Source organism: Streptococcus sp. SO4, from assembly GCF_030440055.1.
In the GTDB taxonomy this organism is placed as follows: Bacteria; Bacillota; Bacilli; order Lactobacillales; family Streptococcaceae; genus Streptococcus; species Streptococcus nidrosiense.
The window spans coordinates 1-56,369 of sequence record NZ_JAQFJI010000006.1; the positions used below are offsets into that span (position 1 = coordinate 1).

Here is a 56,369-nt window from a genome sequence, read left to right on the forward strand (position 1 = left end):
AGAGGCAAGTGACGAGTCAAGAGCAATGAGGCTTGAACAACGTGAAAGCCAGCGTCTTTAGGCGCTGGCTGGTAATTTGGGCTTATAGCCCTGGTGCAAACCACCCGTTAGACGGGTGGTTATGATTTCAAATAATGATATAATAGGTTAAGAAAATAATGAAAACGCTATATATTTGAAAATTGATTAGGAAAGCAGGAAGTATGGAAACAATCGATATGATAATTAAATCATCAACTGAATTTTATAACGATTTAAAAGCTGATGAACATGACAGATATCGTTCGTGGGAACATTGCTATTCACATTTTATGATAGCTCGAAAAGAGAATGATGTGAATCTTGATTACCTGAGTTTACAACTTGCATTTTATTTGGCAAGTTGGGGGATGTATCGAGGTTCTTCATTTCTATTACAAAAGGATTATAGAGTACACATCCCTGTTGTGAGTGAGATTTTAAGCAACAAATATGATTCTCTAGCAGGAATAGAATGTAAAAATTTTAGAAATGAAAGTAATCAAAAATTGCTAAAAGAAATTAATGAGTTTATTGCTAATTATTATGATGAAATCAGGCGTGCAGTGAGGGGTTCAGCGCCAAAAAACAACTTATCAGATACACTAATCACAAAGATACTGATGGGCACACTCGGTTGTGTTCCGGCATATGACAGATATTTTGTTGCTGGAATAAGATCGCAAAAGATTGCAAGTGGAACCTATAACATTAAATCTATTTTACAACTAGTAGATTTTTACGAGAGAAACTTAGAACAATTAAATTCAGTTCAAAAAAACTTTATTGTTGCTGATATGCTGTATCCTCAAATGAAAATACTTGATATGGGATTTTGGCAGATTGGTTTTAACTTAGATAATAAATAACTATTTACATCTAAATCTGGAGATAATTAATGGATTTACTTTGAAAAAATAATAACTATAAATATGAAGAGATTATTTTTGTTTAATAATAATTTTTCATTGAATAGATTTTAGATTATTAACTTTCAGAGTATGATGTACCACAAATTCATTTTATTAGAGAAAGCAACTAGATAGCATACTATCAAGATATTTTAAATTAGATAATATTGTATTTTGGATTATAACAAAGGAGTACAAACATGCCGAAATATACCGACGAAGATATTAGAAAATTAAATAAAATCACATTAAAAATTGCTGGTGATTATTTAGGTATAAGTTCACAGGCAGTTGCTATAGGTCTTAGAAATAATCTTCTTCCAATTGGTTTTGCTATTCATAACGAAGAAAGAGATAGACGTTTCACTGAGAGTTGGTCATATCATATTATCGCCGAAAGAATGATTTCATACAATCACGGTAAGCTATCAGAGATCCGTGTTGAAAATATTGAAGCCAGTTTAGATAAAATTATAGAGGAATTTAACGCTTTAAAACAAGATTTACTTTTTATATTAAGCGAAAATGCAGAAGTGAAGAATTAGAAGTTTTTGAATTTGCGTTTTCGCTTGGTAAATATAAAAACAGTGATGTAAAATATAAGGGTAAAGGTGTTTCAAATGAAGATGATAAAGACCTTTTCTAGAGAAGAACTCTATGAAGAAATCTGGGAGATAAGTGCGAAACAAGTTTCATTGAAATATGATTTAAGTTATTCTGACTTACTCAAGAAATGTAAAGAATTTGAAATCCCAATTCCAAAGGGGAGTTATTGGTATCGTAAGAATACTGGACAAGACTTAAGTGAACTTATCGTTTCATTACCACAAAATGATGTAAATGAGGTTCATATTGATAGAAAAAGTTTAAAGAACAGTAGAATTTAAGTTGCTAAACATAAAGAAGATAGTACGGAAGATAAAAAAGAAGATATTGTTAAACTTGATACAACTAGTATAAGAAGTTCATTATCATTTTTAGAGGACGATAAAATAGAGCGTATTATTGAAGCAGTTTCAAATCTAAATCAGTCTCCAAATAAGAGATTACATAAATCTGTAGCTAATCTAAGGGATAAAATTGCAGAGTGGAATAAGAGGGAAAAAGCTGCTTCTTATCCTTACTTTGATTCTAGGCACAGATATAATGATTTAAAAGAACCTAAATTTGTAAAAAATATTTCACTAAATTCTCTTCCGCGTTTATATCGCTTTTTAGATACACTAGTTACTGTAATTGAAAAAATCGGCGATAATGTAACTTCAAATTGGGATATTCAAATTGATAAGGATATTGTTCGTTTTGAAGTTATAGAATCAACAGACAAAGTAAGTCATGAATTAACAAAAGAAGAAGCTAAAGAACTAGCGAAGTACAATGATGGCGTTAAGTTTAATAGATATGCTTTTAAACCAAGAATAAAGAAGTATGACTATATTCCAAATGGAAAATTTAGATTTAAGATAATAGATGGAAAATACATTAAAGACACTAAAGAATTCACACTTGAACAATCAATACCAGAAATAATCGTTTTAATTTACCAAGAGTATTATAAAGTTAAGAACTTACGACTTGAACGTGAAGAGAGAGCAAGACTATATGAAGAGGAGCAGGAGCGAAAAAGAAAATTACAAAATAGAATCGAAGAAGAGAAGAAGCGGACAATGTCTCTTCTGAATATGCTAGAAGATTTCCAAACTGCAAATGATTTAAGGCTGATGGCTGATAAATTGGAGATAGCAGGGAAACTTAGTAAGGACGAAATTGATTGGATTAGATCCAAAGCTGACTGGATAGACCCAATAGTTTCATCAGCAGACGAATTGTTAGGAATCAGAAATCATGATAATTCTAGAGAACAAAAAGAACAATATCTAAGTGATAAAAGGTACTACTGGTAAATTTTTCGTTAAAACATTTTAGCGAAGCGATAATGAAAAGCCTTGATTATAAGGCTTTTTTTGCATTTTCAAATAAAGAACTTGACATTATTAGTTTCTTTCACTACAATGGAAGTACATACCGTCGGTATGATAGAAAGGGATTAAAATGGCAAGGAATAGAAACTCACATGAAACTAGAAAAAAAATACTAGAGGTTTCTAAAAACTTATTTTTGGAAAAAGGATTTGATAATACGTCAATACAAGATATCATAGATGGCTTAGGTGGATTAACGAAAGGTGTTATTTATCATCATTTTGAGTCTAAATATGATATTTTGCAAACGATTATTAGCGAAAATAATCAAGAAATTTTAAATTATAATTGGAGAGGAAATACTGGATTAGAAAAGATACAAAATTCTTTGATGGACTCTTTCTCTAATTTTGAACACCAAAGGCTCGTTTATTCTGCCTCAATCATGCTAAGAAGTCCACGTTTGTTAGGAGAGCAGTATCTAGGTCTATTTTCTGATTTTTTACCGGAAATTAGAGAAAAAGTTTACGAAGGTGTTGAAGATGGGTCTATTAAAACAGAATATCCAGAAGAGCTAGCAGATTTAATTGTTTTGACTCTAAATATTTGGATTGGTTTTCAAATTTCCGTTTTTTCATTAGTCGAATTAAAGCGTAAAATGAATTTCATTAAACTTACTTTTGAAGGTCTAGGGGTACAGTTAATTTCTGATGAAATGATGGAGGTGATTTTCAACTTATTTGATCACTTAAAAAAATAGTAAATAAGTAGTCCCATGACATTCTTGTTAATACTAATTTCTATCTATGTATTATCAATTGAACGATCTATTTTACATTTTGATAATTAAAAAATAACATACTTTAAGTGTGTTATTAAAAATCTATTATACATACCGCAGGTATGTTTGTTTTTAGTATATACATACCGATAGTATGTATAGTGCCATTGTCTGAAAAATAAGCTTATTTTTAAATATTTGTTGAGATTAGTTTGAATAGTTTATTCTTTATTTACACTTTGGAGGAAAGAATCTATGTTGTCGCTTATTAAAATTGAATTAAATAAAGTTTCTAAATCTAAATTATTTTTAGCCTGGTTGTGTACCTTATTTATAGTGTTAGGTATTACAGCTATTATTATTATGGGGTTAGGTATTGACAATAAACTAGGAGAATTCACTGGACAGGATTCTAATCTTATTAGAATTACTGGGAAATGGGAAGGTTGGGCAATTGTAGCATCATTGTTTTCATCTTTATTTACAAAAGCAGCATTTTTGATTTTTGAATCTTATTTATTATCTACGATTATCATTGATGAATTTAAATGAAGAACAATTTTTCAGTTGTTTTCTTACCCTATTTCTAAAATAAAGTTACTATGGGGAAAAATTCTTTCAGTCATCCTAATAGCATTTATTACCCATTTTTCTGCACATTTAGTTATTCAAATATTCATTAGATTCATGGCTGTTGTCACTGAATCTAGTTATATCCCTGTTGCTAATCAATTAATTAACTTAGCTGGAATTACGTTTGGAACAGTACTAATAGGGTTACTACCATTTGTTTTAGGGATGATTAAGCATTCAACAGCTATAACAATGCTTACAGGTCTTGGTTTAGCAGCATTACTTTCTAATGTCAGTCCAGGAAGTTTATCTAATAATGTTGCTGATAACCTATTCTTTTTATTATTTGCAAGTTTCATAAGTTTAATGATTACTTCATTTTCAATTTATAATATTTCAAGACGAGATATTAGTATCAAATAGCATAGCTGAGTTTAATTGAAGGAAAGTTATAATTCCTTGATGATTTCTATAAAAAAGAGACTGTATAAGTTGGTATTTATGCTCCGGAAGAATAATTCTTGCATTTTAAGCTGGATATAGAAAGAGAGATAGAAATGAGAAATATTGTTGAAATAAAAGAAGTTTTTAAAACAATTGATAAAGAAGAAATTTTAAGTGGTATCAACCTTCAAATTGCTGAAGGAGAAATCTATGGTTTTTTAGGACCGAATGGTGCTGGAAAAACAACGTTAATGAAATGTATGTTATCCTTATCAACAATTACATCAGGTAGTATTGAAATTTTTGGGAAAAATCTACAAGAAAACAGAGAAGAAATCCTAAGTCAGATTGGAAGTATTATTGAATCACCAATTTTTTATGATAATTGTACTGCAAAAGAAATTTTGGAAATTCACGCACAGTATATGGGGAAAAATATTACTGAATCAGATATAATAAGATCTTTAAGAATGGTCGGATTAAAGAATACGACTAAAAAAGTAAAAGATTTTTCTTTAGGAATGAGGCAAAGGCTTGGTTTAGCTCGTGCTTTTCTAACAAAACCTAAATTGTTGATTTTAGATGAGCCAATCAATGGTTTAGATCCAATAGGAATTCAAGAAATTCGAAATCTTTTGTTGTCGCTTTCTAAGGAGCATGGAATTACAATACTAATATCGAGTCATATATTATCGGAAATTTCACAGATAGCAGATAAAATTGGTTTTATCAAAAATGGAGAAATTGTAGAACAGGTCTCTATGAAAGAGATTAGGAGAGAGAATATTAACTTAGAAGAATATTTTATGTCTCATTTTCTAAATGAAATTAAGAATTATGAGGTAGATTAAGGATGAAACAATTGATAAAGGATCATCAGAAGGCTTTTTATGCTTTCATGATATTTAATATACTGGTCCCTTTAACTAATATTGCTTTTGCTTATTCTATTAAAGGTATTATTGATAGTGGTATGTCCCAAAATGAAGATGCCTTAACTCAAGCGGTACTAGTAGGAGCTAGTGTTATTTTCATCTATGCAGGACTGAACTTTATATCTCTTCGATTGAGAAATAAACTTGTTAGGCAAATCATGTCAAGATACAAAAACAAGGTGTTCCAATCTACTTTAGATAGCGATTATAGAGACTTTTCTAAAGAAAAATCAGGGAAGTTTATTTCTGTATTAACCGAAAATATGAAGAAAATCGAGCAAGATTATCTACACCAGTATTTTAATATTTCAAAAAACCTTTCCTTAATGATTTTTTCACTCCTAGCTATGTTTATAGGTAATTGGTTTTTGACCTTATTAGTAATCATTGCTAGCATTATTCCAATGATGATATCAGGATTTATTGGGCAAAAATCACCTTCACTTCAAAAAAGAGCTATGATTGCCGATCAGAAGTATTTAGCTAAGGTTAAAGATATTTTAGCAGGATTTCTTGTTATTAAAAGTTATAATGTGAAAGAGGCTATTCGTATAGATTATAGTCATGAAAGTGAAAAATTGGATGAAATAAATTTTATAAAAGGGAAATTTGATGTTTTAGCTTATGTTATTTCGCAGCTTTCAGGGATGATTGTTTTTTTGGTAGCCTTTGGTGGAGGGATGTATCTCGTATTTAATGGCTATACCACAATTGGAAGTGTAACAGCTATTGTTCAACTGGTCAATTTTGTAGTAATGCCACTAAATGAAGTTGGCATGGGAATAAGTAAATTCCGTGAAGGTCAGGCAACACTAGATGCATTTGAGGTAAAAGATGTAACCGAACTTCAGACTGGTGAAACGAAAGAATATTTCGATGATGTTATTTCTTTTTCAAATATAGATTTTTCCTATCCTAATACTGAAGAAAAAATTTTTAATCATTTATCTTTGAAGATTAAAAAAGGAGAAAAAATTGCAATTGTAGGAATGTCAGGGAGTGGGAAATCAACTTTGCTCAATCTATTACTACGTTTTTACGATGTAACAAGTGGACATATTTCAATTGATAATCAAGATATACAAGCTATTTCAGCAGAGAGTCTTTATAACTTAATGACTATTGTTCAACAAGATGTTTATATCTTTGATGATACTTTAAGAACAAATATTACTCTTAATCAATCCTTTACTGATGAGGAAATAAAGCAAGCTGTATATCAGTCAGGTTTAGAAAGTTATGTTTTAGAAAATGAATCTGGTCTACAAGCTTTATGTGGAGAGAATGGATCAAATTTATCTGGCGGACAAAAACAAAGAGTTAGTATTGCGCGTGCCTTGATTCGAAAAACACCAATCTTATTATTGGACGAGGCAACCTCATCTTTGGATAATCAAGTAACTACTGAAATTGAAAGTTCAATCTTGGATATTCAAAATTTGACTGCACTTGTAGTAACCCACAAGTTGAATGAAAACATTTTGAAAAGATACGATAGAATTCTCTTTATGAAAGCAGGCGTCATTGTTGAAGATGGTTCTTTTTGTGACTTGATGGATAGAAGAGGTGAGTTTTATAAGTTGTTTGAGTTGAGTGTATAATTCTCATTTGTTTTATAGTATAATTTTATAAAACAATCTATCACTTTCGTTCTGTAGTATAGAAGTTTGCTATCACCACATGTTGAGGCAGTATCACTGCTTGTACGAGCTGAGGCATTAGCGAAGTAGAAGCAGATGTTCTGCCCATGGGATAGCTGTCGTAGAGTAAGGAGTATACGACGAAACGATACGGTAAGTCCGAAACACTGAATGTGTAAGCTTGTTTGTGAAATGTGGATAATCGTTCAAAAATCAGAAGGACTAGAGATGTATATGTTGGAATTGTATCAAAATCCTTCTTATAAGGATCTAGTCGCATTTGGGCCCTTATTAGAAGGAATAGAATTTGTATCTAAAATAACTGGATATACTCTAGAAAATGAAAGTGATTTTGTTCAAGGTAATAAAGTAGAAATAACGAACATTTAGATGAAAGGTTTAGAGTAAACATGAGTCTCTTATTTGAAGAATTTAAAATCATTTGTTTCCATTTAAATCGAGTCGGAATTACACCGACACTGATGGGTTCTTTGGGATTGGAGTTTAGAACGAAAGAAGATTGGGGGCCGTCTGACATTGACATTCATGTGCCTGGTGACCCTAGAGGTTGGGAAGCGCCTGATCATCTCAGAATTTACGACTGGGACAAGATAATGAAAGTGATGAAAGACTTAGGTTACGTCTTAATAGATATTCATGAGCATGAATTCCAAAAGGATCGAGTGAGTGTTGAATTTGGAAGTATCGATTCCTTACCTGATTTTGCAGGAGTTTCGGAATTTGATATAGAGCTTATTCACATTGAAGGCATCACTTTTCGTCTTCCAAGTCTGGAGCAGTATCTAAGTATTTACAAAGCTTCTTCTCAAGACTCCTATCGAAATGATCACAATAACAATAAGGATTTTAAAAAGATCGAGTGGCTGGAAAGACATTTGTAAATTATCATATGAAAAGTAGTAAGTTGTAAGACTGGCTGCTATGTTATTTTTATTGGTTATATAATTTATACTATATTGGCGAGTAATAGAATTAGTAAAGAAAAGGATTTTATATTTTAGATCAGCTTATCCATTATTGAAAGTAACGATTTGTTAATTAGATGATTAATGTTAGAGAATTATCAATTGTAATTTTAAGTGGAGTTATCGATGTCGTTTCTTTTGGAAGTGGTGATAATCTTTCCGTTCCACAGTATCATTTTAAAATGATTTTCATTGCCTTTTGTTTATTAGTATAAAAGCAGAATATTACCACATGTTGAGGCAGTATCACTGCTTGTACGAGCTGAGGCATCAGCGAAGTAGAAGCAGATGTTCTGCCCATGGGATAGGACTCGTAGAATGAGGAGGGAAACCGACGAAATGATACGGTAAGTCCGAACCGCCGAGTGCATGCCTCTGCTCTTCCGATTTGAGACAGTGAAAAGTAGAAGGGGATGGTATTAGTATCAATCAATGAGTAACAAAGTAACAGCATGATTCGAAACATTTGCTTGTAATTTGCGGAGGAACATCAATATGGATGGAATAACAAAAGATTCTATAAAAACGGCTAGACTAATGAAACAATTATGGCCCCAATTGACCGATAAAGAAGCTATTGATGAAGTAAAAAGATATACGAATGGCAAAAATACTGCAATCTTTACTGAAGTTGAAGGTGACACAATTGTAGGTCTAGCACTATGTTCACTCAGATTTGATTATGTTGAAGGTTGTAAATATAGTCCTGTTGGATTCTTAGAAGGGATTATTGTCGACGAGGAATATCGTTTAAAGGATATTGCTAAAAATCTCTGTACAAAATGTGAGGAATGGGCGAAAAATAAAGGATGTAAGGAATTTGCAAGTGACTGTACTTTAACGAATACGGATTCTATAAGATTTCATCTCAATATTGGATTTCAGGAGGCAAATAGGATTATTCATTTTAAGAAGAAATTATAATTTCAGAACGTGGTCAAAATTTATGTATCTTTAGGAAGTGTGTTAACTTGAAAGAACAAATTTTTTTGATGGGTGGGAATCCCCCAATAACGAAATATAGCATTGTTGATAAAATTGTATTATCAAGCAAGATTGAAAGAATTGTTATTTTTACAGTTTTTCGAGATAATTGGCAACCCTATATGAAAAAGTACACGGAAATTTTCCAAAGTCAATTTCCTAATCTAAACACTGATTATTTACTCTTGGACACTGAGCAGATTGATTTTGATAGCTATCTAGATGCTGATCTAATTATCATTGGTGGTGGAAATACGGAAAAGTATCTAGCTACTTATGTCAATCAGGAGTTCAAAAATTATATCGATCATATGCTTAATAAAGGGGCAAAAGTTATAGGGTTTTCTGCAGGAGCCCTATTATTAGGAGAAAAAGTCTATATCTCACCTAATGATAATTCAGATTATCAGATAAAGATAAAAAATGGATTAGGACTCTTTAGTCAGTTTTTAATTAGTGTCCATTATGATTCCTGGAATGATAAAGCTAATAAGGATAGAGCAGAAGAACTCGTCAGTGTTCCCATAATTCCACTAAATGATCATTCCTGTCTTGTATTGGATAGACTTGGAAACATTATTGAGAAAATTGACTAGTTTTAATCATGCGAATCTGAATATACGAAACTAAAGTATTGACGAAATGAATAGTGAAAAGCCTTGATTGTAAGGCTTTTTTGCGTTTTTGTGATAGAATATAGGTAGTTATAATCGAGAGCAACTAAGAAGCAGAAAAATATTATATATAGAATGATCAAAATAAGGAAGATAAGATGACAGAAATTGATAAAAGGAATTTAAGAAATTATCTTTATATTACATTTGGAATTACTTATATAGTTTGGGGTCTCCTTGCCTTATTTACACAATCTGATATTTTTGGATTAGAAACGATTATAGGAAGAACCTTACATATACTAGGTGCACTTGGACCAGCTATTGCAAGTGGCTTTTATTTGAAAAGGAATAATATAAAATTTCAATATTTTGTATTTAGTAAGAAAGAAAATAGTAGTATTTATTTCATCATTCATTTGTTAGCAATTTTGATACTATTTTCTGTATCTTCTTTAGAATTAAATGAAGTATCAATTTATCTGATGCCATTATTCTTTATACAACTAATTTTTTTTGGTGGTGGTCATGAAGAATTAGGGTGGAGAGGTATATTACAACCCTTACTTGATAAAAAATATACTTATTGGAAATCTAATCTGATTGTAGGATTAATTTGGGGGATTTGGCATCTGCCTTTATGGTTTATAGTAGGAGAAAGTCATCAAGGATTTCCTTTTATTTTATTTTTTATATATACATTATTTTTAAGTTTTGTTTTAGGGCTTCTTTATCGTCAAACGAAATCTGTCGGTTACTGTATATTATTTCATTCGTTCGCAAATTTGTTAAATCTTTATTTTGTTTTAAAAATTAATATTATTTTTATTATCATTTTTATTGTTTATTTAGTTTATACAATATTGGCGAGTAATAGAATTAGTAAGGAAAAAATCTTTTAAATTTTTGATCTGTTTAACTATTATCGAAAGTAACGATTGATGTATTTAGATCACAGCTTCTTTAAATAGATTAAACAAGGATGTATCTAGTGAAAGTCATACAGTAAGGAGTTTATATATGAAATTCCATGAATTTGGTGATAAGAATTTACCTCCTATCTTACTGATACATGGCGGTGGCAGTTCTTGGTGGAATTATCTTCGTCAAGCACGGATATTATCAAAAGACTACCGTGTTATTCTACCCACTTTGAATGGCCACGGCGAAGAATATCAACTTGATTATGTTTCCACTGAAGATTCTGCTTTGGAAATCCTAGACTATATCAAAGTAAATTGTGGTGGGAAATTGTTTGCGATCGGTGGCGTTTCACTTGGTGGTCAAATTGCCATGGAGCTTTTGTCATTAGACAGCGAGATAGCTGAGAAGGCCATCATAGATGGAAGCCTCTGTATTCCTCAACCAGGCTTAGCTAAAATCAGTATCTTTCTAGTATCTCTATTTGGTAAACTGATGTTCAGTAAATTTTCTTGCAAACTTCAATTAAGCATGATGAACAAAATCTATCCTCAACTGGCTTATCCAGAGGAAATAAAAGCTTATTATTTGGAGGATATGCCAAGGATACCTATCAAAACATTGGTGACCATTTACAAAACATATATGGGGCACTACAAGTTAAAGGACAAGATTTCTGCTAGCAAGGCCCAGGTTATGTATATTTACGGTGAAAAAGAATTGAACTGTGTGAGAGCATCGGCGAAATTATTTCAGCAGCTACATCCTAACATGATCCTGTATGAAGCAAAGGGGTATAACCATGGCTATCTATCAGCTTACCTGCCTCAAGAGTGGGTTGATTTGGTGGTGCTATTTTTAAAGAGTGATTCATCGGAAATGTGTAATGAATCTGATATGCCATAAGGAGGAAACGGATGCCAGGAGCAATAGTTGGAGACAATGTAGGTTCTGTTTATGAATGGGACAAAATTAAAACCAAGGATTTTCCCTTGTTTAGGGACGATTGTTTTTTCACTGATGATACGGTTATGACCTGTGCTGTTGCTGGTAAAAACGTATAAACCTGTGAACGAAAGTGATTTAGAAAAGCCTTGTTCTCAAGGCTTTTTGTTATATTAAAAATTACAATCGAAAAGTAATCAATTTAAACGATAATATGACTCATACAGATTGTTAAATATTGAACTAATATAACTGTTATGCTATAATATAAACAGATAAAACAGAGATAACAGTTGGATAGTTAGGAGGATATGGAGTGTGAATATACAAATTAATAATTCAAATGATGATCCGATTTATTTGCAGATAAAAAATCAAATAAAAGCTCAGATTATTTCGGGAGAATTAAAGGTTGGCGAGCAATTGCCATCAATCAGATTTTTAGCAAAAGAACTACGAGTGAGTATGATAACTGCTAAAAGAGCTTTTGATGAACTGGAACTTGATGGTTTCATTAATTCAGTTCAAGGTAAAGGTAATTTTGTTGCGGCTCAGAACAAAGAGCTTATTCGTGAAGAATATTTGAAACAAATTGAATCAAAGTTACAAGATATTGTTGAGCTTTCAGCAATTGCAGGTGTATCCAATGATGAGTTGGTGGAGATGTTTAGTAGTTACATGGAGGGGAAATATGAGTGATTATGCTATTGAAATCAAAAACTTGGTTAAAAAGTTTGATGGCTTTACATTAGGACCGATAGATTTGTCTATTCCTAAAGGGACTATCGTCGGATACATTGGTCAAAACGGAGCAGGTAAAAGTACAACTATAAAATTATTGTTAGGATTACTTAAGAAAGATTTAGGAGAAATTAAAATTTTAGGTTATGATAATCCTAACAGTATTGAATTGAAAGATAAAATCGGAGTAGTGTTTGATGATTTACTAGTGCCAGAAGAGATGACACTTGTTGATTTGGAAAAATTTTGTTCCAGAGTTTATTCAAAGTGGGATAGAGATTTTTTCTATCAACTAAAAAAGAAATTTAATTTATCAGAAAAGCAGTTTATTAAAAGTTATTCTCGTGGAATGAGAATGAAATTATCGATGGCAGTAGCTTTATCTCATAATGCAGAAATTCTTATATTGGATGAAGCTACAAGTGGGTTGGATCCGATTGTAAGGGAGGAAATTTTAGATATTCTTCTTGACTTTATGCAAGATGAAAATCATACAATTTTAATATCGTCACATATCCTATCAGATTTAGAGAAGGTGGCAGATTATATTGCTTTTATCAATGATGGTAAAGTTCTTTTTGTTGAACCAAAGGATGAACTCAAAGAAAACTATGGTATCTGTACTTTATCTAATGAAGAAGTTGAAAACCTTGATGAGGAAGCTATAATTGGGAGAAGGATACACTCATTTGGACAAGAGTTACTTGTTAAAAGAAATCTTGTTCCAGATGGAATCAGATTACAAAAACCGTCTATCGAAGATATTATGATTTATGTTGTGAAAGGAGATAAAAGGTAATGACTGCATTGATATTAAAAGATATAGCTACTTTAAAGAAAACACTACTATTATCGATCACTCTCTGTATTGCACTCGTTGTGTATGGGGTATATGAAAATGAAATTTTTATGATACCGCTTATTTGTACAATGATACCGTTAATTTTAACTGCTATCGCTTTTGGTTATGATACGAAATCAAAGTTTGAACAATTTGCCTTTTCAATGCCTATGAAAAAGAGTAGCTTTGTATTGAGTAAATTGTTTTTTGCATTTGTGTTTGGGCTATTCGGTTCAGTATGTTTATTTGTTCAATTGGTAATTAAAAGTGAGATGTCGATAGATAATATCATATTTATCTCACTAATTACATTAGTTGCAAGTGTTTTGATATCAGCTATTCAACTACCGTTTATCCTTAAATATGGTGCTGAAAAAGGTAGGCTGATTATGGTTTTAACCTACTTTATAGTATTTGCTCTATCTAGTCTTTTAAAAGCAAAATCAGATTTACTGACTAATGTTGTGGAGTTCTTCTTAAACAATTCGAGGGTAACGATCTTTCTTGGAATAGTCTTTGTCAGTATTGTTATCATAGGAATGGCTATAAAAATATCTATTTTAATTATGGAGAAAAAAGAATATTAGAGAAGTTGAGAGTGGATTATAAAAACTTAAAAGGAGGAATCTTATGCTCGGGGCAATAATTGGAGACATTGTAGGTTCTGTTTACGAATGGGACAATATTAAAACCAAGGATTTTCTCTTGTTTAGGGATGATTGTTTTTTCACTGATGATACGGTTATGACCTGTGCTGTTGCAGAAGCCATTATGAATGGCGGTCAGAAGGATAACTTTATTGACGCCATGAAGAAATATGGTAGGATGTATCCTGATGCAGGTTACGGTGCAAGATTTAGTAATTGGGTTGAGGGCAACGATCGAGAACCATATAATAGCTTTGGAAATGGTTCTGCCATGCGTGTTTCTCCTTGTGCTTGGGTCATGGATTGTAGTTTCTGTGCCAGAACAGGAGCCTGGCCGTCCAGAAGAGCTCTTGCACGACTTTCTGCAGAGGTGACTCATAACCATCCAGAGGGGGTCAAAGGAGCTTTGGCGACGTCTGATGCTATCTTTATGTGTCGCTTTTACTTTGGAGGTTACTGTGGGGATTATGAACAACCAATCAATGATAACCCTATAGAGTGCAAGAGACGCATCAAGGAACACATAGAGCAAGAGTATGGGTATAACCTTTCTCAATCACTAGATGAAATTCGTCCTACGTATCGTTTCAATGAAACGTGTCAGGATACAGTTCCTCAGGCAATCATTGCCTTTCTAGAAAGTACAGATTTTGAAGATGCGATTCGAAATGCGATTTCCCTTGGTGGGGATAGTGATACTCTTGCTGCCATCACAGGAAGTATAGCAGAGGCAGCTTATGGAATTCCTGATTGGATTAAGGAAAAGGTCTATACATATCTAGATGAGCCTTTAAAAGATGTGCTTAGACGGTGGGAGAAAGAAGTTTCAATATCATAATGGAGACTAGCCAGTCAATATCAAACTATGAAGGATAAGATTATGGAAGTTGAGCAAATACTAGGGTAAAGAGTTATCACCTTTTGAGAAGAAAAGGCAGAAACAAACTTAACCAAATAATGAGCTTGACCACTGAAAAACAGCAAAGCGACGAGATAACAAATAAACTCGTCGCTTTTTGCTTTTAAATTAATGGTGTAATTAATCCATTTTGCTCTATTCAGGTATTTACTCAGATTTTTGTTTATTCATTAGTAAAATGCATGTTATTACTGCTATACAAGATAGCAGAATCAAATACCATAGATTTTCAAGTCGAAGCCCATTATCTAACATCAAACGGTATCCCCAATAAGCCGGAATAACATGGCCTATTACTTGAAGAAAATCAGGGAGCAAACTAATTGGAAACATAATCCCTGAAAGCATAATTGAAGGCAAAAATACAAGTTGAGCTAACATGGTTAGCTTTGCCTGGTTTTTTAAAGTAAGTCCCAGTATACTTCCAATACTCAATGATACAACAATATAGATGGTTAGCGAAAGTAAGAAAAATGGAAGTTGAGTCGGTAGACTTGCTTTAAATAAAATAGGGGCAAGTAGCAGGATCACAATGCTGGTCATCATCAGATGAACAAAGGCAGAGAGAAGTATGCTCAGCAATCCTAAATAAATAGGGACACCATTAGCATTATAAATCTTTTTAATGTCGCTTCCATAAATTTCAACCAATGAAGGTGGCAAGCCAAGAAAGGCCCCCATTGAGACACTCATGACTATCATAGATTGTATGAGCGTACTTCCCATTTCAGGCATAACAGAAGTAAAAATACCACCCATGATGAGAAAGAAAATAAGCGGTACAATATAGAAAGTAACTAAGAGAGATTTGCTTCGTATATCTAATTTCCACTGTAATATTAGACTATATAAATAACAGTTCATTCTGATTCCCTCCTTGCCATTTTTATGAAATGCTGTTCCAAGTTGCCACGATCAACCTTTATATCCAATATCTGGATTTTTTTCTGCTTGCATTCATTCAATAATGAAATTAATGTATCCTCAATATTGCTCGTTTCAAAAGACTTCTCTGCTTCTTGAGTCTTCAAATGGATATAATATCTTCTTCCAACCTTGTCGGTCAGTTCTGAAGGAGTGCCACAAAAGACAATCTTTCCACTGTTCAAGATAGCAATGCGGTCACATAAGGTCTCAACTTCAGCCATATCATGACTTGCTAAAATGATTGTTTTCCCTTGTGATTTGAGATTTCGTATTTGTTCGTGGAGGGCTAGTCTTGCTTCAACATCAAGACCCGCTGTCGGTTCATCGAGGAAAATAATATCGGGATTTACGATAAGTGCAAGGGCGAGATGTAGTCTTCTTTTTTGTCCTGTGGATAATTGCAGATATTGTGACTTCTCAATTTCTTTTATTTTCAAAGCTTTAAGCATGTTATCATCAGTTTTTGTTTGATTCCATTTCGCAAAGAGCTTTATTGCTTCCATAGGTTTGATATGAGCGGGCAAAGAAGATGACTGCAGTTGAATTCCCATTTTACCGTTTACAACAATAGAGCCTCCATCATATTTTCTCAGACCTTCAATACATTCAAGCGTTGTTGTTTTCCCAGCACCATTCACACCAAGCAAAGCGAAAATTTCTCCCTTTACGATTTGAAAATTAAGACCTTTTAGGACCATCTTACTTCCGTATTTTTTCTCTAATCCACGAACCTCTATTGCGTATTTCATGCCTACACCTCCTCAAAGGGATTGGTTCCAAGTCTTGAAAAATAAACTTGCAAAGCGGGCTCTAAATATGAGTTAACGATTTTTTGCTTTTCCTCCCAAGCGTTAGTAGCGGTGTCAATATTACCGATTTCCAACAACTTCGGAAGCATAGTCATATCTCCATTTGTAAACTCCGTGATCAAGCTCCAGTATTCTTGTACAACCTGTTGGCATTGTTCGCTATCAGCTGGCACCTTTTCTTTTTGGAGCTTCACAATCTCATCACTCAGGTGATTAAATCTGGCCAGAAAGTCTGATCCGCTTTTCTTGTCAAATCGACTGCGTATGCGGTCCAGCGTATCATCATCAAAACGTTTAATCAGAGAGTAAGATTCATTCTTCATTTGTAAATTGACAATAATATCTGCATACTTTTTAAAGTCAACCGTCTGTATTTGTAAAACTTCAACTTTTAACTGCTCTATTTCTGACAATGATGCCTGAAGCTGTTCTATTTTTTGGCGAATATCATCTGCTTGCTCTGTAAGAGCATTTGCAACTTCAGCTGGAGTTTTCAAAGAGTTCAAACGCCCCTTTATGTCATTCAGAGAAAAACCAAGTGATTTCAAGGATATAATCTGATGAAGCATGACTAGATCTTTATCGGTATAAAGCCTACGTCCCCCCTCACTTTCTGCAGATGGAGAAAGCAATTCTTCTTTATCGTAGTATTGTAGAGTACGGACTGTAACTCCCATTTTCTTTGCGACTTCCCCAACTGTCATAAAACCTTCAGGGATTGCTCTGATTTTTGCCATTATTCTCCCCTCCTAATATATATTATACATCATTACGTAAGGTCATGAGCAAGCGCTTTATAAAAATTATTGATTAAAGATTTATTCTAGTGATCTCGTTTACTTAATATAAATGAAAATGCTTGTGAAAACACCTATTTTAAGGTGACAAAAAGGGGAGGAAAGAGAAGTCCCAAAACAATTACTTGGACTTAGTATATCTTTTTGCTTTGTTCAATGATTGGTGCTATAATGTAGTTAAAAAGTAAAGAAAATATAGGAGATATATGATGAACTCAACTTATATTATTATATTTTTTCTTGTCCTTTGGCTCTTGCTTTTTGTTGGATTTATGATTGTATATAGCAATAGAAAGAAAAAAGCTGTTAGCTTTGTTAGTGATAATAGTGATAAAGCTATTGTTTATTTATACTGTTCAAAAACTAAAATTAATGGACGGAATCTTGCTGACTTTAATCCAATAACTGGAGAAAACCTAGAAAATGTAGTTGCTTTAGTTCCAGGGAGATATACAATCGAGGGAGTTTATAAAACGACTGAGACTCGATTGAACAAAACAATCAATATCAAATCAGAAAATATCAGTATGGATCTTGACTTGGAGGCTGGGAACACCTATTCAATAGCTATGTACCTATACTCTCCTGAAGAAAGACAAGAGCACGAGAATGGCAAAAGTTATGAAGTTGTTTTGAGTGTTCCGTTAACAATTGTTGTGGGTAGTGATTTCATCAAAGCATACATTATCTGCTACAAAGAAAAATAATCATTTAGGAGGTTGAAGTTCAGATTTGAACTGACCTCTTTTTCTAAAATTAAGAGAAGCATTAAATAGCATCATTTTTTCTAGAATGTTTGCGCATCAATCCGAATTTGTGGGGGAGATAAATGTTATGAAAAAGAGTACCCATAATATATTAACTAAGATTCCTATATATCGAATTTTATTAAAACAATCGAGTAAAGGTGAGATGAGGCTATGCAGTCCATTCCTTCAAGATTTGGCGGAAGAAGGGATTATACCAATTGAAATTTATGAACTTCTAGAAGAAAAATATACTGGTGAAGTGGTAACGAGGGAAAGGTTTTATGAAGGTTATTATAAAATACTGAATTAAAGTTTAAGCAGGAGGTTAACAAAATTTAATGTTTTACTTTTATTTTTCAACAGAAGTACCACAGGCTGAGGTAGTAATAACGTAAAAATGATGAGAATTAATAGAAACAGTTAAGATTAGAGGATGATAGATGATTATATTGGAATTGTACCAAATTGATTATTCAAAAGATTTAGTCGCTTTTGATTCTTTAGAGGAGGGTAAAGCTTTTGTAGCTCAAATTCCTGGATATACTTTAGAAATAGAAGATGGGTTTGAGGAGGAGTATGTGAACCCAAAATACTTGCCGGATTATATGGAAATTGTCTTTAACGGAAATATTGTACCCTTGTCTAGATTTTCGTTTGATTCTGAGGAAAATGTGGACATTATTTGGAAAGAGATTTCGAATATATCCGTTAAAAACGATCAAGTAATCGAAGGGTATTCAAAAATCGATGCCTATGTCGTTAATAACGATGAAGTCAAAGCTTATATCGAAGCAAGAGAAACCAAGTATCATCAGGTAAAAGACTTTTTAGAAGGCAGTGGGTATGAAGTTGACAGAAGCTTTTTCGGAAGTGAAGACGGCGAAGCGATTGTCTATAGAAAAAAAGGCGCCGAAGATTGGCACTTTTTGTGTCACCTGGATCCTTCGTTTATAGAGATTGAAGATGTCGAAAAGTTTGTTAAAGAAGCAGTGGATGCTATTCAGTAGTCACTCAAAGTTCGTTGTTAGTGTGTAATATTACTTGTGCGATCTTAGTCAGTCAATAATAAAATAATATGTTTTAAGAAAAAATTATAATTTCGAAACGTGAATAAACTTGTTTAAACTTTATGTTTCTTTAGAAAGTGAGATAACTTGAAAGAACAAATTTTTTTGATGGGTGGAAATCCGCCGATAAAAAACCATACGATTGTTAATAAAATAGTGTCATCAAGGAAAATTGAAAGAATTGTCATTTTTACAGTTTATCGAGAAAATTGGCAACCCTATATGAAAAAGTACACGGAAGTTTTCCAAATTCAATTTCCTAATCTAAACACTGATTACTTACTTTTGGACACTGAGCAGATTGATTTTAATAGCTATTTAGATGTTGATCTAATCATCATCGGTGGTGGAAATACGGAAAAGTATTTAGCTACTTACGTCAATCAGCAGTTCAAAAATTATATCGATCGTATGCTGAATAAAGGGGCAAAAGTTATAGGGTTTTCTGCAGGAGCCCTATTATTAGGAGAAAAAGTCTATGTTTCACCTAATGATAATTCAGATCATCAGATAAAGATTAAAAATGGGTTGGGACTTTTTAGTCAGTTTTTAATTAGTGTCCATTATGATTCATGGAATGATAAAGCTAATAAGGATAGAGCTGAAGAACTCGTTAATGTTCCCGTAATCCCACTAAATGATCATTCCTGTCTTGTATTGGATAAACTTGGAAATATCATAGAAAAAATTGACTAGTTTCCATTATCTAAATCTTGATCTAGGTAACTAAAGTGTAGACGAACTGGATAGGTTACTAGTGAAAACTGCAAAAAGTGTTGTGAAATGAATCGGAGAGTGCTTGATGGATTTTAGTAGTAAGATAACCATAAATAAAGGCTGGTCAGATGATAAAAAATATTGTGTGACAGATCAAAATCAGCAAAAATATTTCTTGCGTGTTTCTGATAAGGATAAGTTAGATTCTAAAAAATTTGAATTTGATATGATGGAGAAGGTGGCTTCTCTTGGAGTTCCGATGTGTAAACCGATTAGCATAGAACTCTGTGATGACGAAGTGCATTCTTTACACGAATGGATAGACGGGAAAGATGCAAGAGAAACCATTTTAACTGTTTCAAAAGAACAACAATACACTTACGGAGTAGAAGCAGGAAGTATCCTTCGAAAAATTCATTCTCTTCCTGTTACAGAAGTTCGTGAAGATTGGGAATCCTTTTTTAATAGTAAAATTGATGACAAAATCAAAAAATACAAAGAATGCCCCGTTCAATACGAAAATGGTCAGATTTTTATTGATTTTTTAAATGCAAATCGAGAATTGTTAAAAGACAGACCTCAGGTTTTTCAACATGGAGATTATCATATCGGAAATTTCATGATTGGTGAAGATCGTAAAATTTATGTCATTGACTTTGATAGATTTGACCTTGGAGATCCTTGGGAGGAATTCAATCGTATTGTATGGTCTGCTCAAGTTTCACCTTCTTTTGCCTCTGGTATGATAGATGGATATTTTGATCATAAGGTTCCAGATTTATTTTGGAAACTTCTTGCTATCTATATTGTAAATAACATAGTTGGTGCTCTTCCATGGGCTGTACCATACGGAGCTGAAGAAATATCAGTAATGCAAAATCAAGCTAAGGAAATTTTAGAATGGTATGATGATATGAAGCGAATCATTCCTAGTTGGTACTTGAACAAGAAGAAGACTGAATAATATAAACGTTGGAATATCAATTTTGGAAAAATCATATTACGATTACTTGATAATCTTATTTCGAATCTAAATCGCTATAAACACATATCTTATCTTGGATAAACTTGGAAACATCATAGAGAAAATTGACTAGTTTATATCATGCAAATTGGGATCTAAAAAATCAAAGTATGATGAATATGATTTATTAATTAAAGTTTCATTCAACAAATATTAAATGATTAGAGAGGGAAATCCATGCTAAAATCCAATAAATGGCTATACATCGCTATTTTGTCCCCCTTTCTGCTTGTGAGTTTGCCCTTTTTTATCAATGGGAATTTAAGTAATGGTAATCTTCTATATAGCAACAATTCTAAGTTAATTCTTGATCATGAAGACTCAATCAAGAGTGAAATTATGACCCATTTGAAAGATGACGGAAAATACGTAAAGTCTGTGACGATTTTGCCGAATACTGCTCGAGGAGGCTATGATGATAGTGGTGATATGGGCGGTCATTATCATATTTACTTTTCAGCCTATGTCAATGATAATCCCAAGCAGTCCTTAAATGTCGAACTGTATTTTCCAGATGCAAGTATTCATACTTTTACCGTTGTCCACCCCAATCCCTTTAAGGATAAAAAGAAGATGAAGCGATGGTTTATAGGTGATATTAAAATATCAGATGATCCTTCCTGGGATGGGAAGTAATAAATAATTAATTAATATTATCATGTGGTAGTAGTATCCTTGCTGTCAGAGAAAAGGTAGTTATAGTATTTTAAAGAAGGTCTATCATGAAAATGGAAATCGGGAAAACCTATCTTGTAAAAAAAGATATTTTCAGTTTTAAAAAAAATGAACTCTGGACCTTAGTAGATAAGGGATTTCAGGCTTATTTTGGAGAACATAACTTTATATTTGTCAATGATGATAGAGTGAAGGTATTTGCAGTTTTAAAAGACGGTACAGAAGAAGATATGTCTATTTACCATCATCTGGATGACTATTTTGAAGCAGTCGCTCATGAGAATTTTTAAAGAATGTGAGATGCAAATTGAAAATGCTTACTTTTAATTAAACTTAGACCTAATTAATCAATTTTAAGTTAATGGTTTATATTTGAAATAGAGTCTTCATAGAGACTTTTTCGTTATAAAAAAATCTAGACTGAAACCAAGGTAAAAGCTCACTGGTTCAGTCTTTTTTTTCTATTTATGTAGTATAATGAATGGTGTAAGGATTCTATTTTTAATAGAAATTTTCAAGAATGAAAATTTATCTAGAAAGAGGAGCAATATGAAGCAATCACTTGAATTTTTAAGAGAAAGAATCACCGATAAGATGCCCTTAGAGGATATGGTAGCAATCTTTGAAGACTTGTGTCGTGAGCCTATTGAGGATGAGATGGTTTTATTTGAAACAGGGACATTTACAGCTATATCTGATAAGCCCTTGTTTCAACTATCGTTGGTAAGGCAAGCCCCAAATGAAGATGAAGAATTTTATCAAGTACATCTTGATATTTTCTATGAAGCTAGTCGTGAGAATCAAATCTTTAGTGAATCAACCTGGGATGAGGATTTAGAGGAAAATATTTTTGACTACATTAGAAATTCTGAAGTATTTGCCTATGCTAAAGAGCAGGAATACAAAGCAGTCAAGATTTATCTGGAAGAAACTTAAGAAAAGGTAGTAATATGTTTCATTTTTTTAAGAAAAAAACACACAAAAAACTTGAAATCAATCTCCACAACAATTCAATGATTATTAACGGAACCAGCTTAGCTTTTCCTTTGTCCTTGAAAGATATTGAAACTGTATTGGGGAAGCCTGACCAGGTTGTCAAAAGAGATAATAAGTTTATTAAATACATTTATGATAAAGCTGGAATTGTATTTGAACATTCTTTCTCAATTAATAATCATTTAAAAAAATGTAAGACCTACATTGATGAGGAACATTTGATTTCTACTGTTTTCCTTTACTATGGCGATATTGTAAAATCTATGACTGGAGATAAAGAATTGCCAAAGCAACCATGTCAAGCTGTGGTATTATCAGATGGAAAATCTCCTTACTTCTTTTCTGATAGGCATAGAGTAGGGGATTTTAACCTGATTTTATGGACTCCTTATGGAACTAATTTTAATGGAATTACAGAGACGATCACAGACACACTTTCTATTTCCTACTTTCCAGAGATAAAATGTGAACGGGAAAGTTACAAGTTAAAAACAACTGATGGAGAAGTGCTTCACTTTGACAATATAAATTTTAAACTAGCCATTATCCAGGTTTTAATGTATGATTTAGAGGTTTTGAAACCTATTTTTAATATTTTTGATTTTGCAGAGGAAGCCAGTGAGTTGAACATCGACACAGAAAGTATGGAGATTATTCAGCCAGCACTTGATTATATGATAAATCTTCCTATACCTAAGAAATATGCTGAACAAGTCCAAGAAATCTATATGGATGGAGGAAATGAAATTTATATGAATCTGATACCTCAGTGGGACGGTGAAGATGATGGTTTCGATCTAAATGAAGTGAGCCTTAAAGAACTGCAACAGTTTCCAAATCTTAAGCAAGCGACTATCATAAGCAGTAATTTTGAACAAGTCAAAAAAACCTTCGACAAGCAAGGGGTTCAAGTGAAGGTATTATAATTGTTGCATTTATCTGAATAAATCATAAATGGATGGTATAAGTTCTTTAAGGAAAAGGGCTAAAAATGGAAAGAAATCTGGTGTTTGAAAATGAACATTCTTGATCTTAATTCTAATCAGAAAGAGACGATATTGTTAATCCACCCTATGTTATCTTCTGCTCAAGGGATGAAGTCTCTCATTGCAGATCAGATGGGGCAAGAGTTTAGATATATCATTCCGGATTTGTCTGCGCATGGGCAATCAGCTTCGGATATTTATGAGTCAGCTCTTAAGGAAAGCCAGATGATCTATGATTATCTAAAAAATCATCAGATAAAAGACCTACGTTTAGGCTTTGGTGCATCCTTGGGTGGAGTTGTATTACTGCAATTATTGAATTACAAGGGCATCAGGTTTGGTAAACTTGTTTTTGAAGGGGTTAGTTTATGGACAAATGCGCCTTTGCTAGATGTATTTACTAGGTATTTATTGTTAATAAAGCATAGAAAAGCCTTGCGAAATAGAGATATAGTTGTTCATAAGATGGTTTCACTTTATGGAGAAAAAGGAGAGATGATGGCGGATTCTTTCATTGCTATGGATGAAGAAAGTATCAGACATATTTCCCGTGATTGTGCATTTGTGGATTTGCCTAACCTTACGCCAGAGGAACAAAAAAGCTGTGTTTTCTTTTATGGTTCAAAAGAATTCGACTTGATAGCTGCTAAAAAAGTTCTTCCAAAAAAGTATCCTCATGCCACATTTCACATTTGGCAAGGATATGACCACTGTCGCAAGATCACTGAAAATCCGGTAGTTTACTCCAAGATCCTGCGAGATGAAATGTTAGCTAATGCTACAGTATTAGAACCCACAAAAAAGACCTATGTGTAAGACCATAGAAATGAGTGAAAATAGATTGATGCAAGATCCTGTATGACCTTAACTTTATCTAAGAGCTGCTAAAATAGTTGCTCGCCAAAAGTGTTTGCAACTCCAAACATATTTAGAAAGATAAATTGATGAAAAAAAACAATCGACTGATAAAAATTGGCCTTTTCTCAACGCTTCTTTTGACCTTAGTAGCTTGCAGTCAACCACAAAAGGCAAGCGATGCTACTACGGAAAACTCAGTAACTCAAACACAGTCTGGTCAAGTTTCCTGGAAAGCTACTTATAGCAATATGAACAGTAATCCCAGTGAAGAAGAAGTCAGAAAAGCCTTGGCTGCATATTTGGATAAAGAAAGTGTGAATGCATTTTTCAATCTTGTCAACGATTATAACAATACTGTTGGTTCGGTTGGCTTAACTGGAGATTTTTCTACATTTACCAAAACCGAGTATGACGTAGAAAAGATAAGCAATCTTTGGACTTCCCAAAAAGGTGATTTTGTAGGTACCAACTGTCGTATCAACAGTTATTGTTTATTGAAAAATTCCATCGAAATTCCTAAGTTAGAGAAAGATGATTCCCTTTTGTTTGTCGATAATGATGCTATTGATAAGGGAAAAGTCTTTGGTGCAGAAGACAAGGATGCCTTTGATATTCTATTCTCAAGAGTCAAGACAGAAGCAACAACTGATGTCAAGGTCCATGCTGCTAAGATGGAAAACTTCCTTTCTCAATTCAAGTTTAATGAACATGCAAGAATGCTATCCGTAGTCGTTCATGATGATCTGGATGGGCAATCCCTCTTTATCGGCCATGTTGGTATTCTTGTACCAAGCGAGGATGGCTATCTCTTTGTCGAAAAGTTAACCTTTGAGGAACCTTATCAAGCCATTAAATTTGCGACCAAGGAAGATTGTTACAAATATCTAGATACAAAATATGAAAACTATACAGGTGAAGGTCTAGCGAAACCATTTATTATGGACAATGATAAATGGGTCCAATTTTAAAAAATTATATACTTAAAGTAGTGTAATTGATAGACGTTTATATGGGAAAAATAAAAGTTATAGACTTTATCGATATGTTTAAGTCAATTAGATAGAATAGTTTTATATGAGGAGATATATTTATGAAACAATCACAATTTTATAGAGCACTCTGGTATGGTATTTTGGGTGCTCTCTTTTTTGCTTTTACTTTTATTTTTAACCGTAGTATGAACCTAGAAGGTGGGTCTTGGTTGTGGAGCGCAAGCCTCCGTTATTTATTTACTCTGCCAATACTTACTTTTTTTGTTTGGCGTAAGAAAGAATTATCTACGGTATTAGCAGATATTCGTCAGTCACCATGGACTTGGTTTCTCTGGAGTACAGTTGGTTTTGGACTTTTTTATGGTCCACTCTCCATGGCTTCTGTTTATGGTGAATCATGGTTTGTTGCGGCTACATGGCAGATCACTATTTTAGCAGGCTTACTCTTGACTCCTTTTTTTGGTAAAAAAATTCCAGGAAAGCAGTTAGGTATGACATTTTTTATATTATTGGGGATTATTCTCATTCAGATCCCTTATTTTCATAGTGGTATGGGAAATGGAGTTCTTATTGCTAGTCTATTGATTTTACTAGCAGCTTTTTCTTATCCTTTGGGGAATAGAAAAATGTTGGAACATTGTCAGCAAGATAGTTTAACTACTAGTCAGCGTGTTTTTGGTATGATCCTGATGAGTACTCCTTTTTGGCTATGCGTCTCCCTATATGCTGGATTTGATACAGGATTGCCATCCAGTTCCCAAATGTTGCAATCTCTCATTGTTGCAATTTTTTCAGGTGTTGTTGCAACTTTACTTTTTTTTGAAGCGACAAACTTAGTCAAGCACAATCATAAGCAACTGGCAGTCATAGAAGCAACTCAGGCAGGGGAAGTACTTTTTACTCTTTTGGGTGGTTGCTTTTTCCTAGGTGATAGCTTTCCAAATCTTCTAGGTCTTTTGGGCATTATTATTGTAACTTTAGGAATAGTAGGAAATAGTCTATTAACCGGTTTTGATTAGTTGAAGTGTGGTTTAAAGGAAAATCTCTACAAATCAGAAGTTTGCCAAGTGACAGAAGATGATAAATAAATATGATTAGAGGACAGCAAGCATGGATGAACATACATTAAGAGTTGTAAAAATTGATAAGGAAGCTATTTTTGAACTGCTCTACGAGACTTTTATAGCGCAAGAGCAAGAACTGCTGGACCTGTCGCCGGTAGATCTTATCAATGATTGTGCTATGGATTGGGAAAAGGGAGAGTTTATCTTTGCAGCACACCTTCAGGAAAATAGTCTGGGAGAATTTAATCCTCTTCCCAAAGATATTGATATCCAAGAGTTGCTGAAAAAACTACCTGTTACAACAGATTCCGTTCTTGGTAAAGAGAGGATTTATAGAGATTTTTCATTCGATCAATTAAAAAAATAGTATAATAGTAGTAAATAAAATAGTCATAAGGAGACACAATGGATATTAAAGATTTTACAGAAAAAGAACAAGAAATGATTAAAAAGGGACTAACTTTCTCTAAGCTGAACGACAAGGAAACTGCCGATAAGATTATCGCTTTAATTCCTCAAGATATGATTAAACGAATTCCATTTTTTGTTAGAAAACATGCCATTACACGTACTGTTAAGAGAATCTCGATCGAGTATCCAGTGTTGTATGCCGTTGCTGAACAAGAAGGCCAACTTCCTGAAAAGGAAGCTCAAGAATTGCGCCAAATTCTTACAGATATTTTCCAAGAAAAAATGAACAAGCATAAGATTAAATAAGCGTTGAGATTTAGAAATAAGATGTCGATTGAGCATTAGGAGTTGAGAATGGCTATTGATGGCGTTAAAATCATTGACAGTGATCAAGGGTATGACATTTACAATGAGGTAGTTGGTCGCTATAGAGACGGTGATCATGTGTCCAATATTATCAAGGATATCCTAGATGCAGAGAAAGATTACTGTCAAACTGACTTTTTTACAGAGATTTATTGGACTGCTCTTGCCTATTCACTGTGGAAGATTGGTCACCTGACAGACGATATCAGAGATAAAACCTTGGAGCTTCTCAGAAAAGGGGCTGATCCATTTTGGTTGGAAATAGATCCAAAGGCTTTGAAGCAAAGGCAAAAAGTCTTGGAAAAACTTGCTATCCAGTTGCAAACTGAAAATCCTAGGCCTCTAAAGGTCCCTAAAGCCAAAACTAAACGTAAACCCTATTTTGAAGAAGGGGATCTCCTTGCTGTTAAGTTCCAAGATGAGTATGGTCTTGTCTTTGTATCTATGGTTGATCAGAGTCCTAGAGAGCTTGAGTACCATCTGGCTTGCACGCGCCTTTTACAGATAAAAAAGCCCACCATCGATGATTTTTTGACCAGTCATATCTCCTGTAAGATGGACAATACAAAGTTTGCTCTCGTTACAGACTGCTGGTTCAATCACAAAGATTTAGGGCAATTATTAGAAAATATTGAAAAAATTGGACAGGTGAAACTTAGACCTTTTAGTCTTTGGATGCTAGCACCTGCCCAAAATTTAGAAGATATTTATGAAGAAATCACTAGAGATAAAGGTTCCTCTGGCCTTAGATTCATCGAAACCTATAAACTTGTCGACGATATTTTTCCAGTTTAATGCTTATGTGATAAAGGGGTAAATGGTCAATTATTCCCATTGACTGTGTTGGGCTCTGACACCATAGCTATCTAGGGAACCATCCCTATTAAACTTGGTTTCAATCAGGTATCTTTTCCAGAGGTCGTAATCTGCTGTTTGAATGGTTAGGATAAAGTTGGCATCGGTATCAGAGACATTATAATCAGCTGGATTGACTTCAAAGATATCGATTAATTTTCGTGTTTGAAAATCTTGGAACTTGAGATTTGCTAGCTTGACATGATTGATGGAAATTTCTTCTAGTTGCTTGCTATCCTTAGGTGTTCTGTAATAGGTGATGACGCAGTTTTTGAGCTGATCAGTATCTCTTCCTGTAGGAGTAAGGCTCATAAAGCCATAGGACTGATCATCCCGATTGACTTCGAGAAGCTGACCGTAGTAGAAGTGGTCGTTTTTGGGATTGGTGATGGAGCTCTCTGCGCCTTTATCTCCAAAGGTAAAGCCTTGGTCCAAAAGCTCGGAAGCCTTGGTTTCTCCGATAATGACAGTGGTATCTTGAATGCTTACTGGAACAGGTTGAGCCGGAAGGCCACTCATCATCATGCAAAACATAAAAACATAACTCGTTAAAAAAGCTGTCCCGATAAAAGCGTTGGTTGATGCATAGACATGACTGTTATGAAAGTTTTTTCTTATAGCCAGTACAACAAATTTACCAATACTTTTTAAAACCATACTAACAAATACGATAAAAAATTGTTTTTTCAAACATTCATAAATGGCTTGAGGAAAGCTATTACCATGATAGTAGAAGACAGCCAATACCAGTAGATTTACGATTAGATAGATTAGAAAGAACCAATGAATCTCTTTAAGGGCATTAGCATCAGTGATTTCTTCATAGTCAACGTGAATTCTTCCTTGAATGGCATGGCCGAGTTTATAAATCCATTTGGGAATGTCTTTGCCTTTTTTAACCGCAATTAGAAGTCTAATATAGAGATAGATAGTAAAGGACAAGGATAGAAAGAAAAGAGCATAAAAACCCAAAACAATACTAGTGAACATTACTATTTCCCCCTATTTAACATTCAATAAAACAATTTCTTAGCTCCATTATAGCATTTTCTAGGGAAATAGAGCTAGAAATATCCGTATGATACTAACAGATTCAAAGGAGTAAAATCATGGGAATGATCGCCAATTATCAATATTTACCAGACAATGAATTAGAACAAATAAAAGCTCTTTCTAACCAAGAAGATGACTTGTTAGACTTTGCTGAGGACTCCGCTGATAGTCATGATATCTTACTAGATATCGACAAAATGTGGGATGCCTTGGTTTTTGTCATGACAGGATTTAGTAGTTCAGAATTTTTGGATGACAATCCCTTGAGAGAAGCTGTTTTAGGGGTGACTCCTCTAGAGGATGTATCTGAATATATCGCCTATACTGAAAAAAGCAAGATAGCCGAGATTGTAGAAGCTTTAGAAAGTTTTGACATGGACAGAGCCTTGGCAGGCTTTAGTATGGAAGCATGCAAGAAAGCTGACTTGTATCCTGATATTTGGGATTATCTTGAGGAAGAGGAAGAAATCAAGGATGAAATTCGAATCAGTTTTGTAAATATGAAAGAGTTTTACAAAAAGATTCTGGAGCTCAATGGAAATGTCCTAGTTACTATTTGTTAAGGTTTTTATATTCCGTTAGAAAGGTAATCCTATGAATCCATTTCTAGAAAAATACATTACATTAAAAAAGCAATACCTGGACCAAGATGGAAAGCCTTCAAGTGTTGCGGCTCTCTATGATTTGGCTGATGAATTAACTAAGTTTGAGGATCTAGAAGCGAAGAAAGTCTTAGTTGACCTCTATGAGCAATTGGGTCTCTACACTAGTGCCTATAGCTTATTTACTGAAATCTTATACAAACCCGATCGAAAACAGTTAAAGAAACTGAGCCGTTTACAAGAAATGAGTCAAAGTCATGGTGATCGTTATGCCCTTCCTCGTCCCCTAACAAAAGAAGAGAAGAAGCAAAGGCAGAAGCTATTACAGTCTTTGCCACATTTTATCTATCATCCAGATCCCTTAGCTACAGATTCATTTGTTGAAGGAGAAGCCAAGCTTTGTCCATCTTGTGGGAAAGAAAGCAATGTTTATTATGCCTTGATACCTTATAGTATCGAGAATATAGAATACCTTTGCCCAATGTGCATTGCAAACGGTCAAGCAGCTAAAAAATTCGATGCGGAATTTATCCAAAATGCCGAGTGGCAGGGTGAATTAGATCCAGAAAAGAATCAGCTGCTTTTTTGTCAGACCCCAGGCTACTCTAGTTGGCAGGGAGAATATTGGCTTTCTTGTTGCCAAGATTATTGTGCTTACTTGGGTACAGTTGGAACTCGAGAATTGAAGGATATGGGAATCGCTGAGCAAGTCTTGGCAGACTATGAAGCTCGTGAAGAATATCAAGAAGTAGAAGACTACTTGGTCAAAGATGGGTCTCTCTGTGGTTACCTTTTCAGATGTCTCCATTGTCAAAAATACCAGATCTGGGTTGATGCAGATTAAATCGGAATGTGATTAGCTATGAAAATTAAAGAGAAGACTATGGAAGAACTAGAATTATTCGAAGCTGCCTCCAAAGATTTATTAGATACTATGCAGGGATTAAAAGACAATCTATCTGCTCAATTTCCCCTATTAGATAGTGATAACTGGCAGTATGATAAGGGATCGATAAAAGTTTGTAAAGCTGATGAGTCAGGATTCAAAAAAAGATGTAGAGTCGGAATCAGCTACAACTTGAAAGTCTCCCTATTAAACGAAGCTGCCGAGCAAATCTGGTTAGTGTTTAAAGACTGGTTCAATGCTAGCAGATTGAGTCTAGTTGAAAGAAATCCTAATAATGAAGATTTGGGAAGATATGTCTTTTCAGCAAGTTCCTCTCTAGGTGATCAGGTAGATTGTTCAATTTATTTACCTAATGAGTGGAATATCCCTCAGATTAGCTTTTCAGGCTATTTAACAGCTCGTTATAGGGCTTGTGATCTTGATAAATTGCGAGAATAAGAAGAAGGTTTTTAGAGATGAGAAAGATTGATTGGGACAAGATAAAAACTCGCTTAGATGCCTTGCTGGTTATTGATGAGTATCTGACCGATCCGAGTGAAGATTGGCTCAGACTCGTGATTAAGACTGAGGAAGACTATGGACTCCGCTACCTTATTGACAATGGATCTGGTGATTCTTTGGATGTGATTTTGACTGATAAAATGATCCTTTATGATGGTCACGCGCATCAACAGACTTACCAAGATCAGGATGGCGGAGAATGGTTGCTCTCTTACCTTTTTGATAGCTTTGAGAGATTTCATGAGTTTGTGACTGACTATTATGAAATTACCGTAGATAAAGATTTACTTAGAAAACTCTACATGAAAGGCTTTCTTTCAGACCTAGAAGTAAAGCAATTAATCCAAGATGATTAAGAGGCTTATTATGAGAGTGAACTATAAAAATACCCCTGAAAACTATCAAACTCTGGCAGAAATAATTATCACACCATTGCTTGATTTACTCAAAAGTTTAACCTTGTTAGAAGAGGAAATTTTTGAGCGTAACAGAGCACTGGATAAGGAAAAAGAAGCCCTTGGCATCCCAGCCCATCAAGTTCATCCCAAGTGGAATGAACTTATGGATGACTATTTTCAGAGGCAAATGCAACTTCTAACTGGACGAGTGACTCAAAAATGCTTGGAAGGAGGAGTTCGAAATTCTTATGGCTCCCCAAGTGAGTATAACTATGTTCAAACGAATGATTTTTCTGTAGATTTTATCATGGCAAAAGCTGAAGAAGCAAGAGTCATAACCCATTATCAAGAAGCTTTAGAAATGAAGCATCAGTTTGTACTTAGATTGGTGGATGGAAATTGGCTACTTGATGAGAAATTCTACGGTTTTGAGGATGAGGAAACTTGGTATCTCGACTCACTTTGACCAAGAGAGCTTTGCTTCCCAACTGGTATAAGAAAAAGGAGGAGTTTTATGAATTTTTTAAAAAATCTATTTGCTAGTAAGAATGAAAAGTCAGAGAAGAAAAAACAACTGATCTTGTCCATGCCTCTTTTCAAAGGCAATCAAGCCTATTCTTTAGACCAAGTTGTTCAGGAATTGAGATCTCATTGGGGGCTTGAAATTTCTGAAGTTTCTGGGGATGATTCGAGTGCAACCTTTGTGATTGATGGTGCTCTCGTTGCGCTGGCTTTAATGGATTTGCCTATCCCAAGTCAAGAATTTGAAGAATTGTATGCCTATTCTTACCTCTGGCAGGATGTTGAGAAGGAAACACAGGAGCACACACAACACGCCATTGTTTCTATATTGTCTGACAATCTTTCGCCAGTAGAAACTTATTCCTTATTAACTAAAGTCAATGCCTCTATCCTAAAAACTAGTCAATCAGCTATTGGTATTTATCAGGGTTCTACCACCTTGCTCTTGCCCAAAGATCTTTATCTAGACCTGGCTGACCTTTTGAAAGAAGAAATGCTTCCCCTTCAACTCTGGATCTATATGGGGATTATCAATCAGAAAGATAAGACCAGCATTTACACTTATGGTTTGAAAGAGTTTGGAAAAACTGAGATTGAAATTATCGAGTCTCCTATGAATAGTGATGACTTATATTATTTCCTTTTGTCTATTCTTCAGTATGTTTTAGGTAGTGATGTCACCTTGAAGGACGGTGAAACCATTGGATTTTCAGAAGATCAAAAAATCAAAATCACTGAGTCAAAAGCCGTCTATTTGGAAGGAAATTCCTTGAAATTAGATGTTTAGACCATGATTTATAATTGAGTGTCCTTCCTAGATTGGGGGTTTTATGAAGCGTGATATAAAAAAGTATTATCTCTACCGATTTCTGGTCTATAGATTTGAAAAACTCTCTTGTAAGGACCCAAGTCTCAAGGAAATAGAGTCAGAGAAGAGAGAAAAAATCCTTCTGGAGGCTACTCGAACTAGTCAAAAGATTATTCTAGTCCTTGGAATTCTTTATGTTTTTTTAAATTCTGCTATGTTCATTTACCTAAGGCTCAATGATTTTCAAAATCCCTTATTGACTTGGTTTACTGACTACATCGACTATTTAGGTGGACTGATAAACGGAGAATGGGGCGGTAGTTGGCGTCAAAAGAAAGCTAGTTTTTTGATGATTGCTATACTGGCTTTGCCCATTGTGGTCATAGATGGCGGCCCCTTCTTCTTGCTGGTTTTATTAGTTGGGAATTGGACATTAAAGAGAAAAATAAGATTTGAGAGAGAACATAAAGGAGTAGAGAGCCATGGCTAGAACGGTGATAATAGGTACTTTAATAGTTTTTGCAATCTTTAATCTGCTACTCGGTCTGGGCTTTTATCTCTTTCTAAAAAAGAGGAGAGAGAATGGGCAGTCATTGTACGAAACCCCTGTAAATCAACAAACTCGAACAGAAAAACTGGGTCTAGGTGAGATTTTGATCTACCTGACACTTATTGCAATCGCAGGGATGTTTGCTTTTCAGACCTTAAATAGAGGTGGAGTTGGGAATTCTATTTTAGCCAAAATGATCCTCCTACCTGCTCTAATGGCCCTTTTCAATGCAAGAAAAAGGACTGGAAAGTCATTACTTGCCCTCCTTATAACCTTCCTTGTCTTTCTAGTAGGAGTCATGTTTAATCTCACGATTGGACTCCCACCCCAAGCACCGATTTTGCAAATTAATGAAAGTAAAATCACGTTAGCAGAAACAAAAGCCAGTGAGCTGATGGAAGCTGGATTTGATATCTATGTAAGACAAGGTGATGGTGCTAGCGACTACGAAGATCTCCTGACAGATGGCAATTTCCAAAAGTATTCAGGAGATAAGTCAGTCACTATCGAAAAAGGCTTCAGACTTGATAGCAATGCTGTTCCCTACGCTCCCTATCTCTTTGCAAAAGATGGCATAGTTCTTGGGAGTATTTCCTTTTACGGGGCAGAAGATAAGGACGTGGTTCTAGAAGATTCTAAGGTTATTCAGGTTCGATTTAACAAGGATAGCATTGAAGCAGCTAAGGAACATTCTATAATTTTGAAATTGGATAAACTCGACTTGACTAGTCGACTTGATATTTCACTTGTTCAAGAAACTTTTAAAAAGCATCTATGGTCAATTCCCCCATCACATACAAGTGATGTCACTCAATTGTGGTATGGATTACAGTGGTCAAGTAACAGTGACTCTCTATTTTGGAATGAGTATTATAGTCTTATCCGTCTAGATGAAAATTATTTGATGACTGATTTTGAACTAGCTGCCAAAGTAGCGCGTGATGAGTAAAAGCAATTTTGAATAGTTGATTATGCTTATGATTCATTAAAGAAACTAATCTATTTAGTTTCTTTTTTTGTTTTTTGATTTAAATTTAAAACGATTTCCATTTTTAAGTTAAAGCAATTTCACGAACGAAAAAATGAATTTATTTAAAAAAGTTTCTAAAAATACTTTACAAGAATACGAAAACATGATATAGTAATGAAGCTTAGAAAATGAGATGATGTTTTCTAGCAAATATAAACCCGAGTAAAAAATGCCTACGGACAGGCAGGGTTGAATGCCGAAGCGTGGTTGAAAAGCCACATTATTGATAGGGTTAAAAGCCTACTTTTATAAGTTGATGTTAGGACATTTGTCCTAATTCGTATAGATTTGTTAGTGTGGTGAAAGCACACGTCATCTTGTGAAACGATCAATAAAGTACGTAATATTTGCTACTAGAGAGTTAGGAAACATCAGGAACAGACATACTCAAAAGAAACAAACATAAACACGTCAGTAGATTGTAGAGCAGGTGTCAACCTGCTCTTTTTTCATAAGTATCCTTTAGAGCCTTACATGGTTAAGGTGTAAAAAATATGATAAAGGAGTATGTCTTTATAATGTTAAATCAAAACCAAGCTCCCATCTATGAGGGGTTGGTCAAGTTACGAAAAAAAAGAATTGTACCGTTTGACGTACCTGGTCACAAGCGTGGCCGTGGAAACCCAGAGTTGGTTGAACTTTTAGGGGAAAAATGTGTAGGTATAGATGTTAACTCTATGAAGCCCTTGGATAATCTGGGGCATCCCATTTCGATTATCCGAGAAGCTGAGGAACTAGCTGCAGAAGCTTTTGGTGCTGCTCATGCCTTTTTAATGATTGGGGGCACAACCTCATCTGTTCAAACTATGATTCTCTCCACCTGTAAAGCGGGAGATAAAATTATCCTTCCTCGAAATGTCCATAAATCAGCCATCAACGCTCTAGTTTTATGTGGTGCTATTCCCATCTATATCGAGATGAGTGTGGATCCAAAAATCGGTATTGCTTTGGGGCTTGAAAATGAGCGTGTAGCACAAGCTATTCAGGACCATCCAGATGCTAAGGCTATCCTGATTAACAATCCAACCTACTATGGAATTTGTTCAGACCTTAAGGGGCTAACAGAGATGGCCCATGCTGCAGGAATGAAAGTCTTAGTAGATGAGGCGCACGGTGCCCATCTCCACTTTACAGATAAACTTCCTCTATCTGCTATGGATGCAGGAGCAGATATGTCAGCAGTGTCTATGCATAAGTCTGGTGGTAGCTTGACACAAAGTTCACTTCTTTTAGTTGGGGATCAGATGAATCCTGAGTACGTGCGTCAAATCATTAACCTGACCCAATCAACATCAGCATCTTACCTACTAATGTCTAGTTTGGATATTTCACGCCGCAATCTGGCCCTTCGTGGTAAAGAATCCTTTGAGAAAGTCATTGAGCTATCCGAGTACGCTCGTCGTGAAATCAATGCTATTGGTGGCTACTATGCCTACTCAAAAGAGCTAGTAGACGGTGTGTCCGTTTGCGATTTTGACGTGACCAAACTGTCCGTTTATACTCAGGGAATTGGGCTAACAGGTATTGAAGTTTATGATCTTCTGCGAGACGAATATGATATTCAGATTGAGTTTGGTGATATTGGTAATATCTTGGCCTACATTTCGATAGGGGACCGCATTCAAGATATTGAACGCTTGGTTGGTGCTTTGGCTGACATCAAGAGACTCTACTCACGAGATGGGAAGGACTTGATTGCTGGAGAATATATCCAGCCCGAGTTGGTTTTATCTCCTCAGGAAGCCTTCTATGCAGAGAGAAGAAGTTTAACCCTGGACGAGTCTGTTGGGCAAGTCTGCGGGGAATTCGTCATGTGCTATCCTCCAGGTATTCCAATCCTAGCGCCAGGTGAACGGATTACACGAGAAATTGTTGATTATATCCAATTTGCCAAAGAACGTGGTTGTTCCCTCCAAGGAACGGAAGATCCAGAGGTCAATCACATCAATGTTATTGAGAGAAAGGAGAACTAAATGGATTTATGGTTTTCTGAAGTTCATACTCCAGATGTGAAATTGTCTCTGAGAACAGCCAAACAACTCTACGCTGGTAAAAGTGAATGGCAGGATATCGAAGTTTTAGACACGCCTGTTTTTGGGAAGATATTGATTTTAAATGGGCATGTCTTGTTTTCAGATGCAGATGATTTTGTCTACAATGAAATGACAGTTCATGTTCCAATGGCTGTTCATCCTAATCCAAAGAAAGTTTTGGTTATTGGTGGTGGTGACGGAGGTGTTGCCCAGGTATTAACACTCTATCCTGAACTGGAGCAAATCGATATTGTGGAACCGGATGAGATGCTGGTTGAAGTCTGTCGTGAGTATTTCCCAGACTTTGCTGCAGGGCTTGATGACCCTCGTGTTACCATTTACTATCAAAATGGGCTTCGTTTTTTACGAAACTGTGAGGATGATTACGATATTATTATCAACGATGCGACAGATCCATTTGGACATACGGAAGGGCTCTTTACCAAGGAATTTTACGGTAATAGCTATAGAGCTCTCAAAGAAGACGGTATTATGATTTACCAGCATGGGAGTCCTTTCTTTGACGAAGATGAGTCGGCTTGCCGAAGTATGCATCGTAAGGTCAATCAAGCCTTTCCAATAAGTCGTGTTTATCAGGCACATATCCCTACCAGTCCTGCTGGATATTGGTTATTTGGATTTGCATCGAAAAAATATCACCCTGTCAAAGATTTTGACAAGGAAGGCTGGAAAAAACGCCAGCTTTTCACAGAATACTATACTGCAAACTTACACGTTGGGGCCTTTATGTTGCCTAAGTATGTAGAAGACATTTTAGAAGAAGAGGAAGGAAAAAAATGAGTCGTTTATTAGTTATTGGATGTGGGGGCGTTGCCCAAGTTGCTATTTCAAAGATTTGCCAAGATAGCGAAACTTTTACAGAGATTATGATTGCCAGCCGTACCAAGTCAAAATGTGATGACTTGAAAGCTAAATTAGAGGGCAAAACAAGTACTAAAATTGAAACAGCTGCTCTTGATGCTGATAAGGTAGAAGAAGTAATTGCCTTAATTGAAAGCTACAAGCCAGAAGCCGTTTTGAACGTAGCTTTACCATACCAAGATTTGACCATTATGGACGCTTGCTTGGCAACGGGAGTTCACTATATCGACACAGCCAACTATGAGGCTGAAGACACAGAAGACCCTGAATGGCGTGCTATTTATGAGAAACGCTGCAAAGAGCTTGGATTTACGGCTTACTTTGATTACTCATGGCAATGGGCTTACCAAGAAAAATTCAAAGAAGCTGGCTTGACAGCTCTTCTTGGTTCTGGATTTGACCCAGGTGTGACCAGTGTATTTTCAGCATACGCCCTTAAACACTATTTTGATGAAATCCACTATATCGACATTTTAGACTGTAATGGTGGGGACCACGGTTATCCATTTGCGACCAATTTCAACCCAGAAATCAATCTACGCGAGGTTTCTGCACCAGGTTCTTACTGGGAAGATGGAAAATGGGTAGAAGTTGAAGCCATGTCTATCAAACGTGAATATGATTTCCCTCAAGTTGGGCAAAAAGACATGTATCTTCTTCACCATGAAGAAATTGAATCGCTTGCTAAAAACATCCCAGGAGTTAAACGTATTCGTTTCTTTATGACTTTTGGCCAATCTTATCTAACTCACATGAAATGCTTGGAAAACGTTGGGCTCCTTCGTACAGATACTATTAACTTTAACGGTCAAGAAATTGTGCCAATCCAATTCTTGAAAGCCTTGCTTCCAGATCCTGCAAGCCTCGGCCCACGTACAGTTGGAAAAACCAATATCGGCTGTATCTTTACTGGTGTCAAAGATGGCGTTGAAAAGACCATCTACATCTACAATGTTTGCGACCATCAGGAGTGCTACGCAGAAGTTGGTTCACAAGCCATTTCTTACACAACAGGTGTTCCTGCCATGATTGGAACAAAATTAGTGATGGATGGTACTTGGAAACAACCAGGAGTTTATAACCTTGAAGAGTTGGATCCAGATCCATTCATGGAAGCTTTGAATAAATACGGCTTGCCATGGGTTGTGGTTGAAAATCCACAAATGGTGGACTAATGAAGCTAGAACAAGTACCAACACCAGCCTATGTTATTGATTTAGCAAAACTAGAAGAAAATTGTAGCATTCTGCAAGAGGTTCAGGAAAAGGCAGGTTGTAAGGTTTTGCTAGCTCAAAAGGCTTATTCCCTCTATAAAACCTATCCTTTGATTAGTCAGTATCTGTCAGGTACGACAGCTAGTGGTCTCTATGAAGCTAAGTTAGCTAGAGAAGAGTTCACAGGGGAAGTCCATGTCTTTGCGCCTGCTTTCAAGGAAGCTGACATGGAAGAGTTGCTTCAAATATCTGATCATATTGTTTTTAACTCTGAGAGACAATTACGAAAATATGGTCAACCTTGTCGTGAAGCTGGTATTAGTGTAGGTCTACGCCTCAATCCTCAGTGTTCTACCCAAGGAGATCACGCGCTCTATGACCCTTGTGCACCTGGCTCTCGTTTTGGAGTTACTTCGGACAAGATACCTAGTGATTTGCTAGACTTGGTGGACGGGCTTCATTTTCATACCCTCTGTGAGCAAGGGGCAGATGATTTAGAGACAACCTTGAAAGCTGTAGAAGAGCAGTTTGGGCCTTATTTGCATGAGGTAAAATGGCTTAATATGGGTGGTGGACATCACATTACAAGAGATGACTATGATGTGGATTTACTGATTTCTGAGATTAAACGAATTCAAGAAACCTATAACCTTGACGTTTATATCGAACCAGGAGAAGCCATTGCACTCAATGCTGGTTATTTAGCTACTGAAGTCTTAGACATCGTTGAAAATGGGATTGAGACCTTGGTGCTAGACGCCTCGGCAAGTTGCCACATGCCAGATGTTCTTGAGATGCCTTATCGTCCCCCATTGAGAGATGGCTTTGAAGCGCAAGAAAAAGCCTATACTTATAGACTATCTTCCAATACCTGCCTAACAGGAGATATCATTGGTGACTATAGTTTTGAAAATCCAGTTGAGATAGGAGATAAACTTTACTTTGAGGATATGGCAATCTATTCCTTTGTCAAAAATAATACCTTTAACGGGATTGGACTTCCAAGTTTGTATGTGATGGATAAAGAGGGTGAATGCAGTCTAGTCAAAGCCTTTGGCTATCAAGACTTTAAGGAGAGATTATCATGATGGACAGTCCCAAAAAATTAGGCTATCGTATGCCAGCAGAGTATGAACCCCACCATGGGACTCTCATGATATGGCCTACTCGACCAGGGTCTTGGCCTTTTCAAGGCAAGGCTGCTAAAAAAGCTTTTAGCCAGATTATCAAAACCATTGCCCAAGGGGAAACAGTCTACCTTTTAGTAGACCAGAATTATTTGTCTGAAGCCCAATCCTATCTTGGAGACCAGGTCGTTTATCTAGATATCCCAACAAATGATGCCTGGGCTCGTGATACTGGTCCAACTATTCTCCTTAATGATAAAAGGGAAAAGTTGGCGGTAGACTGGTCTTTCAATGCCTGGGGTGGCTCATATGACGGTCTTTATCAAGACTATGAAGCAGATGATCAAGTGGCCAGTCGCTTTGCTGAGGCGTTGGAAATGCCTGTTTATGATGCCAAACCTTTTGTACTGGAAGGTGGAGCTATACACAGTGACGGTCAAGGAACTATACTTGTGACTGAAAGTTGCCTTCTCAGTCCGGGTCGCAATCCTCATATGACTAAAGAAGAGATTGAAAAGACCTTACTAGAGAGTCTTGGTGCTGAAAAGGTCATTTGGTTGCCTTATGGTATTTATCAAGATGAGACAAATGAACACGTCGATAATGTTGCAGCCTTTGTTGGTCCTGCAGAGCTTGTTTTAGCTTGGACGGACGACGAAAGTGATCCCCAGTATGCCATGTCTGCTGCAAATCTAGCTCTTTTGGAGAAGGAAACAGATGCAAAAGGACGGAGTTTCACTATTCATAAACTCCCAATCCCAGCTCTTCATCAAGTTGTGACCGAAGAGGATTTACCGGGTTATAGTTATGAAGAAGGGGAAGAAGAGCGTTATGCGGGCGAGCGTCTTGCTGCTTCCTATGTCAATTTCTATATTGCCAACAAGGCTGTCTTGGTGCCACAATTTCAAGATGTCAACGATCAAGTGGCCTTGGATATCCTCAGTCAGTGTTTCCCAGACCGTGAAGTCGTAGGAATCCCTGCAAGAGATATTCTTTTAGGTGGTGGAAATATCCACTGTATTACCCAACAAATTCCAGAATAGGAGGAAAAGATGAGAAATGTAACGGTTGCAGCTATTCAGATGCAATGCGCTAAGGATGTGGAAACCAATATCCAAACAGCTGAACGTTTAGTCCGTCAAGCTGCTGAGCAAGGAGCCCAAATCATTCTTTTACCAGAGTTATTTGAACGTCCCTATTTCTGTCAGGAACGTCAATATGACTACTACCAGTATGCCCAGTCGGTGACAGAAAATACGGCTATTAAGCATTTCAAAGTGATTGCCAAGGAATTAAAGGTCGTTTTACCAATCAGTTTCTATGAAAAAGATGGCAATGTCTTGTACAATTCTATTGCTGTCATTGATGCAGATGGAGAAGTGCTAGGCGTTTATCGGAAGACTCACATTCCTGATGACCATTATTATCAAGAAAAGTTCTATTTTACTCCTGGAAACACAGGTTTCAAGGTCTGGGACACACGCTATGCTAAAATCGGTATAGGAATCTGCTGGGACCAGTGGTTCCCTGAAACCGCCCGTTGCCTTGCCTTAAATGGAGCAGAATTGCTCTTTTATCCAACAGCCATCGGTTCAGAGCCTATTTTGGATACAGATAGTTGTGGGCATTGGCAACGTACCATGCAAGGACACGCAGCAGCAAATATTGTGCCAGTTATTGCAGCCAATCGTTATGGTTTAGAAGAAGTCACTCCTTGCGAGGAAAATGGTAACCAAAGTTCAAGTCTTAATTTCTACGGTTCATCCTTTATGACCGATGAAACAGGAGCTTTTTTAAGTCAAGCCGAACGGCAAGATGAAGCGATCCTCTTAACCACTTATGACCTTGACAAGGGAGCGAATGAGCGCCTTAATTGGGGCCTCTATAGAGATAGAAGACCAGATATGTACAAAGATATTGTGAAATAATTGGTTGTATTTTAGGTTTAGGTCATTAACGTTTTAGGATAGATAGGAGACCTTTTAATGAATCAAGCCTGGGAATTATTGTTTGAGGGGAAGATTGAAGAGGCAAAGAAATTAGTCTCAGAAACTTTCTCGTTAGAAACTTGCAAGGATTACAGCCTTCTCAATTTGCTGGGTTATATCAAGTTCTTTGAAAAAGACTATAAAGAAGCTTTACTGATTTATCAAAAATATCTTGAAATAGCAATATCAAGTCAAGATAAAGAAAATGAACATATAGGATATCACCAGTTAGCCATGGTTTATCGTGAAATGAATGATTTTCAGACTGCTCTTAACTATATTGAAAAAGAGCGAGAAGTAATTGAACAAGTTTTTGCGGAGGATGCTCTAAAAACTTCTGTTAATGACTATGAGCAAGGTTATTTACGATTGAAGTTAGGTCAACTAGTTGAAGCGAAGACATATATGCAGCAGTCGCTAAATTCAGCTCTAAAGACAGATGACCTTATCGCTCATGCCTGCGCTTATAGAGGATTGGGAGAGATTTATCGAAAACTTGATTCGAGTAAATCCTATGATTATTTTAGTCACGCTATTAAACTCTTCGACAAGGCGGGAGATGAGATTGGAGCGGAAGAAGTCAGAGCTTTAATAGATAATAAAAAGTCTGAGACAAAATAGTTCTCAGATACAAAAAAGCTAGAGGTTCCCAATTGTGGAACTCTAGCTTTTTCTGTAGATACTATAGTAATTTTTGATAATGTCCTAGAATTCTGATAAAATGAACATAGTGTTAGCAAGGATAAAAAAGACTGGGAAGCTCATAATCAATTTTTCCTTGAAGAATTAAGTCGTGACTGAGGTTAGATATGGGAAAATGGACATGTAGATGTGGTCAAGCAATGAACGACCCCCAAGCGCCTGATCCTAATGCTTATTCGGTTTATTCGGATGAGTTCTTAGCAGAAATTTCTCAAGCTGAATTATTTTAACTGATATTCTGTCAATGTAATTACGGTAATTATTTGTTATAATACTTCAAAGGAGGAAATCAGATGGTAGTAAAAACAAGAAAACAAGGAAATTCAATCACCATTACCAATCCAAATGGTGAAATTATCTTTACTCCCGAAGAGTCTGGACATCAGATTTCTTATGTATCTGATGATGCCTTTGACTTAAATTTGGACAAAATCTTTGATGAATACGATGATGTTTTCAAAGCTTTGGTGGAAAAATGACAGTCTATCTTACAGAAAGGCAAATTGAGAAAATCAATGTTTTATCAATTGAACGTTATTCACCAAATGAAAAAATTCAGACAGTTAGTCCTTCTGCCTTAAATATGATTGTCAATTTACCAGAATAATTTGTTTTTGGTAAATTTTTTTATCCAACAATTTTTGATAAGGCAACGATACTATTTGTCCAATTGATTAAGAAGCGTGTTTTTGCCAACGCTAATAAACGAACTGCTTTCTTCGTATTGGTGAAATTTCTACAGTTGAATGGTTATCGTTTTTATATGACAGTTGAAGAAGCGGTCGATATGTGTGTAACTATTGCAGTAGAATCCTTAACAGATGAAAGATTAGCTAGCTACACCAAATGGATCTCTGAACATTCATTTAGAGCTAATGGCAAAAATTAAGCTTGGATGTTTAAATCCTATAAGAAAGAAATAGATAAACAGACAGTATTAGAATTCTGTAATGCAGAAAACTATTCTTTTGAATACGTCAAACATTCAACTTTACTAAACAAGAAAAAGTAGCCCACTCAGGCTACTTTTTAAAATTCTTTGTAAACATAAGGATTCTCTGGCTTATCGACTTTTACGAAAGATTGAACTTCAAGAGTTGGGAGGACTTGGCTAAGTTCCTTGTGATAGTGATTGCTAATCTTACCTTTGACTCTTACCCAGGTATTATTTTCATAATGATTGATATTTCCTGTGGTCAAAAGGCCAAAAACTCCCGAATCAGCGATGCAGTGCATGATACCGAAACGAAAAACGAATTGACTATTGGTATGATTCGGATCGTTGTAGACAAAGCCTGTGAACTCGATTTCCTTGCCTTCAAATTCATTTGGATAATCATAAATAGCTTCCATGACTTCCAAGTAATTCTCATCAGTGATGACAATACTAGATTGAGCTAAGTATTTATCAGCACTCTTACGAACAGTGTCTACATAAGCTGTGTGTGAATAAAACCTACTGGTATCCGGCTTAAGATACTGACTGCTCGTACCTTCGCTTGCTTGGATCGCCTTGTCCGTTCCTTCTGACAGAGGAAAATAATATCCTTTTGCCGATACTGTTTGCGAATCTAGCTCGACAGTTGGAAATGTAAATCCAACTAACAAAGGTAAACTTAGGAGGACAAAACTAGCAAGCTTGGCAGAAAACTTGCGTAAGTGACTGTGTTCTTTCAAACGCTTGAAGCAAATATAGGCTTGAACAATGGCTAGCAAGAAAGACAACACCATTGTTATATAAGCCAGATAAGAGTAGTGGAGGTTTAGATATTGATTGAGCTTACCAGATAGGTGTAGATAAAGGGTTAAGAAAAAATAACTCATCAAAATAATAAATCGTATCATAGCGTCACCCCGACTAGATAAGAATAGACAAGAACAACAAGAGTCACAATGGTCATGAACTGCCAAATAAAGCGATTTTTGAGATAATTTTTCATCATGAGTAGGTTTTTGACATCAAGCATTGGTCCAATAACCAGAAAGGCAAGAACTGGCGCAAATCCGAAACTAGAGAGCAACGAAGAGCCAATAAAGGCATCCGCTTCACTACAAAGTGATAGAAGGAAGGATAAGACCATCAAGAGAACAATAGCAAGGAGTGGTGTTGCACTGATAGAAGTCAGGATCCGGGTTGGCACATATACTTGGACTATACTTGCAAAAAGACAGCCAAAGACCAAATAACGTCCCATATCAAAGAATTCATCAATAGCTTGGATAAAGACCTGAAGGATTTTTTTACTTTTACTCAAATGAGAAAAATCATGCTCATGACAAGCCAATCTATTTTCCTTTTGAATAGATTCCTCCCAGAAAAATCCAAGAAAGATACCCAATATAGTAGCAACAAGAATCGAACCTAAAGCGCGGAGTAAGACTATTTTAAATGAATTACCAAAAGCTGAATAAGTTGCAAAAAGTACTATGGGATTGATGATGGGAGTGGTTATTAGAAATGGAACAGCTGTATAGCTTGGAACCTTCTTCTCCAAGAAACGGTTGATGATCGGAACAATTCCACACTCACAAGAGGGAAAGAGAAACCCTATGAAGGTACCAAAAAAGATCCTCCCCAAACGATTTTTAGGGAGAAATCTATATACTTTTTCAGGAGTCACATAGACTTCAATAGCACCTGAGATAATGCTACCAATTAAGACAAAGGGTAGGGCTTCAATGATGATTGATAAAAAGATAGCGCCAGCTTGTAACACACTAGAAGGTAGACTTTGAAAGAGTGTCATCTATTTTTTCTTTTCTGCTTTATCTTTCTTTTCTTTGTCATCTGGAAAAGCTACTTGCTTTAAATCAGGTAGTTTAGCGAACTCTTCGAACATCTTATCTAAGTCATCAGTTTTTGTAAATTTAACAGCCATAAGGCATACCTCGATTCTTATTGTTTCCTCTATTATACTATTATTTCAGCCAAAAGGTTTAATTTTAAATTGACAAGACAAATGAATTTTTATCTTCAACAAATACCAAGCTAACTGTGACATTAATGAAAACAAGCTTTCTTCCTTATGGTATAATAGTCTCATGGATAAAAAATATGAAAAAATTTCCCAAGATTTGGGTGTAACCTTAAAGCAAATTGATACGGTCTTGTCTTTGACAGCAGAAGGAGCAACCATTCCCTTTATCGCTCGTTATCGGAAAGACATGACTGGTAGTTTGGATGAGGTGGCTATTAAAGCTATTATCGACCTTGATAAAAGTCTTACCAACCTCAATGACCGTAAGGAAGCAGTTTTGGCTAAGATCCAAGAGCAAGGTAAGTTGACCAAAGAGTTAGAAGAAGCCATCTTAGCTGCTGAAAAACTCGCAGACGTTGAAGAGCTCTATCTTCCCTATAAGGAAAAACGTCGCACCAAGGCAACGATTGCGCGTGAGGCGGGACTCTTCCCACTTGCTCGCCTAATCCTGCAAAATGTTTCTGACCTAGAAAAAGAAGCAGAAACATTTGTTTGTGAAGGTTTCGAAACTCCACAAGATGCTTTAGCGGGTGCAGTTGATATTTTGGTCGAAGCTCTCTCTGAGGATGTCAACTTACGTTCAATGACTTATCAAGAGGTCCTTAGACATTCTAAGATTACATCTCAACTTAAAGACGAGAGTCTTGATGAAAAGCAAGTCTTTCAGATTTATTACGATTTCTCAGAGACGGTTGCTAACATGCAGGGATATCGTACTCTTGCCCTTAATCGTGGTGAGAAGTTAGGCATTTTGAAGATTGGTTTTGAGCATGCGGTCGAACGTATACAGGCTTTCTTTGCTGCTCGTTTTAAGGTTAAAAATGCCTATATTGATGAAGTTGTTCAGCAGTCTGTTAAGAAAAAAGTCTTACCAGCTATCGAGCGCCGTATTCGTACTGAATTGACAGAAAAGGCAGAAGAAGGTGCTATCCAACTTTTCTCAGAAAACCTTCGTAATCTCCTTCTCGTAGCACCACTAAAAGGGCGCGTGGTTCTTGGTTTTGACCCAGCCTTTCGTACAGGGGCTAAGCTTGCGGTCGTTGACGCGACTGGGAAAATGTTGACGACACAAGTCATTTATCCAGTCAAACCAGCTTCAGCTCGTCAGATTGAAGAAGCTAAACGTGATTTAGCAGATTTGATTGGCCAATACGGTGTTGAAATCATTGCTATCGGAAATGGAACTGCCAGTCGTGAAAGTGAAGCTTTTGTCGCCGAAGTGCTCAAGGATTTTCCAGAAGTTAGTTATGTCATCGTTAATGAGAGTGGTGCGTCTGTCTACTCAGCTAGTGAACTTGCCCGTCAGGAATTTCCAGATTTAACTGTTGAAAAACGCTCTGCTATCTCCATTGCTCGTCGTTTGCAAGATCCACTTGCTGAATTGGTTAAAATTGACCCGAAATCCATCGGTGTTGGCCAGTATCAGCACGATGTTAGTCAGAAAAAACTATCTGAGAGTCTGGACTTTGTTGTTGATACAGTCGTTAACCAAGTTGGTGTCAATATCAATACAGCTAGTCCAGCCCTACTTTCACATGTTGCAGGACTAAACAAAACCATCTCTGAAAATATCGTTAAGTACCGTGAGGAAGAAGGAAAAATCACTTCACGAGCCCAAATCAAGAAAGTTCCTCGACTAGGTGCTAAGGCCTTTGAGCAGGCTGCTGGTTTCCTCCGTATCCCTGAAAGCAGCAATATCCTTGATAACACAGGTGTTCACCCAGAAAACTATGCTGCTGTTAAGGAACTCTTCAAACGTTTGGACATTAAAGACCTAAATGAAGAAGCGCAAGCCAAACTCAAATCTATTTCAATCAAGGAAATGGCCCAAGAGCTAGACCTTGGTCAAGAAACACTTAAAGATATTATCGCAGACCTTCTCAAACCAGGTCGTGATTTCCGTGACTCTTTTGACGCTCCAGTTCTTCGCCAGGATGTCTTGGATATCAAAGACTTACAAGTTGGGCAAAAACTTGAAGGAGTTGTGCGCAACGTCGTTGACTTCGGTGCCTTTGTTGATATCGGTATCCATGAGGATGGTCTCATTCATATTTCTCACATGAGTAAGAAATTTATCAAACATCCAAGTCAAGTAGTATCGGTCGGCGATTTGGTAACCGTTTGGGTTAAAAAAATCGATGCTGACCGCGAAAAAGTGAATCTGTCGCTCCTAGCTCCAAATGAATCTAACTGATTACGTTAAACAGGTCTCTTTAGAGGATTTTGGAAAACCTTTCAAACACCAAGCTCAATGGAATACTCGTCTACGGTCGACAGGTGGGCGATTTTTCCCTAAGGATGGTCATTTGGATTTCAATCCCAAAGTCTATCAAGAACTTGATTTAGAGGTTTTTCGGAAAATTGTCCGTCATGAGCTCTGCCATTACCATCTTTACTTTGAAGGCAAGGGCTATCAGCATAAGGATTTAGCCTTTAAGCAACTTTTAAAAGAGGTAGACGGTCTCCGCTTTGTTCCTCCCTTGTCAAGTTCCAATCAAAAACCAAGCTTAGTCTATGCTTGTCAGTCTTGTCAGCAAATCTATCAAAGAAAGCGAAAAATCGATACCAAGCGTTATCGTTGTGGTCTCTGTCGTGGAAAGCTCTTCTTGTTAAATCGGCCTAAGGACTGATGTAGCAAATCTAGCTTAGTGCTATACTAAGATTAAGAAATCCGAAAGAGGAATAAATTATGAATACAAAATTTTATAAAATGAGAAGATATCGCATGATATCAGGTGTTCTTGCAGGTCTATCTGATAAGTGGAATCTTGATGTAACCCTAGTTCGTTTCCTTTTTGCAATCTTTACAATCGCAAACTTTGGACTCGGGATTATTATCTACATTATCCTAGCTTCGATCCTACCAACAAAAGAAGATATCGAAGCTGAAATGTATGGAACAGGCCCACGCAAGATTAAAGAAGCCAAACCTATCAATGATGACGAAGGTTGGTTTTGGTAACCATATTACCATTCATTTGAAGTATTAAACCCTTGTAGTATCAAGGGTTTTTCTTTTGCTTAAAAATTTGTGGTAAACTAATAGTAGTTCATATCAAAAAAATAATCCAATCTTACAAAAATGTAAGATTACAGACCTCTTTTGTAAGGTTATGTTATGGAACCAACTCTTTTTTTAGAGTACACTTATATCAGAAAGATAAAGTAGCAATACTATGAAAACAATTTTACAAAAGAAACAAACAAGTAAGCCGAGTCCAAAGGATATCGAGCGAGTTCAAATCGGCATCGAAATGATGCAAGCTCAGTTTCAATTAATGGGATATTAAAAAGGAGAAGTTAAAATGACAGTATTAGATGTAAAACACGTTCAAAAGATTTATAAAACTCGCTTTCAAGGCAACCAAGTAGAAGCCCTGAAAGATATTCACTTTACCGTTGAAAAAGGCGACTACGTTGCTATCATGGGTGAGTCTGGTTCTGGTAAATCAACCCTACTCAATATTCTTGCTATGCTTGACAAGCCAACGCGTGGGCAGGTCTTCCTAAACGGAACTGACACAGCTACCATTAAAAATTCTGAAGCATCAAGCTTCCGTCGTGAAAAGTTAGGCTTTGTCTTCCAAGACTTCAATTTGTTAGATACGCTTTCTGTTAAAGACAATATCTTACTCCCTTTGGTATTGTCTAGAAAGCCTATTACAGAAATGATGAAAAAATTGGTCGTGACGGCCGAAAATCTGGGCATCAATCAATTGCAGGAGAAGTACCCTTATGAAATCTCTGGAGGGCAAAAACAACGGGTTGCAGTTGCACGGGCTATCATCACTGAGCCAGAAATTCTCCTCGCTGATGAGCCAACAGGAGCTTTAGACTCTAAATCATCTGCAGCCCTCCTTGATATCTTTGATCAGATCAACGAGCAAGGACAAACCATTCTTATGGTGACCCACTCAACAGCAGCAGCTAGCCGTGCAAAACGTGTTCTTTTCATCAAGGACGGCATTCTCTACAATCAAATCCACCGTGGTGAAAAGACTGAACGTCAGATGTTCCAAGAAATTTCTGATACCTTGACTGTTATGGCAAGTGAGGTGAACTAATATGTTTCGACTAACCAATAAGTTGGCCATATCCAACTTAATCAAAAACCGCAAACTCTATTATCCCTTTGCTTTGTCTGTCATTTTGGCAGTCACTATCAGCTATCTCTTTTATTCCGTAGCTTTTAATCCTAAAATTGGTGATTTGCGTGGTGCATCCGCTATTCAATTTACCCTACAACTAGGGCTTGTCGTAGTGACACTCGCATCTGCCATTATCGTATTTTATGCCAACAGTTTTGTCATGAAAAATCGCTCAAAAGAACTGGGTGTCTATGGTATGTTGGGACTAGAAAAGCGCCATTTAATTGGTATGACCTTCAAGGAGCTCCTGATATTTGGTTTAGTAACAGTGACTTCTGGGATTGGGATTGGTGCCCTCTTTGACAATCTCATCTTTGCTATATTGCTTAAACTTTCAAAGATGAAGGTAGAGCTAGTCGCAACCTTTCAATGGTCCGTAGTCCTTTCAATTCTTCTAGTATTTGGTCTTATCTTTTTAGTCCTTGTGTTTCTAAATACCCTACGTATCATCCGTATGGATGCTCTGCAACTATCTCGTGAAAAAGTAAAAGGGGAGAAGAAGGGACGTTTCTTAGTCCTTCAAACTTTACTAGGGCTAATTGCACTAGGTAGTGGCTACTATCTAGCACAAAGCGTAAAAGATCCAGTTTCAGCGACTGTTACTTTCTTTATAGCCGTCCTGTTGGTAATTGTTGCGACCTACCTCTTATTCAATGCGGGTATTACAGTTTTCTTACACTTACTCAAGAAAAACAAGCGTTATTACTACCAACCAAATAACCTCATCTCTGTTTCTAACCTTATCTTCCGTATGAAGAAAAACGCTGTCGGTTTAGCAACCATTGCCATCCTCTCCACCATGGTTTTGGTTACTATGTCAGCAGCAACCAGTATCTACAACGGTTCTGAAAATATAAAAAATATCATGTATCCTCATGATTTCGATGTTAAGGCTAAGGGAAATAATATTGAAGTTGAGAATTTAGACCAACTATTGACTCAATATGCCAGTGAAAAGAACTTGACGATTAGCAATAAAGACGTTCTTAGCTATGCTAGCTTTGGCCTTTCTAGTCAAGATGGAACTAAATTAACCATCATGACTAAAGAACAAATCACGGAATTACCTAAGACAGTTTTTCTAGTATTTGATCAAAAAGACTATGAAAAAATGACTGGACAAAAGCTAAATCTTACTGGTAATGAAGTAGGTCTTTGGGCTAAAAATAACCAACTAAAAGGTCAGAAATCATTTAGTCTTAACAGTCAGGAGTATAGTATCAAGCAAGAAATCCAGCAAGATTTTTTAGCTAACCATGTTTCCAATCTCTATATCCTTTTAGTTTCAGATTTTAACTACCTAGTTGTACCAGATCTTCAAAGCTTTTTGGATCAGTACCAAGATTCTGCTGTCTACACTCAGTTCTACGGTGGTATGGATGTCACCGCAAGTCTAGAGGAACAATTAAAGCTATCTGATGATTTTGATGCGTATGTAAATAATTTTAGCCATAATCTCAAGAGTGAAGATGCTATGGTTTACGGGGGTAATGGTTCAAGTGATGCAATTGCCCAAATGAATGCTCTCTATGGAGGTGTCCTCTTTATTGGTATTTTCCTCTCTATCATCTTTATGATAGGTACTGTACTGCTTATCTACTATAAACAAATCTCAGAAGGTTATGAAGACCGTGAACGCTTTGTCATCCTGCAAAAGGTTGGTTTGGATCAAAAACAAATCAAGCAAACCATTAACAAGCAGATCTTGACTGTCTTCTTCCTCCCTGTAATCTTTGCCTTCCTTCATCTAGCATTTGCATATCGTATGTTAAGCTTGATCCTCAAGGTCATTGGTGTAGTAGATACAGCTATGATGTTAAGCGTAACTCTTACCATTTGTGGTATCTTTGCTTTAGTCTATGTACTAATCTTTATAATTACTTCAAGAAGTTATCGTAGAATTGTTCAAATATAATAAAAAATATTTGTCAAGGAGTCTTAGTATTAACCCCAACGAATATTTGGGGAACGTTAAAGTTCACGATAAAAAGATTATAGATAGACATTTCAAGAAAAAATCTTGAAACAATTTTCGCTTAAATGCATATTGAGATTATTATAGATTTTAAAAATAATTTATGAAAACAAGAGAGCCGATTATAAGTTAGGGTCTTTTGTAATATGGTAAATGCTTATGAAATTAAAATTATGTACTATTGGATTTTTCTTTTGTTTGATCGCTGCAATTGGTCTGGTCACTATCAGCGATACCGAAACTCCCATACCTTTACCAATTGATGGTGCTTTTTCTATTCAAGGAAAAAGCAATCTTTCAAATAACGAAATATACGAAATGCTTCGTGACTTATCAAAAACGGAAAAAGTTACCATTTACAAACCAATCGTTCAGAGTTCTGGTCAGTTGAAGTATGTAAATTTTGATGATGTAAATAATGAACAATTAAAGTCAGCACCAATAATAGGGATGTATTACACCCTTGGGAAAATGGATATAGATAGTTTGAAACCACTTACGATGACGGGGTTGCAAACAGTATATATGGCTTATCCTTGGTATATAGGAGGAATCTTACAATTTACTGGAACTTTAAGAATACTGTTAATGAGCTCCATTTACTTAACTTTATTAGTTGTGTTATTTGTTGTTAGAACGAGGCAGATTAAAGAAGGAGTGATACGACGTTCTTTGGGATTGCCTGTATACGACCTTAGAAGAGAGTATGGCATTTCTCTTATTTTTGAACTGATTATGATGGCTTTATTGATGATTTCTTACAGTTCTTTTTTGGGAAATGGTTTCTTCACCTATAGTTCTAAGTTATTTTTCTCTCTTCTTTTAACGAATTTTATACTATTTCAAATCATTGATCTCATCACCTTTGTTTTATTTTGGTTGACGATTCAGGTTGAAAAGCCCATTGAAATTATCAAAAACAAGGCGAAAAACAAGCTTATTTTTATCGTATGGCTTGCTATTATTTCGATTATCATCCTTATCTCAGGAATTTTTTTACAAGAAACAAAGAGTAGTCAATCCAGTATTAACATCCAGATACAGAATTTAGTACCATGGGACACAGTAAAAGACTGGAGAAGGATTGAGTTCCTTGGAATTGAAAATAACTCTGCCAAAACTGGAGAAGTTAATGATTCGGATGGTAAGTATCTACAGATAGCTGCTGCCTTAAAAAACTTAGATTTCTTATATATTGACCGATCTTCGGCATATGTTCCAGATTTCATGAAAACTTCACATGTTATGGAAGACTTTTCTAAACAATTAGAAAATGACGGAATAACGAATCCAGAAATAAATAAAGAGTTGATTTATATCAATCAAACAGGTGCTAACCTACAAAATAAAGTGAATGGAACAAACTATCATCTTTTAGATAATAAGATAGCAACCATCTATATTCCTGAGAAATGGAAAGAAAACCAGAAATCTATTGAAAATACAGTTGTAGCAGAACAATTTATTGGAACAAACTATACAAAAGAAGAGCTTGCAGTACAAATAATTCCTGATGGGGAAAAAATTTTTTATTTCAATGAGGATGCTGATGATAATCATAAAATGAAAGAGTTTTTACCGATCGCAAGTGTAGCAGATAGTAAAGATAATATTGTTGTTGTGTTAGATACGGACAAAATGATTGAAAACAACCAGTTTTCTTTAGCTAGTAATATAACACATAAGTCTCTTTTTAGTCCTGAAGCGGTAAAGAAAATAAATGAGATGGCTAGCCAGTTGAATGTTTCAATGAATCCAGTAGATGTTTACCAAATTGTGAAATTAAAGATCCAGTCCTTAGAGCACCAAATTCTACTGTCACAAATCTTGCAGAAGATAATTTACAGTATTGTCTTTATACTCATTTATCAATATGTCCAACTTTATATTGCCCTAAAACAGAATGAATATGTGAAGAAAATCATTTTGGGTCTGTCAAAAACATATATAGCAATTTCAAGTCTCAAGTATTTTATGATGACTATTACAATGGTTATCCTATTTACATTTCTTATGACAGGTCAAATAGAGTTGCTATATATTGGTCTTGCTTCTCTGCTGGTTTTGATGTTGTCAATAATCATGAGTTTTAGAAAATTATCTGAAAGCTATACTAAAATTTTAAAAGGAGATGAAACATGACAATTGACCTTTTGAACGTTTCAAAAAGTTTCGGCTCAAAGAAGATCTTTACAGACTTAAATTTAAGATTTGAATCTGGAAAAAGTTATGCATTGATTGGAGGTTCCGGATCTGGTAAAAGCACCCTTCTTAATATTATAGGAAGATTAGAAAAAATTGATAGTGGGAATGTTTTAGTTGATAAACAGGATATTTGGAAGATAAAAGAAAGAACTTTTTTTAAAAATACTGTTGGATATGTATTTCAAAATTATTCTTTAATCGAAAACAAAACAGTATATGATAATCTGAAACTTATCACTAAAGACAAAAAAACAATAACTGATGTACTTGAAAAAGTAGGACTGTCAAGTGACTATTTACATCAAAAAATATATGAATTGTCTGGAGGGCAGGCTCAACGTGTAGCTATTGCCAGAATGTTAATGAAACCACGTAAAATTATCTTAGCAGATGAACCCACAGGAGCTTTAGATGGTGAGATTGGAAAAGAAATCATTCGTTTATTATTAAATGAAAGAGATGAAGACAAATATGTTATTATAGCGACGCATGATCCAGCTGTCTATAACAAAGTTGATGTGATCATTGATATGAAAGATATAGGGGATAATGTATGAAAAAGATAATTTATATTGCTTTGATCTTTGTAGCTGGGTTACTTGCCTTCTTCTTTTTTAGAAAACAAATGATCTCAAAAGAGAATACCAATAAACCAACGTTGGAGTTAACAGTTTTTACGGTTTCTTCTAGTGATACAGAAAAATGGAATAAAGTGAAACAAGTAGAAACGGAAGAAGCTACATACATCATAACTGTGAAAGAAGTAGTGTCTTCAGAAGAAGTATTTTCAAACATCATTGCAAATGGTGCTGCTTCTGGGTTCGGAGTTCGTGAAGAAGAAGTGAAGCAATTTAATAATAATTTAGGAGACACTATTGAGGACTCTAAGCATAATAAACTCATTGGAATAGAATTTTTTACTTTTTCTAATGCTGACGAGGGATTTGTAGTAGCAAATTTTGACTACGGTAATGAAGAGTTGAATTCTCAGAAAAAAGATATAAAAGTGGTATATAAAAAAATATATGAATCTTTTAAAGAAAAAAGTAAGTGATTGCGATTTATTTGCCTGTTTTGATAGAAAAAAAGTCAATTTTTAATCCTAGTATTTTATCTTAATAATCGCGCTTTTTAGTTGATAAAACTTACAAATACTCCTGAAGAAGACAATGACATTCAGTTTACTTATGTGTATCATGTGTATATAAAGTTAGGTCTATCGCATCATCAATTTATGTTTATCAATAATCGAGCAAATGTTGCGTCATTTGATATTTCAGAGGTTCAGAAAGAATCACTTTCTCATGTCATGCTTTAAAATTACAGTAACAAAGAACACATAGAAAATCCTGATAATGTTTACAGGTTATAACATAAATCAGTTGAGTTTGGAAGTAATTTTGTTCTGTTATATTCTAACAATTCATGAATATTAAATAATTAGTTTATTTGTTGACAGTATCCCAAGTTAAATGTTTCTATAGGAAAACTCTCATACTGGTTGCCCTGATTTTTTTCAGCTATGTTTATGAAAATGCACTGTTCGCTTATGCTCTTTAAGTGTTCTCTGGACATAAAATCGCTCAAATGAACCCTGAAAATGGTAGAGCATAGATTATTTGTTGCTTTAGAAGAGTACGTGTTAGGAATAAACAAGCAGTCGAAACAGAGATAGGATTCACCTTCATGACTATGAATTTCACAAAATTAGTCAAGAATCCAGCCACTAAAATATCTATTATTCAAAAAACCACACAGTATTTCTTTCTTCTTGATGGAATTCAAGACTGAAATCACTGTGCGGTTTTATTTTAAAGCTAGTTTTTACCCAGCATCATTTTTTTCTCTTAAATACTAAACAGCTGTCCGAATAGATAGGTAACTCCCATAGTCAACAAACCGATACAAAGGTTACGGATCATGGCTATTTTTGTTGGGGCTTTCCCGAGTTTGGCACTAGTGTAGCCGGTAACTAATAGAGAAATCGCAACGATAAAAACAGTAGCAGGAATGCGATAGTCACTTGGAAAGATGGTAATGGAAAGCATTGGTGGTAAACTACCAAGAACAAAAGCGATGAAGCTAGATGCTGCAGCATGCCAAGGATTTGTAAACTCTTCATACTCGATTCCGTATTTTTCCTCAACTAAGGCTTTAAGTGGATTTTTAAGAAAAGCTTTATTGACTAAAAGTTGAGCTGAAGTTTCACACTCACCATTTTGTAGGTAAGCAGCATAGAGGGATTTTTTAGCAGCATCCAAATCCTTATCTAAAAGAAGTTGTTCGCGGGCTACAGCGGCCTCCTCAGTGTCTTTCTGAGTGGATACAGATACATACTCGCCACCAGCCATAGAAAAAGCACCAGCAAGAATTGCGGCTAAGCCTGAGAGGAAAATAATCCAGATATTACTTGTCGCACTGGCAACCCCGATAACAACACCTGCGATGGAAATAATCCCATCATTAGCTCCTAGTACACCAGCACGCAAGATATTTAAACGCCCTGCGAAGTTTGAATCAATTTCATGAGTAATTTCTGTCATAGTCTTCTCCTTCATATTCATTATAAAGTATGTGAGAAGTGAAAACAAACATTTTAAACTATCTGAAAAAAGTTCTACAATTCTAATA

65 protein-coding genes and 3 pseudogenes are annotated in these 56,369 nt (G+C 35.6%); 59 read left to right on the top strand and 9 right to left on the bottom strand.

The window, feature by feature from the left end:
* Window positions 1-203: 203 nt before the first annotated feature.
* The 9 genes and pseudogenes from PCY08_RS04555 (at window position 204) to PCY08_RS04600 (ending at window position 8,126) form a co-directional block, all read left to right on the top strand.
* Window positions 204-887, top strand: a complete 684-nt coding sequence (locus PCY08_RS04555; protein ID WP_301559563.1) for a hypothetical protein — start codon at window positions 204-206, stop codon at window positions 885-887.
* 242 nt (window positions 888-1,129) lie between these two features.
* Window positions 1,130-1,474: a hypothetical protein gene (locus tag PCY08_RS04560; RefSeq protein ID WP_301559564.1), complete on the top strand. Its 345-nt coding sequence runs from the start codon at window positions 1,130-1,132 to the stop codon at window positions 1,472-1,474.
* A gap of 75 nt (window positions 1,475-1,549) precedes the next feature.
* Complete coding sequence (locus PCY08_RS04565; RefSeq protein ID WP_301559565.1) at window positions 1,550-1,816, top strand: hypothetical protein; 267 nt, start codon at window positions 1,550-1,552, stop codon at window positions 1,814-1,816.
* A 780-nt stretch (window positions 1,817-2,596) separates the two neighbouring features.
* Complete coding sequence (locus PCY08_RS04570; RefSeq protein ID WP_301559566.1) at window positions 2,597-2,833, top strand: hypothetical protein; 237 nt, start codon at window positions 2,597-2,599, stop codon at window positions 2,831-2,833.
* A 148-nt stretch (window positions 2,834-2,981) separates the two neighbouring features.
* Entirely contained in the window at window positions 2,982-3,611 is a 630-nt protein-coding gene (locus PCY08_RS04575) for a TetR/AcrR family transcriptional regulator (protein ID WP_002890498.1), read from the top strand.
* Window positions 3,612-3,887: 276 nt separating this feature from the next.
* Window positions 3,888-4,628: pseudogene (locus tag PCY08_RS09975) on the top strand (hypothetical protein).
* Between the two features lie 134 nt (window positions 4,629-4,762).
* Entirely contained in the window at window positions 4,763-5,500 is a 738-nt protein-coding gene (locus PCY08_RS04590) for an ABC transporter ATP-binding protein (protein ID WP_301559569.1), read from the top strand.
* A 2-nt stretch (window positions 5,501-5,502) separates the two neighbouring features.
* The gene (locus tag PCY08_RS04595) at window positions 5,503-7,185 is read left to right on the top strand and encodes an ABC transporter ATP-binding protein (RefSeq protein ID WP_301559570.1); all 1,683 of its coding nucleotides are present in this window, start codon (window positions 5,503-5,505) and stop codon (window positions 7,183-7,185) included.
* A gap of 449 nt (window positions 7,186-7,634) precedes the next feature.
* On the top strand, window positions 7,635-8,126 hold the full coding sequence (locus PCY08_RS04600; protein WP_223141026.1) for a phosphoribosylanthranilate isomerase: 492 nt from the start codon (window positions 7,635-7,637) through the stop codon (window positions 8,124-8,126).
* Window positions 8,127-8,416: 290 nt separating this feature from the next.
* Here the strand turns inward: PCY08_RS04600 and PCY08_RS04605 are convergent, their stop codons facing one another.
* Complete coding sequence (locus tag PCY08_RS04605; RefSeq protein WP_301559571.1) at window positions 8,417-8,581, bottom strand: hypothetical protein; 165 nt, start codon at window positions 8,579-8,581, stop codon at window positions 8,417-8,419.
* Between the two features lie 124 nt (window positions 8,582-8,705).
* On the opposite strand from PCY08_RS04605, the gene aac(6') reads away from it, so the two are divergent.
* The 9 genes from aac(6') (at window position 8,706) to PCY08_RS04650 (ending at window position 14,741) form a co-directional block, all read left to right on the top strand.
* Complete coding sequence (gene aac(6') / locus PCY08_RS04610; protein ID WP_000348731.1) at window positions 8,706-9,134, top strand: aminoglycoside 6'-N-acetyltransferase; 429 nt, start codon at window positions 8,706-8,708, stop codon at window positions 9,132-9,134.
* Between the two features lie 47 nt (window positions 9,135-9,181).
* Window positions 9,182-9,790, top strand: a complete 609-nt coding sequence (locus PCY08_RS04615; RefSeq protein WP_301559572.1) for a Type 1 glutamine amidotransferase-like domain-containing protein — start codon at window positions 9,182-9,184, stop codon at window positions 9,788-9,790.
* A 176-nt stretch (window positions 9,791-9,966) separates the two neighbouring features.
* Complete coding sequence (locus PCY08_RS04620; protein ID WP_301559573.1) at window positions 9,967-10,710, top strand: CPBP family intramembrane glutamic endopeptidase; 744 nt, start codon at window positions 9,967-9,969, stop codon at window positions 10,708-10,710.
* Window positions 10,711-10,828: 118 nt separating this feature from the next.
* Complete coding sequence (locus tag PCY08_RS04625; protein ID WP_301559574.1) at window positions 10,829-11,635, top strand: alpha/beta hydrolase; 807 nt, start codon at window positions 10,829-10,831, stop codon at window positions 11,633-11,635.
* An 11-nt stretch (window positions 11,636-11,646) separates the two neighbouring features.
* A complete protein-coding gene (locus PCY08_RS04630; protein ID WP_301559673.1) occupies window positions 11,647-11,793 on the top strand; it encodes an ADP-ribosylglycohydrolase in 147 nt (48 codons plus the stop codon).
* A gap of 199 nt (window positions 11,794-11,992) precedes the next feature.
* Window positions 11,993-12,373 (top strand): GntR family transcriptional regulator, encoded by a 381-nt coding sequence (locus tag PCY08_RS04635; protein ID WP_301559575.1) that lies wholly within the window; start codon window positions 11,993-11,995, stop codon window positions 12,371-12,373.
* Entirely contained in the window at window positions 12,366-13,214 is an 849-nt protein-coding gene (locus tag PCY08_RS04640; protein ID WP_301559576.1) for an ABC transporter ATP-binding protein, read from the top strand. Before PCY08_RS04635 ends, PCY08_RS04640 begins: the two co-directional genes overlap by 8 nt.
* Window positions 13,214-13,843, top strand: a complete 630-nt coding sequence (locus tag PCY08_RS04645) for an ABC-2 transporter permease (RefSeq protein ID WP_301559577.1) — start codon at window positions 13,214-13,216, stop codon at window positions 13,841-13,843. Before PCY08_RS04640 ends, PCY08_RS04645 begins: the two co-directional genes overlap by 1 nt.
* Window positions 13,844-13,886: 43 nt before the next feature.
* Window positions 13,887-14,741, top strand: a complete 855-nt coding sequence (locus PCY08_RS04650; RefSeq protein WP_301559578.1) for an ADP-ribosylglycohydrolase family protein — start codon at window positions 13,887-13,889, stop codon at window positions 14,739-14,741.
* A gap of 228 nt (window positions 14,742-14,969) precedes the next feature.
* Here PCY08_RS04650 and PCY08_RS04655 read toward each other — a convergent pair whose 3' ends face one another.
* The 3 genes from PCY08_RS04655 to PCY08_RS04665 are packed head-to-tail and all read right to left on the bottom strand — an operon-like array spanning window position 14,970 to window position 17,295.
* Window positions 14,970-15,686 carry an ABC transporter permease gene (locus PCY08_RS04655; protein ID WP_301559579.1) on the bottom strand — a complete coding sequence of 239 codons (717 nt, stop codon included), beginning with the start codon at window positions 15,684-15,686 and terminating at the stop codon, window positions 14,970-14,972.
* A complete protein-coding gene (locus tag PCY08_RS04660) occupies window positions 15,683-16,498 on the bottom strand; it encodes an ABC transporter ATP-binding protein (protein ID WP_301559580.1) in 816 nt (271 codons plus the stop codon). The genes PCY08_RS04655 and PCY08_RS04660 overlap by 4 nt, the downstream gene beginning before the upstream one ends.
* A gap of 2 nt (window positions 16,499-16,500) precedes the next feature.
* A complete protein-coding gene (locus tag PCY08_RS04665) occupies window positions 16,501-17,295 on the bottom strand; it encodes a MerR family transcriptional regulator (protein WP_301559581.1) in 795 nt (264 codons plus the stop codon).
* A 269-nt stretch (window positions 17,296-17,564) separates the two neighbouring features.
* On the opposite strand from PCY08_RS04665, the gene PCY08_RS04670 reads away from it, so the two are divergent.
* The 15 genes from PCY08_RS04670 to PCY08_RS04740 all read left to right on the top strand — a co-directional run bounded on the left by PCY08_RS04670 (window position 17,565) and on the right by PCY08_RS04740 (window position 28,055).
* Entirely contained in the window at window positions 17,565-18,062 is a 498-nt protein-coding gene (locus tag PCY08_RS04670) for a hypothetical protein (RefSeq protein ID WP_301559582.1), read from the top strand.
* A gap of 127 nt (window positions 18,063-18,189) precedes the next feature.
* Complete coding sequence (locus PCY08_RS04675) at window positions 18,190-18,414, top strand: hypothetical protein (RefSeq protein WP_301559583.1); 225 nt, start codon at window positions 18,190-18,192, stop codon at window positions 18,412-18,414.
* A gap of 130 nt (window positions 18,415-18,544) precedes the next feature.
* Window positions 18,545-19,111: a hypothetical protein gene (locus PCY08_RS04680; RefSeq protein WP_301559584.1), complete on the top strand. Its 567-nt coding sequence runs from the start codon at window positions 18,545-18,547 to the stop codon at window positions 19,109-19,111.
* A gap of 147 nt (window positions 19,112-19,258) precedes the next feature.
* A complete protein-coding gene (locus PCY08_RS04685; RefSeq protein WP_301559585.1) occupies window positions 19,259-19,867 on the top strand; it encodes a Type 1 glutamine amidotransferase-like domain-containing protein in 609 nt (202 codons plus the stop codon).
* A 106-nt stretch (window positions 19,868-19,973) separates the two neighbouring features.
* Window positions 19,974-20,852: a phosphotransferase gene (locus tag PCY08_RS04690; protein WP_301559586.1), complete on the top strand. Its 879-nt coding sequence runs from the start codon at window positions 19,974-19,976 to the stop codon at window positions 20,850-20,852.
* Between the two features lie 237 nt (window positions 20,853-21,089).
* Window positions 21,090-21,548, top strand: a complete 459-nt coding sequence (locus tag PCY08_RS04695; protein ID WP_301559587.1) for a hypothetical protein — start codon at window positions 21,090-21,092, stop codon at window positions 21,546-21,548.
* A gap of 86 nt (window positions 21,549-21,634) precedes the next feature.
* Window positions 21,635-21,877: a phosphohydrolase gene (locus PCY08_RS04700; protein ID WP_301559588.1), complete on the top strand. Its 243-nt coding sequence runs from the start codon at window positions 21,635-21,637 to the stop codon at window positions 21,875-21,877.
* Window positions 21,878-22,136: 259 nt separating this feature from the next.
* On the top strand, window positions 22,137-22,523 hold the full coding sequence (locus tag PCY08_RS04705; RefSeq protein WP_223141010.1) for a hypothetical protein: 387 nt from the start codon (window positions 22,137-22,139) through the stop codon (window positions 22,521-22,523).
* Window positions 22,524-22,537: 14 nt separating this feature from the next.
* Complete coding sequence (locus tag PCY08_RS04710; RefSeq protein WP_301559589.1) at window positions 22,538-23,509, top strand: hypothetical protein; 972 nt, start codon at window positions 22,538-22,540, stop codon at window positions 23,507-23,509.
* Window positions 23,510-23,599: 90 nt separating this feature from the next.
* The gene (locus tag PCY08_RS04715) at window positions 23,600-24,385 is read left to right on the top strand and encodes an alpha/beta hydrolase (RefSeq protein WP_301559590.1); all 786 of its coding nucleotides are present in this window, start codon (window positions 23,600-23,602) and stop codon (window positions 24,383-24,385) included.
* Between the two features lie 128 nt (window positions 24,386-24,513).
* On the top strand, window positions 24,514-25,395 hold the full coding sequence (locus tag PCY08_RS04720; RefSeq protein WP_301559591.1) for a DUF4300 family protein: 882 nt from the start codon (window positions 24,514-24,516) through the stop codon (window positions 25,393-25,395).
* Window positions 25,396-25,517: 122 nt separating this feature from the next.
* Complete coding sequence (locus PCY08_RS04725; protein WP_301559592.1) at window positions 25,518-26,438, top strand: multidrug resistance efflux transporter family protein; 921 nt, start codon at window positions 25,518-25,520, stop codon at window positions 26,436-26,438.
* A 91-nt stretch (window positions 26,439-26,529) separates the two neighbouring features.
* Window positions 26,530-26,850 carry a hypothetical protein gene (locus tag PCY08_RS04730; RefSeq protein ID WP_301559593.1) on the top strand — a complete coding sequence of 107 codons (321 nt, stop codon included), beginning with the start codon at window positions 26,530-26,532 and terminating at the stop codon, window positions 26,848-26,850.
* A gap of 38 nt (window positions 26,851-26,888) precedes the next feature.
* Entirely contained in the window at window positions 26,889-27,200 is a 312-nt protein-coding gene (locus tag PCY08_RS04735; protein ID WP_301559594.1) for a hypothetical protein, read from the top strand.
* A 48-nt stretch (window positions 27,201-27,248) separates the two neighbouring features.
* Window positions 27,249-28,055: a hypothetical protein gene (locus tag PCY08_RS04740; protein WP_301559595.1), complete on the top strand. Its 807-nt coding sequence runs from the start codon at window positions 27,249-27,251 to the stop codon at window positions 28,053-28,055.
* A 30-nt stretch (window positions 28,056-28,085) separates the two neighbouring features.
* Here the strand turns inward: PCY08_RS04740 and PCY08_RS04745 are convergent, their stop codons facing one another.
* A complete protein-coding gene (locus PCY08_RS04745) occupies window positions 28,086-29,105 on the bottom strand; it encodes a hypothetical protein (RefSeq protein ID WP_301559596.1) in 1,020 nt (339 codons plus the stop codon).
* A gap of 119 nt (window positions 29,106-29,224) precedes the next feature.
* On the opposite strand from PCY08_RS04745, the gene PCY08_RS04750 reads away from it, so the two are divergent.
* From PCY08_RS04750 to PCY08_RS04830, 17 genes and pseudogenes are all read left to right on the top strand, one after another.
* Window positions 29,225-29,731: a YfbM family protein gene (locus PCY08_RS04750; RefSeq protein ID WP_301559597.1), complete on the top strand. Its 507-nt coding sequence runs from the start codon at window positions 29,225-29,227 to the stop codon at window positions 29,729-29,731.
* A gap of 31 nt (window positions 29,732-29,762) precedes the next feature.
* Entirely contained in the window at window positions 29,763-30,614 is an 852-nt protein-coding gene (locus PCY08_RS04755) for a CbrC family protein (RefSeq protein WP_301559598.1), read from the top strand.
* An 18-nt stretch (window positions 30,615-30,632) separates the two neighbouring features.
* On the top strand, window positions 30,633-31,115 hold the full coding sequence (locus tag PCY08_RS04760) for a hypothetical protein (protein WP_301559599.1): 483 nt from the start codon (window positions 30,633-30,635) through the stop codon (window positions 31,113-31,115).
* A 17-nt stretch (window positions 31,116-31,132) separates the two neighbouring features.
* Complete coding sequence (locus PCY08_RS04765) at window positions 31,133-31,534, top strand: hypothetical protein (RefSeq protein ID WP_301559600.1); 402 nt, start codon at window positions 31,133-31,135, stop codon at window positions 31,532-31,534.
* 10 nt (window positions 31,535-31,544) lie between these two features.
* Complete coding sequence (locus PCY08_RS04770) at window positions 31,545-32,042, top strand: hypothetical protein (RefSeq protein WP_301559601.1); 498 nt, start codon at window positions 31,545-31,547, stop codon at window positions 32,040-32,042.
* Window positions 32,043-32,090: 48 nt separating this feature from the next.
* Window positions 32,091-32,885 carry a DUF4261 domain-containing protein gene (locus PCY08_RS04775; protein WP_301559602.1) on the top strand — a complete coding sequence of 265 codons (795 nt, stop codon included), beginning with the start codon at window positions 32,091-32,093 and terminating at the stop codon, window positions 32,883-32,885.
* 43 nt (window positions 32,886-32,928) lie between these two features.
* On the top strand, window positions 32,929-33,396 hold the full coding sequence (locus tag PCY08_RS04780) for a hypothetical protein (RefSeq protein WP_301559603.1): 468 nt from the start codon (window positions 32,929-32,931) through the stop codon (window positions 33,394-33,396).
* On the top strand, window positions 33,389-34,405 hold the full coding sequence (locus tag PCY08_RS04785; RefSeq protein WP_301559604.1) for a hypothetical protein: 1,017 nt from the start codon (window positions 33,389-33,391) through the stop codon (window positions 34,403-34,405). Before PCY08_RS04780 ends, PCY08_RS04785 begins: the two co-directional genes overlap by 8 nt.
* Window positions 34,406-35,004: 599 nt before the next feature.
* The gene (locus tag PCY08_RS04790; RefSeq protein ID WP_301559605.1) at window positions 35,005-36,459 is read left to right on the top strand and encodes an aminotransferase class I/II-fold pyridoxal phosphate-dependent enzyme; all 1,455 of its coding nucleotides are present in this window, start codon (window positions 35,005-35,007) and stop codon (window positions 36,457-36,459) included.
* A complete protein-coding gene (speE, locus tag PCY08_RS04795; protein ID WP_301559606.1) occupies window positions 36,460-37,320 on the top strand; it encodes a polyamine aminopropyltransferase in 861 nt (286 codons plus the stop codon).
* Window positions 37,317-38,576 carry a saccharopine dehydrogenase family protein gene (locus PCY08_RS04800; RefSeq protein WP_153225574.1) on the top strand — a complete coding sequence of 420 codons (1,260 nt, stop codon included), beginning with the start codon at window positions 37,317-37,319 and terminating at the stop codon, window positions 38,574-38,576. Before speE ends, PCY08_RS04800 begins: the two co-directional genes overlap by 4 nt.
* On the top strand, window positions 38,576-39,703 hold the full coding sequence (gene nspC / locus PCY08_RS04805) for a carboxynorspermidine decarboxylase (protein ID WP_301559607.1): 1,128 nt from the start codon (window positions 38,576-38,578) through the stop codon (window positions 39,701-39,703). The genes PCY08_RS04800 and nspC overlap by 1 nt, the downstream gene beginning before the upstream one ends.
* Window positions 39,700-40,785: an agmatine deiminase gene (aguA, locus tag PCY08_RS04810; RefSeq protein WP_301559608.1), complete on the top strand. Its 1,086-nt coding sequence runs from the start codon at window positions 39,700-39,702 to the stop codon at window positions 40,783-40,785. The genes nspC and aguA overlap by 4 nt, the downstream gene beginning before the upstream one ends.
* Window positions 40,786-40,794: 9 nt before the next feature.
* The gene (aguB, locus tag PCY08_RS04815; RefSeq protein WP_301559609.1) at window positions 40,795-41,670 is read left to right on the top strand and encodes an N-carbamoylputrescine amidase; all 876 of its coding nucleotides are present in this window, start codon (window positions 40,795-40,797) and stop codon (window positions 41,668-41,670) included.
* A 57-nt stretch (window positions 41,671-41,727) separates the two neighbouring features.
* Window positions 41,728-42,351, top strand: coding sequence for a tetratricopeptide repeat protein (locus PCY08_RS04820; RefSeq protein WP_301559610.1), 624 nt, complete (start codon window positions 41,728-41,730; stop codon window positions 42,349-42,351).
* Between the two features lie 374 nt (window positions 42,352-42,725).
* Window positions 42,726-42,911: an AbrB family transcriptional regulator gene (locus tag PCY08_RS04825; protein WP_301559611.1), complete on the top strand. Its 186-nt coding sequence runs from the start codon at window positions 42,726-42,728 to the stop codon at window positions 42,909-42,911.
* Window positions 42,908-43,321, top strand: a pseudogene (locus PCY08_RS04830) (type II toxin-antitoxin system death-on-curing family toxin). Before PCY08_RS04825 ends, PCY08_RS04830 begins: the two are co-directional and overlap by 4 nt.
* A gap of 140 nt (window positions 43,322-43,461) precedes the next feature.
* Here the strand turns inward: PCY08_RS04830 and PCY08_RS04835 are convergent.
* From PCY08_RS04835 to PCY08_RS04845, 3 genes are read right to left on the bottom strand one after another with little or no spacing between them, the layout of a single operon-like run.
* A complete protein-coding gene (locus PCY08_RS04835) occupies window positions 43,462-44,277 on the bottom strand; it encodes a TIGR03943 family protein (RefSeq protein WP_301559612.1) in 816 nt (271 codons plus the stop codon).
* Entirely contained in the window at window positions 44,274-45,179 is a 906-nt protein-coding gene (locus PCY08_RS04840; RefSeq protein ID WP_301559613.1) for a permease, read from the bottom strand. The genes PCY08_RS04835 and PCY08_RS04840 overlap by 4 nt, the downstream gene beginning before the upstream one ends.
* On the bottom strand, window positions 45,180-45,311 hold the full coding sequence (locus PCY08_RS04845) for an SPJ_0845 family protein (protein ID WP_153225565.1): 132 nt from the start codon (window positions 45,309-45,311) through the stop codon (window positions 45,180-45,182).
* Between the two features lie 163 nt (window positions 45,312-45,474).
* On the opposite strand from PCY08_RS04845, the gene PCY08_RS04850 reads away from it, so the two are divergent.
* The 9 genes and pseudogenes from PCY08_RS04850 to PCY08_RS04890 form a co-directional block, all read left to right on the top strand.
* The gene (locus PCY08_RS04850; protein WP_301559614.1) at window positions 45,475-47,604 is read left to right on the top strand and encodes a Tex family protein; all 2,130 of its coding nucleotides are present in this window, start codon (window positions 45,475-45,477) and stop codon (window positions 47,602-47,604) included.
* A complete protein-coding gene (locus PCY08_RS04855; protein WP_301559615.1) occupies window positions 47,591-48,040 on the top strand; it encodes a SprT family protein in 450 nt (149 codons plus the stop codon). Before PCY08_RS04850 ends, PCY08_RS04855 begins: the two co-directional genes overlap by 14 nt.
* A 59-nt stretch (window positions 48,041-48,099) precedes the next feature.
* Entirely contained in the window at window positions 48,100-48,372 is a 273-nt protein-coding gene (locus PCY08_RS04860) for a PspC domain-containing protein (RefSeq protein ID WP_301559616.1), read from the top strand.
* 343 nt (window positions 48,373-48,715) lie between these two features.
* On the top strand, window positions 48,716-49,474 hold the full coding sequence (locus PCY08_RS04865) for an ABC transporter ATP-binding protein (protein ID WP_301559617.1): 759 nt from the start codon (window positions 48,716-48,718) through the stop codon (window positions 49,472-49,474).
* Window position 49,475: 1 nt separating this feature from the next.
* Window positions 49,476-51,473, top strand: coding sequence for an ABC transporter permease (locus tag PCY08_RS04870; protein WP_301559618.1), 1,998 nt, complete (start codon window positions 49,476-49,478; stop codon window positions 51,471-51,473).
* A gap of 219 nt (window positions 51,474-51,692) precedes the next feature.
* Window positions 51,693-53,675: an ABC transporter permease gene (locus PCY08_RS04875; RefSeq protein WP_301559619.1), complete on the top strand. Its 1,983-nt coding sequence runs from the start codon at window positions 51,693-51,695 to the stop codon at window positions 53,673-53,675.
* Window positions 53,672-54,295 carry an ATP-binding cassette domain-containing protein gene (locus PCY08_RS04880; RefSeq protein ID WP_075228579.1) on the top strand — a complete coding sequence of 208 codons (624 nt, stop codon included), beginning with the start codon at window positions 53,672-53,674 and terminating at the stop codon, window positions 54,293-54,295. Before PCY08_RS04875 ends, PCY08_RS04880 begins: the two co-directional genes overlap by 4 nt.
* Window positions 54,292-54,792, top strand: coding sequence for a hypothetical protein (locus PCY08_RS04885; protein WP_049509211.1), 501 nt, complete (start codon window positions 54,292-54,294; stop codon window positions 54,790-54,792). Before PCY08_RS04880 ends, PCY08_RS04885 begins: the two co-directional genes overlap by 4 nt.
* Before the next feature lie 575 nt (window positions 54,793-55,367).
* Window positions 55,368-55,596 (top strand): annotated as a pseudogene (locus PCY08_RS04890) (IS5/IS1182 family transposase); the annotation flags it as partial.
* On the opposite strand, the gene PCY08_RS04895 reads toward PCY08_RS04890, so the two are convergent.
* Entirely contained in the window at window positions 55,586-56,281 is a 696-nt protein-coding gene (locus PCY08_RS04895) for a VIT family protein (protein ID WP_301559620.1), read from the bottom strand. The pseudogene PCY08_RS04890 and the gene PCY08_RS04895 sit on opposite strands and share 11 nt — an antisense overlap.
* Window positions 56,282-56,369 lie beyond the last annotated feature (88 nt).

What these genes read in the sequence shown, in the direction of transcription:
- PCY08_RS04555 (WP_301559563.1), top strand. Translation starts at nt 204, where the DNA reads ATGGAAACAATCGATATGATAATTAAATCATCAACTGAATTTTATAAC.
- PCY08_RS04560 (WP_301559564.1), top strand. Translation starts at nt 1,130, where the DNA reads ATGCCGAAATATACCGACGAAGATATTAGAAAATTAAATAAAATCACA.
- PCY08_RS04565 (WP_301559565.1), top strand. Translation starts at nt 1,550, where the DNA reads ATGAAGATGATAAAGACCTTTTCTAGAGAAGAACTCTATGAAGAAATC.
- PCY08_RS04570 (WP_301559566.1), top strand. Translation starts at nt 2,597, where the DNA reads ATGTCTCTTCTGAATATGCTAGAAGATTTCCAAACTGCAAATGATTTA.
- PCY08_RS04575 (WP_002890498.1), top strand. Translation starts at nt 2,982, where the DNA reads ATGGCAAGGAATAGAAACTCACATGAAACTAGAAAAAAAATACTAGAG.
- PCY08_RS04590 (WP_301559569.1), top strand. Translation starts at nt 4,763, where the DNA reads ATGAGAAATATTGTTGAAATAAAAGAAGTTTTTAAAACAATTGATAAA.
- PCY08_RS04595 (WP_301559570.1), top strand. Translation starts at nt 5,503, where the DNA reads ATGAAACAATTGATAAAGGATCATCAGAAGGCTTTTTATGCTTTCATG.
- PCY08_RS04600 (WP_223141026.1), top strand. Translation starts at nt 7,635, where the DNA reads ATGAGTCTCTTATTTGAAGAATTTAAAATCATTTGTTTCCATTTAAAT.
- PCY08_RS04605 (WP_301559571.1), bottom strand. Translation starts at nt 8,581, where the DNA reads ATGCACTCGGCGGTTCGGACTTACCGTATCATTTCGTCGGTTTCCCTC.
- PCY08_RS04620 (WP_301559573.1), top strand. Translation starts at nt 9,967, where the DNA reads ATGACAGAAATTGATAAAAGGAATTTAAGAAATTATCTTTATATTACA.
- PCY08_RS04625 (WP_301559574.1), top strand. Translation starts at nt 10,829, where the DNA reads ATGAAATTCCATGAATTTGGTGATAAGAATTTACCTCCTATCTTACTG.
- PCY08_RS04630 (WP_301559673.1), top strand. Translation starts at nt 11,647, where the DNA reads ATGCCAGGAGCAATAGTTGGAGACAATGTAGGTTCTGTTTATGAATGG.
- PCY08_RS04640 (WP_301559576.1), top strand. Translation starts at nt 12,366, where the DNA reads ATGAGTGATTATGCTATTGAAATCAAAAACTTGGTTAAAAAGTTTGAT.
- PCY08_RS04645 (WP_301559577.1), top strand. Translation starts at nt 13,214, where the DNA reads ATGACTGCATTGATATTAAAAGATATAGCTACTTTAAAGAAAACACTA.
- PCY08_RS04650 (WP_301559578.1), top strand. Translation starts at nt 13,887, where the DNA reads ATGCTCGGGGCAATAATTGGAGACATTGTAGGTTCTGTTTACGAATGG.
- PCY08_RS04655 (WP_301559579.1), bottom strand. Translation starts at nt 15,686, where the DNA reads ATGAACTGTTATTTATATAGTCTAATATTACAGTGGAAATTAGATATA.
- PCY08_RS04660 (WP_301559580.1), bottom strand. Translation starts at nt 16,498, where the DNA reads ATGAAATACGCAATAGAGGTTCGTGGATTAGAGAAAAAATACGGAAGT.
- PCY08_RS04665 (WP_301559581.1), bottom strand. Translation starts at nt 17,295, where the DNA reads ATGGCAAAAATCAGAGCAATCCCTGAAGGTTTTATGACAGTTGGGGAA.
- PCY08_RS04670 (WP_301559582.1), top strand. Translation starts at nt 17,565, where the DNA reads ATGAACTCAACTTATATTATTATATTTTTTCTTGTCCTTTGGCTCTTG.
- PCY08_RS04675 (WP_301559583.1), top strand. Translation starts at nt 18,190, where the DNA reads ATGAAAAAGAGTACCCATAATATATTAACTAAGATTCCTATATATCGA.
- PCY08_RS04680 (WP_301559584.1), top strand. Translation starts at nt 18,545, where the DNA reads ATGATTATATTGGAATTGTACCAAATTGATTATTCAAAAGATTTAGTC.
- PCY08_RS04690 (WP_301559586.1), top strand. Translation starts at nt 19,974, where the DNA reads ATGGATTTTAGTAGTAAGATAACCATAAATAAAGGCTGGTCAGATGAT.
- PCY08_RS04695 (WP_301559587.1), top strand. Translation starts at nt 21,090, where the DNA reads ATGCTAAAATCCAATAAATGGCTATACATCGCTATTTTGTCCCCCTTT.
- PCY08_RS04700 (WP_301559588.1), top strand. Translation starts at nt 21,635, where the DNA reads ATGAAAATGGAAATCGGGAAAACCTATCTTGTAAAAAAAGATATTTTC.
- PCY08_RS04705 (WP_223141010.1), top strand. Translation starts at nt 22,137, where the DNA reads ATGAAGCAATCACTTGAATTTTTAAGAGAAAGAATCACCGATAAGATG.
- PCY08_RS04710 (WP_301559589.1), top strand. Translation starts at nt 22,538, where the DNA reads ATGTTTCATTTTTTTAAGAAAAAAACACACAAAAAACTTGAAATCAAT.
- PCY08_RS04715 (WP_301559590.1), top strand. Translation starts at nt 23,600, where the DNA reads ATGAACATTCTTGATCTTAATTCTAATCAGAAAGAGACGATATTGTTA.
- PCY08_RS04720 (WP_301559591.1), top strand. Translation starts at nt 24,514, where the DNA reads ATGAAAAAAAACAATCGACTGATAAAAATTGGCCTTTTCTCAACGCTT.
- PCY08_RS04725 (WP_301559592.1), top strand. Translation starts at nt 25,518, where the DNA reads ATGAAACAATCACAATTTTATAGAGCACTCTGGTATGGTATTTTGGGT.
- PCY08_RS04730 (WP_301559593.1), top strand. Translation starts at nt 26,530, where the DNA reads ATGGATGAACATACATTAAGAGTTGTAAAAATTGATAAGGAAGCTATT.
- PCY08_RS04735 (WP_301559594.1), top strand. Translation starts at nt 26,889, where the DNA reads ATGGATATTAAAGATTTTACAGAAAAAGAACAAGAAATGATTAAAAAG.
- PCY08_RS04740 (WP_301559595.1), top strand. Translation starts at nt 27,249, where the DNA reads ATGGCTATTGATGGCGTTAAAATCATTGACAGTGATCAAGGGTATGAC.
- PCY08_RS04745 (WP_301559596.1), bottom strand. Translation starts at nt 29,105, where the DNA reads ATGTTCACTAGTATTGTTTTGGGTTTTTATGCTCTTTTCTTTCTATCC.
- PCY08_RS04750 (WP_301559597.1), top strand. Translation starts at nt 29,225, where the DNA reads ATGGGAATGATCGCCAATTATCAATATTTACCAGACAATGAATTAGAA.
- PCY08_RS04755 (WP_301559598.1), top strand. Translation starts at nt 29,763, where the DNA reads ATGAATCCATTTCTAGAAAAATACATTACATTAAAAAAGCAATACCTG.
- PCY08_RS04760 (WP_301559599.1), top strand. Translation starts at nt 30,633, where the DNA reads ATGAAAATTAAAGAGAAGACTATGGAAGAACTAGAATTATTCGAAGCT.
- PCY08_RS04765 (WP_301559600.1), top strand. Translation starts at nt 31,133, where the DNA reads ATGAGAAAGATTGATTGGGACAAGATAAAAACTCGCTTAGATGCCTTG.
- PCY08_RS04770 (WP_301559601.1), top strand. Translation starts at nt 31,545, where the DNA reads ATGAGAGTGAACTATAAAAATACCCCTGAAAACTATCAAACTCTGGCA.
- PCY08_RS04775 (WP_301559602.1), top strand. Translation starts at nt 32,091, where the DNA reads ATGAATTTTTTAAAAAATCTATTTGCTAGTAAGAATGAAAAGTCAGAG.
- PCY08_RS04780 (WP_301559603.1), top strand. Translation starts at nt 32,929, where the DNA reads ATGAAGCGTGATATAAAAAAGTATTATCTCTACCGATTTCTGGTCTAT.
- PCY08_RS04785 (WP_301559604.1), top strand. Translation starts at nt 33,389, where the DNA reads ATGGCTAGAACGGTGATAATAGGTACTTTAATAGTTTTTGCAATCTTT.
- PCY08_RS04790 (WP_301559605.1), top strand. Translation starts at nt 35,005, where the DNA reads ATGTTAAATCAAAACCAAGCTCCCATCTATGAGGGGTTGGTCAAGTTA.
- speE (WP_301559606.1), top strand. Translation starts at nt 36,460, where the DNA reads ATGGATTTATGGTTTTCTGAAGTTCATACTCCAGATGTGAAATTGTCT.
- PCY08_RS04800 (WP_153225574.1), top strand. Translation starts at nt 37,317, where the DNA reads ATGAGTCGTTTATTAGTTATTGGATGTGGGGGCGTTGCCCAAGTTGCT.
- nspC (WP_301559607.1), top strand. Translation starts at nt 38,576, where the DNA reads ATGAAGCTAGAACAAGTACCAACACCAGCCTATGTTATTGATTTAGCA.
- aguA (WP_301559608.1), top strand. Translation starts at nt 39,700, where the DNA reads ATGATGGACAGTCCCAAAAAATTAGGCTATCGTATGCCAGCAGAGTAT.
- aguB (WP_301559609.1), top strand. Translation starts at nt 40,795, where the DNA reads ATGAGAAATGTAACGGTTGCAGCTATTCAGATGCAATGCGCTAAGGAT.
- PCY08_RS04820 (WP_301559610.1), top strand. Translation starts at nt 41,728, where the DNA reads ATGAATCAAGCCTGGGAATTATTGTTTGAGGGGAAGATTGAAGAGGCA.
- PCY08_RS04825 (WP_301559611.1), top strand. Translation starts at nt 42,726, where the DNA reads ATGGTAGTAAAAACAAGAAAACAAGGAAATTCAATCACCATTACCAAT.
- PCY08_RS04835 (WP_301559612.1), bottom strand. Translation starts at nt 44,277, where the DNA reads ATGATACGATTTATTATTTTGATGAGTTATTTTTTCTTAACCCTTTAT.
- PCY08_RS04840 (WP_301559613.1), bottom strand. Translation starts at nt 45,179, where the DNA reads ATGACACTCTTTCAAAGTCTACCTTCTAGTGTGTTACAAGCTGGCGCT.
- PCY08_RS04845 (WP_153225565.1), bottom strand. Translation starts at nt 45,311, where the DNA reads ATGGCTGTTAAATTTACAAAAACTGATGACTTAGATAAGATGTTCGAA.
- PCY08_RS04850 (WP_301559614.1), top strand. Translation starts at nt 45,475, where the DNA reads ATGGATAAAAAATATGAAAAAATTTCCCAAGATTTGGGTGTAACCTTA.
- PCY08_RS04855 (WP_301559615.1), top strand. Translation starts at nt 47,591, where the DNA reads ATGAATCTAACTGATTACGTTAAACAGGTCTCTTTAGAGGATTTTGGA.
- PCY08_RS04860 (WP_301559616.1), top strand. Translation starts at nt 48,100, where the DNA reads ATGAATACAAAATTTTATAAAATGAGAAGATATCGCATGATATCAGGT.
- PCY08_RS04865 (WP_301559617.1), top strand. Translation starts at nt 48,716, where the DNA reads ATGACAGTATTAGATGTAAAACACGTTCAAAAGATTTATAAAACTCGC.
- PCY08_RS04870 (WP_301559618.1), top strand. Translation starts at nt 49,476, where the DNA reads ATGTTTCGACTAACCAATAAGTTGGCCATATCCAACTTAATCAAAAAC.
- PCY08_RS04875 (WP_301559619.1), top strand. Translation starts at nt 51,693, where the DNA reads ATGAAATTAAAATTATGTACTATTGGATTTTTCTTTTGTTTGATCGCT.
- PCY08_RS04880 (WP_075228579.1), top strand. Translation starts at nt 53,672, where the DNA reads ATGACAATTGACCTTTTGAACGTTTCAAAAAGTTTCGGCTCAAAGAAG.
- PCY08_RS04885 (WP_049509211.1), top strand. Translation starts at nt 54,292, where the DNA reads ATGAAAAAGATAATTTATATTGCTTTGATCTTTGTAGCTGGGTTACTT.
- PCY08_RS04895 (WP_301559620.1), bottom strand. Translation starts at nt 56,281, where the DNA reads ATGACAGAAATTACTCATGAAATTGATTCAAACTTCGCAGGGCGTTTA.